A 57,671-nucleotide genomic window follows, 5' to 3' on the forward strand; every position below is an offset into this window, starting at 1 on the left:
GAAATTAAAGAAGAAAGATTACCTTTTAGTGAGGGCGCTTTAGGAGCTAGTGAGATATTAGGTATAGATTTATTATACGCGGCAAATGAGGGAAAGGCTTTAATAGTTGTAGATGAAAGCATTGCAGAGGAACTTGTAGAAAAGCTAAGAAAGGTGGATTTAGGTAAGAAGGCTTCGATTATAGGAGAGGTTGTCTCTTATGAAAAGGAAAAAGTATTACTTAAAGGACCTTTAGGAAGTAGGAGAATTTTAAACAAATTGTCTTCAGATTTATTTCCAAGAATATGTTAAGAAAGAGGTGAGAAGAATGCATGACTTTAATGGGATTGAAATTAAAAAAGAAGACCTGCTAGATAGTGTTAAAGCTATGTATAAGGAAAAACGAAGGCTGGTTATGATTAATGGTTACATTAATGAGAATAGGGAAAATGTAATTGCGTATAACTTTGATGTTAATGGCGATATAACAACTTACTTAGTAAAAGGGGAAGAGATACTTCCATCAATAACTCCCATTTATTCAGCTTCAGCAAGGTGGGCAGAAGAGGAAATAGAAGAAATGATGAATATGAAGTTTGATGGGTTAAATAGGTCTGGTAGATTATTCTTACCAGAAGAATTTAAAGATGGTGAAGGACAAATATTAGTTATGCCATTAAGTGAATTAAAGAAATATAAGGATAAATAAAAGGGGTGAGGTAAATGAGTTATGTTGTACCTTTAGGGCCTTATCATCCAGCGTTAGAAGAGCCTGTTCATGTAAAGCTTTTTACTGAGGGGGAAGAAATTAAGAACGCAAAGGTTTATATAGGATATAACCATAGAGGAATTGAAAAGTTATGTGAAGAAAGAAACCATATTCAAACAATTACACTTGTTGAAAGAGTATGTGGTATATGTTCTCATTCTCATACTTTAGCTTATTGTTTAGCTGTAGAAAAGATAGCAGGAATGGAAGTTCCTAAAAGAGGAGATTACTTAAGGGTAATTACATGTGAGCTTGAAAGACTACATTCCCATTTCTTATGGTTAGGTTTGGCTGCCCATATAATAGGGTTTGATTCATTGTTTATGATGTGTTTTGAAAAGAGAGAGAAAATAATGGACATGTTAGAAACACTATCAGGAAATAGAGTTAACTATGCAATGAATATTATAGGTGGTGCAAGAAGAGATATTAATGATGAAATTGAAAAGGATTTAAGAGAGAAGCTTAGCATTTTAAAAGAAGATTTTAAAGCTATATTCGATATTTATGCTAACGATAAAACTGTAGCATTAAGAACTAAAGGAGTTGGAGTTCTAACAAATGAAGATGCCTTTATATATGGAGCTTGTGGACCACACGGAAGAGCATCGGGAATGAAGGATGATGTTAGAAAGGTTGATCCATATTGTTCTTATGATGATTTCGATTTTAAAGCTATAGTTCAAGCAGAAGGAGATGTATTCTCAAGAGCTGTTGTTAGATTACTAGAAATAGAAGAGAGTATAAAAATAATTGAACAAGCCTTATATAATATTCCAGATACACCAATTAACTTAGGTATGAAAATGCCAAAGGTTCCAAAGGGAGAGTATTTCTCAAGAATTGAAGCACCTAGAGGTGAGGTATCATACTATGTTGTTTCTAATGGTGGACAAACTAATGGAAGAGTAAATATACATGTACCAACTTTTAAAAATGCAGCTACTGTACCAGTTATGCTTAAGGATAATACTATAGCAGATGCAGGTTTAATAGTTGCAAGTATAGACCCTTGTTTCTCTTGTTTGGATAGATAGATGCATGAATTGTCAGTTACTGAAGGTATCTTAAAAATATGCAAAGATGAGGAAAAAAAGAATAACTTCAAAAGCATAAAAGAAATAAGAATAAAGGTTGGAGAATTAACAGGGTTAGTACCTAGCTGTATAGATTATTATTTTAATGTAATAAGTAAGGATACAGTAGCAGAAGGTGCAAAGTTAATTGTAGAAAAGCTTCCAATAAAAATTGAGTGTAGAGAATGCTTATATGAAGGGGAAATACCTAAGGGAAATTATACTTGTCCTAAATGCAATTCATATAAGATAAAAATAAAGAATGGCAAGGAATTTTATGTAGACAGTTTGGAGGTTGAGTAATATGGAGATTAAGGTTGTTAAACAAATTATGGAGTGGAATGAAAATTGTCATAAAGAACTTCAAGATGAATTGAAAGAAAAGAAGGTATTTATGATTAACATAATGGGTTCTCCAGGAGCAGGAAAAACAACATTTATATTAGGGTTAATAGATGAACTTAAAAAGTCAGGAATTAAAGTAGGGGTTATTGAGGGTGATATTGCAGGTAAAATAGATGCAGAAAAAATGGCTGAAAGAGGAATACCTGTAGTTCAATTAAATACAGATGGAGCTTGTCATATAGAAGCTATGTCTATAAAGAACATACTTCCACAATTTGATTTAGACCATTTAGATATTATCATTATTGAAAATATAGGAAATCTTGTTTGCCCAGCAGAGTTTGATATAGGTGAAAGCCTTAAGGTAGCTTTACTAAGCATTCCAGAAGGTGATGACAAGGTTGAAAAGTATCCATTAATGTTTACAAGAGCAGATGCTTTAGTATTAACAAAGTATGACTTAATAAATTATTTTGAATTTAATGAGGAAAGAGTAGAGAAGAATGCATTAATAAGAAATGATGAGCTTAAGTTATTTAAGGTAAATTCTAAGAATGAAGATGATATAAAGGAATTTAAAAATTGGCTTATTTCTAAAATTGAGGAATAGGGGGAAAGAATATGAGAAATAAAAAGGGTATTTTTGCAACTTCCATTTTTGCCTTTGTATTTTGGATTTTATTTGTATTACAAGATATAAATATATTCAAAATTGATATCCAAGAAGTAATTGTTGGATTAATAGTATCTGTAATAATTGGGTATTTTACATGTCCACTTTTTATAAAGGAAGATGGAACTTGGCTATTTAAAGAAAATAGATTCTTTAGATTAATAGCTTATATACCTTTTTATACAGTGGCTTTAATGAAGGCTAATATTGATGTAGCAAAAAGAGCTTTATCTAAAAGCGTAAAGATAAATTCAGGTATAGTTAAAATTCCAACAGAGTTAGTATCAGATTATGGGTTATCAATGCTAGCGAACTCTATAACTTTAACACCTGGAACAATTGTTATGGACATTATAGAAGAGGACGGAAAAAATTATTTATATGTTCATTGGATAGACGTTGAAACTGAGGAAGAAGATAAAGCAGGAGAAATAATCAAGGGAGACTTTGAGAATAGGATAAGGGGGATTTTTAAATAATGGATATGAGTAATGATTTAATGATAGTTGCAATAATCCTATCCCTCTTATCATTAGTACTTTTATATAGAGTATTTAGAGGCCCTCACATTATAGATAGAGTAGTGGCAGCAGACTGTATAGATATAATCTTAGGTGTTGTATTAATATTATTTGGTTGTATTGAAGAGAGAAGTTTGTTTGTGGACCTTGGTCTTATAATGACATTACTTGGCTTTATTGGTACGGTGCTTATTTCTAAGTATTTGGAGGGGAAAATATGATAGTGGTAAGAATTTTAATAGATTTACTATTTGCAGTTGGAATATTCTTTACCATAGCTGGAATCGTAGGAATGATTAGAATGCCAGATACCTATTGTAGATTACAATCATCAACTAATATTGCAACTATGGGAGCTTTACCAATTGCTCTTGGATGCGTTATATATGGGTTTGCTATTGGAAATTCTTCTTTAGGAATAAAGGCTTTAGTTATTATGTTCTTTTTAGTTATAACTAACCCAGTGGCATCACATGCTATGACAAGAGCTGCATATAAAACAAAGGCCAAGTTATTTGAGAAGAATAAGTGTGATCACTATGGGAGGGATGAAGAGGATGAATAGTTTTGCTATATTAAATACAATTATTATCCTTGGAATGATTATTGCAGCTGTATCCCTTTTATTTATTGAGGATTTATTACCATCAATAATAGCTATGTCAATTATGGGAAGTTTTTTAGCATTAGAGTTTTTACTATTAAAGGCGCCAGACGTAGCTTTGGCAGAGGCCGCAGTAGGAGCAATACTTACTCCAATAATCTTTATAGTTACCTTAAAGAAGGTAAAAGATAAGAAAGATAATAAGGAGGAAGAAAAATGAAGAAGTCAATAGGAATTCTTTCTCTTTTAGTAATAACGGTTGCATTCATTTTTGTAGGATTTAAGATGGTTGATATGCCTTCCACTTATAATGGAGCAGCAGAAATTATAGTAAATGAAACTCAAGAAAAAACAGGAGCCATAAACTCTGTTACATCAATAGTATTTGATTTCAGAGGATATGATACTCTTGGTGAATCCTTTGTTCTATTTACAGCAGTTTGTGGAGCAACAGCTGTTCTAAGAAAAAGAAGAGCTAAGGGGGTAGGAAATCATGAAAAAGAATAGAAAGCAAAAGGATATAATAATCCCTTCTTGTGCAGATTTAGTTATACCTATAACTCTTGTTCTTGGAGCATATATCATACTTCATGGGCACTTAAGTCCAGGAGGTGGCTTCCAAGGAGGAGTTTTACTTACTGGTGCTATTGCCATATTCTTTATAGCATATGGAAGAGATAAAGTATTAAAAACATTTCATTTAAATAGGTTAAAGACATCAGAGGATTTAGGTGCCTTAGCATTTGTTTTAGTAGCAACTTTAGGTGTTATATATGGAGCTGCCTTCTTTGGAAACGTAATTTGGAAAGGAACTTTAGGTAAATTATTTTCTTCAGGAACAATATTTTTAATGAATTTTGCTGTAGGATATAAAGTTCTTGCAGGAATTGGAGTTCTTCTTCTTATAATGATAGGCACTTTAAGAGATGATGAGGAGGAGGGACTGGAAGATGATAATTAATTATATAGGAGCTTTTCTCCTTATTGTAATTGGACTAGCTTTGATTATTTTTAAGAAGAATCTTATAAAAATAGTTATAGGTATGGGAGTTATGGATTCAGGAATAAATCTATTGCTAATTACAATTGGATTTAGAGCGGGTGGTACTGCACCTATATTTATAAGTGATTTAAAAGATGGTGCTTTCTTTGTTGATCCTATTCCTCAAGCATTAACACTTACCTCTATAGTAATTGGAGCTTGTGTTACAGCTTTAGCATTATCTTTAGTAATAAAGATAAAGGAGAGGTATGGAAGCATAGAATCTGACAAGGTAAGGAGGCTTAAAGGATGAGTAATGATTATTCAGGATATCCTTTAATAGCTATACTTACACCATTTGTATTAGCATTTATAATAGGTCTATTTAAGGAAAAATATATAAAGATAAAGAAAGCTATTGTTGTATTAGGATGCATAGCATCATTTATTATAACAGTGCTATTAATAAAGCCTGTATTTTTAGATGGAAAAATAATAACTTATTGGCTAGGAAATTGGAAGCCTGTAGACAATATTGCTATAGGTATAGGAATGGAGGTAGATGCTCTATCTTTATTTGTAGGTTTAATAATAACAGCAGCTTGTGCATTAAGTTCTATATATTCAATTAAATATATGAGCAGGGATGATGGGCTTGGTAAGTACTATACACTATTTTTACTTTTAGCAGGTAGTATGATAGGTTTTGTATTTACTGGTGATTTATTTAATATGTATGTAATGCTAGAAATAATGACATTTGCAGCCATTGCATTAACAGCATTTAGAACTCAGAAGGATAAGGCCTTAGAAGCTGGATTTAAATATTTAGTAATTGGGGGACTAGGTTCTTCTCTAATTCTTATGGGAACAGCATTAATATATGCTCAAACTCATACTTTAAATATTGCACAAATAGCTCTAGAGCTAAATAGTGGGGGAGAGAAATTTACTCCAGTAACAATTCTAGCGTTAGCTTTATTGTTAGTTGGATATGCAGTTAAATCGTTTATGGTTCCATGCCATACATGGCCACCTGATGCTCATATGTCAGCACCATCTTCAATTTCTATGTTACTTTCAGGAGTAATGAGTAAGACTGGTGTTTATGGGTTAATAAGAATATTATTTATGATATTTATGGTAAGTGGTAATAAGGCATTAGCATACCTAGTAATGATATGGGGAGCTATAACCATGGTAGTAGGAGTTTCTATGGCACTTTTACAAACAGACTTTAAGAGACTTCTTGCATTCCACTCAGTATCTCAATTAGGTTATGTAATTACTGGTATAGGTGTAGGTTTAACTGCAGCAGATGGTATTGCAAATCTAGGACTTATGGGCGGCTTATATCATATGGTTAATCATGCCTCCTTTAAGTGTTTATTGTTCCTGTGTGCAGGGGCAGTGCTTTACCGCGTAGGAACTACAGATTTAAATAAGGTTTCAGGACTTGGCAAAAAGATGCCTTTTACAGCAGTTATGTTTTTTATAGGAGCAGCAGCAATTAGTGGAATACCTCCATTTAATGGCTTTGCCTCTAAGTGGATATTGTATCAATCTACTTCAGAAACGCAAATACCAATAATAACAATTGTAGAACTTATAGTTTCTGTTCTTACATTAGCTTCATTTATTAAAGTTGGACATTCTGTTTTCTTTGGAGCTGAAAGAGAAGAGCTAAAAGAAGTGAAGGAAATTCCATTTACTATGAAGCTACCAATGGGTATATTAGCATTAATATGCTTTGTTTTTGGTATATGTTCTAATTATGTTATTAAAGGAATATTAGTGCCTATTGTTGATGCTATAAGAAATGTTCCTAAATATATAGATAATATGCTATTAGGAGATTTGTCATTATTACATCTTGAGAATTATACAAAGAGTGATTTGGATTTTGCCTTTAGAGGAGAATATAATCCAGAGTCATTTTTAATACTTTTCTTTATAGGAGTAATAGCTATAATTATAGCAATGACTTTTGGAATTCATAAGCTTGGTAAATGTAGAGTTGAAAGTAGCTCTTTAGAAGGAGCAATGGATACAAAATATGAAGTCTTTACAGGTGGAGAAAAAGAAGAATTTTCAAAGGTTGGACCTCATGATTTATTTTGGGGTATGAAACATGATTTTAAAGGATATTTCAATAGATTAAGCAATGCCCATTCAGGAGTTGTTAATGATTATGCGCTTTGGGTGGTTGTAACCATGGCAGTTATAATAATCTATTGCTTTATAACATTATAGGGGGTGAGTAGATATGGAAATAGCTAAATTTATTTTTCATGTATTAATTTTTCCAGGAGGATTATTTGCAATAGCTATGGCATTACTTATGTCAGGAATAGATAGAAAGATTGTTGCTAAAATGCAATTAAGACAAGGACCTCCACTACTTCAACCATTTTATGATTTTATAAAGCTATTAGGTAAGGATGTAATAGTTCCAAGAAACGCACTTAGAAAAGCCTTCCTTTTAGCTCCTATAGTTGGACTAGCTAGTGTGTTAATAATACCTATATTTATTCCTATGTATCAAGAAGCTTTTATAAATAGTACAGCTGATATTATAGTTATAATATATCTTTTAACAATATCAGCAGTAATGTTAGTAGTAGGAGGAAGTTCTTCATCTTCCCCATTAGCTGGAATAGGAGCTTCAAGAGAAGTAGTAACTATGCTTGCTTATGAATTGCCTATGGTTATGTCTATACTTGCAGTTTGCAAAAAAGCAGGAGCATTTATGGGAACTAACGTAAGTTTTTCACTATTAGGTATACAAGGATTTCAGGTAGCTGATGGAATGGGATTATTTCATATAACATTAATACCAGCAGCCATAGCTTTTTTAATGGTTATTCCAGCAGAAGTAGGTGTTGTACCATTTGATATGGCTGAGGCTGAAACAGAAATTTGTGAAGGACCTTTAGTGGAGTATAGTGGATTATACTTAGCTTTATATAAACTAACAAGCCAGATTAAGGCATTTATTATGTCAGGATTATTTGTAGCACTATTCTTAGGTGGAAAAGGTATAGGAGTCACTGGAAATGCTACTTTAAATATAATACTGAATATAATACTATTCTTGATTTTAACACTTGTTGTTATGTTTATATCTATAACTTTAGTTAGAGCTATAGCTGGAAGATTTAAAATAAATCAAGGATTAAAGTTCTTTTGGACAGTACCAGCTGTTTTATCTTTAATAAGCTTCTTGGCTATTACATTAGCTATGTGATTGGAGGGATTTAAATGGGGTTAATGAGTTTAAGTAAAGAGAAGTCTCCTTGGATATATCATTTAAACACAGGTTCATGTAATGGGTGTGATATAGAGTTAGTAGCACTTTTAGGGCCAAGATATGATGTGGAAAGGTTTGGAGTAAAGCTTACAGGAAGCCCAAAGCATGCAGATATCGTTATAGTAACAGGACCAGTTACAACACAGTCTAGAGAAAGAATGCTAAGAGTTTTATCACAGGTTCCAGAGCCTAAGGTGGTTATGTCTATAGGATCTTGTCCAATGTCTTGTAATGTGTTTAAGGGAAGTTACTCAGTAGATGGCCCTTTAGATAAATGGACAAAAGTTGATGTGGCTGTAGGTGGGTGTGCACCAAAGCCAGAAGCAATTATTCAGGGTTTAGTTGAAGCTGTTAAGATATTAAAAGATAAAAGAGGAGGGGATAAATAATGATACCTTATTTAAAGGAGGCAATAGGAAATTTATTTAAACCTTCAGTAACATCTAAGTTTCCAGAGAAACCAGTAGAAACTCCTAAGAATTATAGAGGAAGAATAAGTTTTAATGCAGACCAGTGTATTGGATGTGGAATGTGTATAAGAGTTTGCTCACCAGGTGCTATAACTAAAACTCAAAAGCCAGTGGAAGGTGGCCAAGAAATAACAATGGAGTTTGATTTAAGTTTCTGTACTTTTTGTGGTATGTGTAGTGATTTTTGTCCTAAAAAGACAATTACACTTACTGGAGATTCTCAAATGGTAGAATTAGATAAGAATAATTTTAAAGTTAGTGGCTCTTTTATTAAGAAAGCTCCACCGAAGCCAACACCAGAGCAATTAAAGAAAATAGCAGAAGCTAAAAAAGCAGCTGCAGAAAAGAAAGCTTTAGAAAATAAAGTTACAAGTTAAAGAGTGTGTGGTGGATAATTATTTTACTTGATTTTATATTTTATGATATGAGAATATAATAATATCTTTGATTTATAGCTAATTAAAACTATATATTTTCCTAGACAGTAAAAAAGAAGAGTGCCATTTGGTACTCTTCTTTTTGGAATTAAAAGTAATTAAATAGAATTAAAAGTTAATAAAAGTAATTTAATAACATCATATAGTAAAAGGTATATAAATACACCAAAAGAGAGATAAAATGAGATAAATTACTGTGGATATGATTTCAATAAGATACAATATTTTACTAAAGTTTAAATTGTAAGTATAATCCTATATGATTATGAGATCATGGAGGGATAAAATGATGTATAAGGATATAAATCTTCAACAGGAGATTTATAGACAAGACGTATACAAATTAATGGATTGGTTAAGAGATGATGAAGTAAGTCGTTATTTAAATGAAGAAAAGGGAATAGTAAATTCATTAGATTATTTATTAAGAGCTTCAACGGTTCCTGTGCTAACACCATATTTTAGTCAAGGAGGGCCTTTCTATATAATAGAATATAAGAATGATTCTGTAGGATATCTTAAACTGGTTCCTAAAGGTAAGATAGTAGAAATAGTTATAGCTATAGGAAATAAAGAAAAGTGGGGACAAGGAATAGGTACACTTGCTTTAAAGAAAGGTATTTCAGAAGCTTTTTTAAGTTATAGGGCAAATGAGATAGTAGCAAAAATTCATCATAATAATATTAGGTCAAAAAAATATTTAAAAAAGTTGGATTTACAATGGAGGATACATTAAAAGTTGAAAATGTGTATTCTTTAACTTTTGATGATTATATAAAAGGATATAGTAAAGAGAGGATTAGTTAAAACCCTCTCTTTTTTGCTTCAACTCCACTTTCATTTATTCCAGGTTTTTCTACAGTGGTATTAAAACTACTTTTTCCATATTGACCTTGAGATTTAACTCCATTTCTTAAATAATCTTTTTTATTATAATCTCTGTTATTGTTATTATCCAAAATAATCACCTCTTAATCTTATTCTGTATTAGTATGTGAAGAAAAAGTTTTTTTAAACAAAAGTATATATGTCATGAAGTTGAAATATTTAGTAGTTAGAATAAATATAAAGGAAATTAAGATTTTCTTATAAATTTAATTAGATAAATATAGTATAATAGTAGTGGGTTAATATGAAATTTAACTTGTAAAGAGAGGAAATGCTATGAAAGAATCACTTATAGAGTTATGTAATAGAGTAATAAATAATTATAAGAAATCAAAAGAAGAGTTTAGATATGATGGGGAATATATAAATCATTTTGCATCATTAATTTATGGAAATAGAAATAAGGAAGTACCTACAAAAGGAATAAAAGAAATAAGATCATTTATAAAAAATAATACGTCAAGAATGTCTTATTTTAGAGGAGATATTCTATATATATTATCATTTTTAATAGGTAACGAAGAAAATTGGAAAAGCATTACTGAAAAAATAATTTTAGTATATGAAGAATTAATAGAAAAAGGGTTTAAAGAAAGTCATTATTTGGTGTTAACAGCTTATGCAATAGTAAAGTATTCTAAAGGAAAAGACCTTAACTATATAATTAATAAAACGCATTATATATATGAGGACATGAAGCAAAAATATGATAACGTTACCAACGAAGAGGATCATCTTCAATGTGCCTTATTAGCATTAAATGATATTAATACTGATGAGTTATATTTAAAAATGAAAGGTGTATTTGAATTAATTTTAGATTTTGATATGTTTTCAAGAAATAGTGTACAAGGACTTGCCATGACAGTTTTATTAAATAAAAAAGTAGAAGATCTGAATATTATATATAACTTATTGAAAGAATTTGAAAATAGAGATATAAAAATTAGTCATCAATTTTTATCTATAATAGGTATGATTAGAGTAGAAGATGGTGTCCAAAGATATGTGGACAAAGTAGAAATGGTTATAGATTATTTATGTGAGGTAGAATCACAATATGAGTTTTATATGGATAGAAGCTTTAGAGCCTTCATAGCTATTATGCTTATAGAATTCTCAAAAGAAGTAGAAGAGGAGAGATATCTAGAGGAACTATTATCTATGGGAGTATATTCTTTTTTAGTAAGTAAAAATCAAGGAGTATTCTCGGAGGTATTAGCCTAAATTTAACTTATGGATAGAATAATTTTGCATGTTGATATGGATGCATTCTTTGCATCTGTAGAACAATTAGATAACCCAAGCCTAAGAGGAAAGCCTGTAATTGTAGGAGGCGTAAGTGAGAGAGGTGTAGTTTCTACATGTTCATATGAGGCAAGAAAATATGGCGTACATTCAGCTATGCCTGGATTTATGGCTAGAAGCAAATGTCCAATGGGGATATTTTTACCTGTAAGATATGGAAGATATAAAGAGATTTCTAATAAAATTTTTGATATTTTTAAAGAGATAACACCAGTTATAGAACCTATATCTATAGATGAGGCTTTTCTAGATATAACAGATACTGATTTTAAAGATGGAAAAAGAGTTGCGTTATACATAAAAGATAGAGTAAAAAAGGAAATAGGATTAAATCTATCTATAGGTATTTCATATAACAAATTCCTAGCAAAGCTTGCATCTGATTGGAATAAACCAAATGGAATTATGGAGATAAGGAAAGATATGATTCCGGACATTTTACTACCTTTATCTATTTCTAAAATACATGGCTTAGGAAAAAAATCAGTTGGAAAACTAAATAATATGGGAATATTTACTGTTCAGGATTTATATTTACTTCCTAGAGAGTTTTTCTATAGCTATTTAGGAAAGTCAGGTATAGATATTTATAATAGAATTAGAGGGGTAGACGATAGAGAAGTACAAGTAACTAGGGAAAGAAAATCTGTAGGAAAAGAAAGAACTTTAAAGTTTAATACATCAGATAAAGATGAATTATTAATTTACTTAAAAGACTTTTCAGAAGAAATTAGTAGAATATTATCTAGTAAAAATATGATGGGAAAGACTATAACTTTAAAATATAAAACTGGAGAATTTGAAAATCATACAAGAAGTAAAACTTTAAATAAATATATATATAAAAGTGAGGATATTTATTCTGTATGTAGAGAGCTTTTGCAATTAGAAGATTTAAAAGATGAGCTAAGATTAATTGGGGTAAGTATATCTTCATTTAAAGAGACAGAAATAGAGCAATTATCGCTATTTTAAAAAAGTAGTTGCAAATATTTTGTTAAATTAATATAATAATAGAAAATAAAGTAAAATCAGTGACCGAAGAAAGTACTTATAGGTAAATGGTTAAGCGAGCCGTCGTTTGGTGAAAGGTACGGAGCAGGAGCTTTTAAGGAATGGGCTTTGGTAGATGCGATGTGAAATTATTTTATAAGAGTAGCTTAGCCGTTTTCAAGCGTTACATTGATAGGATATAAAATGTTAAGTTGTATCTAAAAAGAGAGAAACAATAAAATTGTTTCTAAATATGGGTGGCACCACGAGTCTATCGTCCCAACAGGATGATAGGCTCTTTTTTTATTATATGAAAAAAATTTGGGGAGGAAAGAGAAATGAAAAAATATTATGGAAAGTATGGTGGACAATATGTCCCAGAAAATGCATTGAAGGCATTAAATTCTTTAGAGGATGCATTTATAAAATATAAGGATGATCCTAATTTTGTTAAAGAATACAATTATTATTTAAAACAATACGTTGGTAGAGAAAATCCTTTATATTTTGCACAAAGGCTTACAGATCATGTTGGGGGCTGTAAAATTTATTTAAAAAGAGAAGATTTAAACCATACAGGAGCTCATAAAATAAATAATGTTTTGGGGCAAATGTTATTAGCAAAGAGAATGGGAAAGAAAAAAGTAATAGCTGAAACTGGGGCAGGTCAACATGGTGTTGCAACAGCTACAGTTGCAGCATTGATGGGTATGGAGTGTATTATTTACATGGGTGAAGAGGATATGAGAAGACAAGCCCTTAATGTATTTAGAATGGAGCTTTTAGGATCAAAAGTAGTATCTGCTACAAAAGGTACAAGAACCTTAAAGGAAGCTGTTGACTTAGCAATAGAGGAATGGGTAAAAGATGTAGATAATACATTTTATGTTTTAGGATCAGCTGTTGGACCACATCCGTATCCAGCAATGGTAAAAGAATTTCAAAAGATTATAAGTATTGAAGCTAAAAGGCAAGGGATTGAGGCAGAAGGAAAGCTACCAGTAGCTGTTATAGCTTGTGTTGGTGGAGGAAGTAATGCTATAGGAGCCTTTGCAGAATTCATTGAAGATGAAAATGTAGAGTTAATAGGAGTTGAAGCAGCTGGTAAAGGCGTAGATACTGATTTAAATGCAGCAACAATGAGAAATGGAAAAGATGCAGTAGTACATGGAATGAAAACAAAATGTATAGTTGACGGAAATGGTGAGGCAAGGGAAGTATATTCTATATCTGCTGGACTAGATTATCCAGGGGTAGGGCCAGAACATGCATATCTTAAAGATATTGGAAGAGCTAAATATGTACCATGTACAGATGAAGAAGCTTTAGAAGCATTTAAAATACTATCGAGACTTGAGGGGATAATACCTGCAATTGAAAGTTCACATGCAGTATCATATGCTTTAAAGTATGCTAAGAATAAAAATAAAGAGGATTATATAATAGTTAATTTATCAGGAAGAGGCGATAAAGACGTTCAAGAATTAATGAGTAAAATAAAATGATATAAAAATATTTGATAAATTGATATCTAAATTACCTCATTAAGAATACTAATATAGTAGACTACTAAATAAAGGAGGGAACTACTTGAGTAATACTGTAGGATATAGCAGTTTCTAAAGTGGGCAATTAAAATGAAGAGAGAGTTAACTCCAAATGAGGTACTATTTAATGTGGACTTAAATGAGGATGATGATAATAAAATTAGACTCAAGGATATTCCCGAAATAACCTCTGCTTATGAAAAAATAAAGAGAGCTATCAGTATTGATGAAGAAGGTTATAACTTATATATAATAGACTCCTTCTCTAAGGATAAGTTAGAAAATTTAACTAAGTTTATAGAAAACTTGTACAAAAGTGCAGAAGCACCAAGGGATATTTGTTACGCTACTATAAATGATCCTAAGAGACCAGAGCCTATTTTTTTAACTAATGGAAAGGGTGCTAAATTAAAAGAAACTATAGAGAATATTAAGAATAGTTATTATGAAGTGGCTATGGAATTTTATAATACATCGTCTGAATCAGAAAAAGATAGAATTATAGATGAGGTTCATAGCAAAAGGACAAACTATATTGGTGAATTAATGGAGATGGCTAAAATAGATGGCTTCGATGTTAAGGCCACTAATGGAGGTTTCGCTTTTATTCCTTTAAAAGAAGGAGAAGCAATGACAGAAAAGGAATATGATGAATTATCAGAAGAGAGCAAGGATTCTATAGTTTTAAAGGCATCTAATTTAAAGAAAAAGGCAGAAGTTGTTTTGGAGAAGCTTAAGGATATAGAGCTTACTTCCATGAAGAAGCTAAAGGGTATATATGCAGAATTCATGGATGTAGAAATGGAAGATGAAAAAGAAGATTGTTTATTAAATTTCATAGATGATGATGATGCTTATGAATACCTTGAAAAGGTATTTTATAGTATAGAGAAAGAACTAGTTGATTGCTATACTATGAATGTAGAGGACGATGAGTCAGATATTAATGAAGTATTAGATAAGTATGATATATCTGTATTGGTAGATAACACAAATAATAAAAATCCTAGAGTTATTTATGAAGAAGATCCTAATGTGACTAATTTATTTGGAAATATAGAATATGAGAACCATAATGGACTATACTCAACTGATTTATCTTTAATAAATTCTGGTTCAATGCTTCAAGCTAACGAAGGATGTATTATAATTAGACTAAATCAATTGGCAATGAATAATTATAGCTATTATTATTTGAAGAAGACATTAATGTCTGGAAAGGTAAGCATAGATTCATCTAGAGGATATCTAGACATTATTTCTATTAACGGAGTTAAACCTAAAGCTGTGCCTATAAATGTAAAGGTAATTTTAATTGGCGACTATGAGAGCTATGATATTTTATATAATGCAGATGAAGATTTTAAATCATTATTCCCAATAAGAGTTGAGTTTTCTAATTACGTAAAAAACCAACCTATAAAAGGAAAAGTTTTAAAAGATTATATTTTAGAAAGAGGAAAAAAGCATTATATAAACAAAGTAAGTGATGATGCAATAAAAGAAATAATAAAATATTTATCTAGGGTGGCAGAGTGTAGAGGAAAGATATGTATTGAAGATAAGAATATAGATAGACTTCTTATATTAGCTAATAATATGGCAGAGCTAGATGGTAGAGAAATTATATCAGATAAGGACATAAGAAATGTTGCATATGAAAAGTCCTTAATTGAAGATGAAATACTAGAGATGTATGAAGATAGTAAGATAATTTTAACACTAAGTGGCGAGAAAGTAGGAGCTATAAATGGACTTGCTGTATTAAGTTCTGGATATTATACTTTTGGAAAGCCTATGAGACTTACCTGTGTAGCATGTAAAGGTGAAGGTAAGATATTAGATATTCAAAAGGAAAGTAATATGTCAGGAAGTATCCATGAAAAATCTATAAATATCTTAAGCGGCTTACTAAGTAATTTAATAATTCCTTATGAAAAGTTACCTGTAGATTTTCATTTAAGCTTTGAACAAACCTATGGACAAATAGATGGTGATAGTGCATCAGTTGCAGAAATACTTTGTATACTTTCGGCTTTAAGTAAAGTTGGAATAAAGCAGAATATTGCAGTTACAGGGTCTATAAATCAATTTGGAGAGGTTCAAGCTATAGGTGGAGTAAATGAAAAGATAGAGGGATTCTACAAGGTTTGCAAACTATTAGGTGATAGCAAAGATAAGGGAGTATTAATTCCTATAACTAATAGTGAGGATTTAGTTCTTAATAAGGAAGTTGAAGAAGCTATAGAAAAGGGTGAGTTCCATATTTATACAATGGAGAATTTACAGGATGCTATAGAGGTTATGATGTTAGATAGTAAAACATCATATAAAGATTTATTTAAGATAATAGAAAAAGAAGTTGAGAAGTATAAGGGAAAATCTAAATAGAAATATTTAAAGGGATTGTATCAAAAATGTTGTTTGTTTTTGATATAATCCTTTTTAACTTATATCTAGGTTAATATTAAGAAAGGTTAGTTCTAAATAGTAAATGTAACAATAGAAACAGAGAAAGTCGAAACATCTGTAGGGATATAATGGTATAACAATGTGAAAAATAAAGATTTTATTATTAAAATATATTATATTACAGAAAATAGGAATAAAATTACATGTAAACATTGACTTAACATAATTATATATGCTAAAATATGGAAAAAGGGCCTGAGGAGGAGGTGAAGTACTCTAAGGAAATCTTTAGAGTAAATTATATATGTATCTAAAGTTTGAAAAAAGTAATAATACATTAATAGCGAACTTAATTGGTGAATTAGATCATCATAGCGCAGAAGAAGTAAGAGCGAAGATAGATGATAGAATAGAAAGAGAAAATGCTCAAAGGTTAATTTTAAACTTTGGTGGAGTGACATTTATGGATAGCTCCGGTATAGGAGTAGTTGTTGGAAGATTTAAAAAGATGACGTCTAGAGGTGGTGCTCTATGCGTTGTCGATGTAAGTAGAGGAGTTAACAGAGTATTTGAATTGTCTGGGTTATTTAAAATTATCAATCACTATAGAGATGTTGATGAAGCATTGAAGTGCATTTGATGGAGGGGTTTTCATGTATGATAATAAAATAAAAATTGAATTTGAAAGTAAGTCCCAAAATGAGGGCTTTGCAAGAGTAGCAATAGCAGCATTTGTTTCTCAACTAGATCCAACAATAGAAGAAATTACAGATGTAAAAACAGCAGTATCAGAAGCTGTTACAAACTCTATAATTCATGGATATGAAAATAAAAAGGATGGAATAGTTGTTATAGAAGCAATGTTGTCTGGTAATGACATAACTATAATTATTTCAGATAATGGTAAAGGGATTAAAGATGTAAGTCAAGCTAGAGAACCATTATTTACATCTAGACCAGATTTAGAAAGATCAGGGATGGGTTTCACCGTAATGGAAACATTTATGGATAGCCTTCAAGTTGAAAGCCAAGAAGGAAGAGGTACAAGGGTGGTATTAAAGAAGAAATTTGATTCAGTAAGTTAGGTGAAAAAAAGATGGAGAAAGGGAATTTTAAACGAGAGGAATACAATTATGATGATAACTCTCAGCTGCTTCCATTAGCTAAGGCTGGAGATGAAGTAGCTATGAATAGACTTATAGAAATGAACCTTCCACTTGTATCTTCATTAAGTAAAAAGTTTTTAAATAGAGGATATGATTATGAGGATATATTTCAAATTGGCTCTATAGGGTTAGTCAAAGCAATAAAAAACTTTGATGCATCATTTAATGTGAAGTTTTCTACTTATGCAGTTCCAATGATTGTAGGGGAAATCAAGAGATTTCTAAGAGATGACGGGATGATAAAAGTAAGTAGAAATATTAAGAGTCTTGCAAGAAAGATTCATTTCGATAAGGAAGAATTAACGAAACAGCTAGACAGAGAACCAACAATTGAGGAACTATCTGAGTATTCAGGTATAGAAAAAGAAGATTTAGTTTTTGCTGTTGAATCAGCATCTAGTTTACAATACTTATATGATACTATACACCAAGATGATGGAGCACCTGTATTGCTTATAGATAAGTTAAGTGAAAAAGGTGTAGAAGATAACGATATGATTGATAAAATTGCACTTAAAGAAGCATTAAGGTCTTTAGATGAGAAGTCTAGACAAATAATTATGCTTAGATATTTTAAAGATAAAACTCAAGTGCAAGTAGCAAAGATGCTAGGAATAAGCCAAGTTCAGGTATCTAGAATTGAAAAGAAAGTTTTAAATGTAATGAGAGATAAATTACAGGATTAAAAAAGGTTGTTGCTAAAAGCGACAACCTTTTTTTCCTTACCTTTAGTACGCGTGGGGTGGATGTTTGTTTCTATGTGACTTGGAGCTTGGGACGGAACAAGCAAAATAAATATCCGCTACATCTTTTTTACCATTCTCCAGGATAAGCAATTACATGAACTGTAACTTTTCTTCTTCCAAAGGCATAACATTCTTCTTGCGTATTCATAAATAGGTCTATTTTCATTTCTTTAATTGCTCCACCAGTATCTGCTGCTATAGCATATCCATACCCAGGAATATATAATTTACTACCTAAAGGAATAACATTCTTATCTACAGCTACTGTACTTAGTCCATTAGGATCTCTAACAGGTTTTGTACCCATAGCAGTAATTCCGTGACCATAATAGGCAGTTGCTTCCATTTGATAAGTTGCTTTATAAGAAGTATTGTTATCATCATTTGATGAATTAGAATTATCATTCATTAATGATAATTTATATTTTGCTTCTAATATAGCAGAATTTATTTTTGATTTTACAGAAGTAGTAGATATTTGTGGTAATAATCCCTTTAAATTAACAATTGCGTCATTAAGTTGTCTATAAGTAGGATTATCTGAATAAACTACAGATAATTGATGAGAAATTAACTTTTCTTCATTTTCTTTTATCTTATTAGCAATCTTCTCTTTTTCACTTAATAAGTCTGCCTTTTTTTTATCAACTTCAGCTTTCTTTTCTTTAGTTAAAGAAAGTTTTTTATTAATATCTTCATTTATAGCTTGAAGATTTTCTTGCTTATGATTAATAGCTTCTGAAGACTTTTCTAGTTCTGACATTTTTGCTTTATTATCTTCTATAAGTTTTTTATCCATTTTGATTATAGATTGGTAAGCATAAAGCCTGTCTGACATTTCAGAAAAACTATTAGATTCTAGTAATGATAGTAAAACTGTAATATTTGCAGTACTACCGTTCTTATACATTTCTCTTATTCTATGAGAAAGAACCTCCTCATTTTCTGATATTTCTATTTTTAAACCATCTATTTTATTTTCAATAGTTTGTATTTCTTTTTTTGTTTTTTGTATTTCAAGTTCGTTATTTTTTATATCTTTTTCAATGCTATATATTTCATCATTTAACTTTGAAATTTCATTATCTATATCTTTTAGAGAGGATGAAATTTCATTAAAATCACTTCTGTTTTGATCTAATTCTTTTGTAGCGAAAGCTCTTGAAGATATACTAAATACAAAAAATATACTCAAAAATAAAGTGAAGACTTTTTTCTTCATAACTACCTCCTTTAGAATTTAGATTTTCAATATTAAAGCAAATAAGCTTATTCTATTATTTTTATGATAACATATTCACAAAAAAAGGACAAAGGTTAGTAACAGTGGTTATTTTACCATAAACTTTCTGATTTAGAATGGATTTTTTACAAATACTATGAGTAGCAATTCTAAAAGGAGTGTGACAATTTATGGTCAGAGAAAGAAGTATTATTCAAAGGTTTCAGACCTTAGAGAAGGAAGTAGAACCTAAACCACAGATAGTAAAAAATTGTATAAGAGCATTTTTAGTTGGAGGCTTAATATGTGATTTAGGTCAAGTTATAATGACTGTTTTAAAAAATTATGATTTTTCAAAGGATGAAATAGGAGCTATAACGTCAATTTGTATGGTTTTCTTAGGAGCACTACTTACAGGTGTTGGAATATATGATAAAATTGCAACTTATGCTGGTGCTGGAACAGTAGTGCCTATAACTGGATTTTCTAATGCTATAGTAGCACCTGCCATTGAATTCAAAAAGGAAGGTTTTGTTTTTGGAGTTGCTGCAAAAATGTTTACTATTGCTGGACCAGTTCTAGTTTATGGAATTGGATCGTCGGTTATTGTAGGAATTGTTTATTATATATTTACTAAACTTTAAAGAGGAGGTATGAAAATGGGGATGCAATCAATTAAGAGAAGAGGTACACAAACTATAGAGTTATCTCATCCTCCTAAAATAATTTCAACTTATTCTATAGTAGGACCTAAGGAAGGGCAAGGACCATTAAAAACATATTTTGATGAAGTATTAAATGATGATACATGTGGAAAAGATAGTTATGAAAAAGCAGAAAGTGATATGATGTTTAATGCAATAAAAGAATCTATAAAAAGGGCTGGTTTACAGCAAAGTGATATAAATTATTTATTTGCAGGAGATTTATTAAATCAAATAATATCATCAAGCTTTGCTGCAAGAGAATTTGAAATTCCTTTCTTTGGTCTTTATGGAGCTTGTTCAACAATGTCAGAATCCTTAAGTTTGGCATCATTAATTATGGATGGAGGTTTTGCTGATTACGTTGTAGCAGCAACATCTTCCCATTTTAGTGCAGCTGAAAGACAATTTAGATTTCCTTTAGAGTATGGAGCTCAGAGATCTCAAACAGCTCAGTGGACTGTAACAGGTGCAGGAGCTATGGTTCTAGGAAAAGAAGGAGATTTTCCAGAGGTAAGATATGTTACAACTGGTCTTGTAAAAGATTATGGTGTTATGGATGCTAACAATATGGGAGCTGCAATGACACCAGCAGCAGTAGATACAATTTATAAGCATTTTAAAGATACAGGAAAAACACCAAAGGATTATGATATTATTGCAACTGGTGACCTTGGCAGAGTAGGAAAACAAATGACTGACAAGCTTTTGTTAGAATATGGATATGATATGAGAGATAACCATATTGATTGTGGAGATATTATATTTAATAGTGAAGCACAAAATACTGATTCAGGTGGAAGCGGATGTGGATGTTCTGCTGTAGTTGCTTCAGGATATTTATATAAGAAATTAATGAGAAAAGAAATAAAGAGTGTTTTATTAGTATCAACAGGAGCTTTAATGAGCACCACTTCTTCTCTTCAAGGAGAGAGTATTCCAGGAATTGCTCATGCTGTTGCGATTGAAATGAATCAATAAGGAGATGGTTTTCTTTGGAATTTATTAAGGCGTTTATTGTTGGAGGATTAATATGTGTTGTAGCTCAGATATTAATGGATACTACAAAGCTTACTCCAGCTAGAATTTTAGTTATATTTGTAACTTTAGGTACTATACTTGGTGCCTTTGGGATATATGATAAAATAGTTGATTTTGGGGGAGCAGGGGCAACTATTCCATTACCTGGCTTTGGAAATACCTTAGCAAAGTCTGCTATAAAAGCAGTGGATGAATCAGGATTATTAGGTGCATTTACTGGAGGAATAACAGGTGCTGCAGGAGGAATAACAGCTGCAATCTTCTTTGGATATATAATGGCACTTATATTTAATCCTAAAACTAAAAAATAAAATGACAAAAGATGAGGAAAAAAAGACTATCCTCGTCTTTTATTTATGTGTATAGTTATATTATAGATTATTAAAGAAGTTAATTTTCTAGGGATTGGGGGAGAAGACTTGAATTTCTATTATAACAATACATGGAAGTTTATTATTGAAAAATTAAGTAGTGATGTACATAAAGGCTTGTCAGAGGAGTTGGTTCCTAAAAGAAGAGAAGCATATGGAGATAATAAAATAAAGTTACCACTTGGAAGCGGTGGAATTTTTTCATACATAAAAGAACTAATAAGTATATATTTATTTATTTGTTTATTTATAGATATATTTCTTTTAGTGAATAAAAGTTATGTGCTAGCATTATTTGTTACTATTATATTGTTCTCAAATATTTTCTTAAGGTGGTTAAATATTTACCAGAAGAAAAAGCAAGTGGAATTTTTACAAAATATAAATTACACAACTGTTTCTGTACTTAGAGATGGAGTTGAAAAAATTGTTAAAGCAGAAGATTTGGTTGTTGGAGATATAGTTTATGTAAGAAAAGGATCACTTATAGCAGCTGATATGAGAGTCATTAGGGCTCATGATATTAAAGTTGATGAGAAGAATGTAACTGGAGAGCACTTTCTAAAGGACAAGTATGAGAGTAAGATAGGTGGCGAAGTATCATCTATTAGTGAGATGAAAAATATCTTGTTTAAGGGAACAGTTATAAAAGAAGGTGAAGGTGCAGGTATAGTAATATCTACAGGTAATAACACTCAGCTTGGTAAACTTTTAACTGTAATGAATTATGCTAATAATAATAAGAACACTCTTAGATCTATGTTAGATAAGAATATAAATAAATTATATCTATTTATCTCCTTTGTAAGTCTTATAATCTATCTATTAAATAAAGAAATTTTATCTGTTTCATTATTTTTGTTAGGAATTATACCTGTAGAATTAATATTAAATACATATATTTATATATTGAAAAAAGATTTTAATAAGGATGGAATTGATCTTATTAATACATCTACTTTAGAGTTAGTAAAAGATTTAGAAATACTATTTTTAGATAAGGTAGGCTCAATAACTTTAAATAAGATGGTTGTGAAGGGCATAGTATCCAATAATAAGTTATATGATATAGATAAAATAGATTATAAAAAAGATATTAATATTAATAGACTTATTGATATTCTTTTATTATGTAATAATTCTACTTATAACATTGAAACAGATACAGGTAGTGGTGATTTAAGTGAAATTGCATACATACGTTTTGCTTCTAATAATAGGATATATAAATCTTTATTAGATAGTAAGCATAAAAGAATATTTGAAGTACCTATGGATTCTGATAAAAGAATGCTAACAACTTTAAATAAATCTAAAAAGGGGTATAGAGCAAATATAAAGGGAGATGTAGACAAGGTACTTGAGAGATGTACTCATATAATGATAGATGGTTTAGAAAAAGAAATTACAAATGAAGATATTAAGATGATAAAAGCCTTAGATTTTAATTATTCTGTAGAAGGTTTTAAAACACAGGGAGTTGCTTATAGGAGTTTTAATTATCAACCATCCCTTTCAGAAAATGTTGAAAGTAATTTAGTGTTTGTTGGAATAGTTGCATTAGAAAATCCTATTATTGATGATGTGGACAAACAAATTCTTAATATAAAACAAAGAGGAATAATACCTATACTGTTTACAGATGACAATAAAATAGCAGCAACTGCTATAGGGCAAAAAACCAGATTGATATCAGACCCATCGTTAGTTATTTCGGGAGTAGAATTAGACTCCTTATCCAAAGAAGAGCTAATTGGAGTTCTGTCTAAAGCTAAAATATTTTCAAGGGTAAATCCTGAAATAAAAAGTAAAATAGTAGGGTTATTTAATCAGGATGGTTATAAGGTAGGGGTTGCAGGTGAAACCTTAGGAGATTTATCTTCTTTAGGTATAGCTAAAGTAGGGATAAGCAAAGGTAAAGCACCAGAGATAGTAAAGAAAGTTTCTGACTTATTTATAAAAGATAATTACTTGAATAAATTTTTAAATCTTTTTGATGTATCACAAAGTTTTATGAAGAACTTATATTCATGTGAAAAAATAACATTAATGTTTTTATTGTCTCAGCTAATATCATTAAATCTTATATCATTAATTGATTATAAAGTTGGGGGGGATTTCATTCCTGTACTTATTACTAACTTAGTTATTTTTTCAATTTTAACAGTTGGAGTTTTAAAATATGGACTTAAGAGTGAGGGGATAGGTCTTAGTATAGTTAAAATATTAGCATGTAGTGTGCTAACATTTTTGGCATCTTATATTATAAAAGGGCAATGTGAGATTGTATTTTTAATAGTCTTTACAGGTAGCTTATTAATAAATATTATTATAAATTTAAAAACAAGATTATTTGATATTAATATAGGTAGTATTTTACTTTATTCAACTATTTTTATATGGATTTTATCAATTGGTATATTTGGAATATTTAATGATGTCTCATTTACTTTATATGAATTGACAAGCTTAGTAATTATATTAGTTATATACTTAATAATTGAATTAATTGTAAAAAAGGTGGCAAGTATAAATTAATGAGGTGAAAAGTCTATGTTTATTGAGAATATAGAAAAAGTGAAAAGCCCCATTATTTATATAACTCTATCTTTTATGGTGAGTTCTGTTTTTTATGGAATTTTTGATGAATATAGATGGTTAGCATTTTTTTCTGCTAGCCTCTTTTTTATATTCATTGTTTTAAATACTAATAAAGAATTTTTTGTAGTAATATTTGTTTTATTCCTAATTGGTATAGTTATTAATTCTAATTTTTACAGGGTAAATTTAGAAGAGAAGTTTATAGGAACCATAAGGGTTGTAGAGGAAAAAAGATACTATAACATTGTGAAATACAGGGGGAAGAGAGTTAAAGTAAACAGTAAAGAAAATTTAGAATTAGGAGATAGAGCTAAGATTTCTGGAGTTTTTAAGAAGGACATAAATAAAGAAGATGGTACAGTTGGAGCCTTAGAAATAGAAAATCAAAAAGTATTGAACAAAGATATTTTAGGAAATATCTATTCTATAAGAAAAACAGTTTACAACAAACTTAAAGAAAATCTAGGGCAAAGAAAAGCTGCTTTAGTATCATCATTATCCTTTGGATATTCTGAGTTTTTAGATACTGAAGATAAGGAAGATATGAGGAACTTAGGGATAATTCACGCAATAAGTGTATCTGGTCTTCATGTTAGTATTATATTTTTATCTCTAAAAAAGCTTTTTGGTAATAAGTTTGCTATAGTTTTAAGTTGTCTTTATGTTATTTTAACTGGTGTTCCCTTTTCCTCTTTAAGAGCATTAATAATGATAGTATGCTCATCTTCAGCAATATCTTTAAGGAAAAGCTATAATCCTTTAGGTGGATTATCCTTAAGTGCATTAATTATAATTCTATTAAAACCCTATGCAATATTTCAGTTAGGATTTATTTTATCCTTTGGAGCAACTTTAGGGATAATATTATTTTCTAATAAAATAAGTAGATATTTATATAAGTTACCTAAATATATTGCTAATACTATAGCTTTGTCAATTGGGGCACAAGCATTTACTTTACCTGTAATGATTATAGCTTTTAGAGAATTTTCCATGTGGTTTTTAATAGGAAATATTCTAGTTATACCTATATTAAACTTCATAATAATATTGGGGAATTTAGGCATGGTTATTTCTTTTATTCCATCTATATTTGATTTCTTTAGTTTTCTACTATTAAAGAGCATAGATTTATTAGATTATCTTATAGAAGAGTTATATGCTTTCAGCAATACAAGTTTTATTTCCCATAAAAGTTTGGCGATTGTTTACATGTCAATGTTAATAAGCTTTTATTTTATATGTAAAGGACATAAAAAGTTTATTGCATTTCCTATTATTTCTTTTTTCTGCGTTTCAATTTTCATATATAGTCCATTTTTAAAGTTTGATTATTTAAGAGAGGGTGGTTTATTGTTGTCCTATAGAGGAGAGAGGACAATAGTAACTAATAAAAGAAACATAGATATAGGGAAGCTTAAAAAAGAAAACTTGGCTCAAAGTAGTATTTTAGAAGGAAAGAATATAAGAATATCTGATAGTATAAAGTTAAAAAGTAATAACAAGAATTTTATTCTTAAACTTAATGAGGATGAGTATTTGCTTAGGATTAATAATAGGTCAAAGATAGAAGAAAATTGTGATATAATAGATTTCGTAGAAGGAAATGTACGAGGGATTATTATTTTTGATAATAAAATATTTACATATTAATATATAAGTCGGAAAGGCGGATTACTTTGATTACTTATGATATATTTGAAAAGGAAGTTAAACAGAACTCCATTAAAAATTCTTATGTATTTTGTGGCTTAGATGAAGAATTAATAAAAGATGGAGTGAATTTATTAACTAAACCTTTTTTGGAAGATGGATTTGGAGATCTTAATTATATAAAGTTAGATGGTTTAACTACCACAATGGATGATATTTTAAATGCCTGTGAAACAATGCCTTTCATGAGTGAAAAGAAAGTTGTATTAGTGTATAGAGCTAATTTTTTAAAGGATAAGACAGATAGTAGTAGTACAAAGATGTATAATACCATTAAAGATTATTTAAAGGATGTTCCTCCTCATACTTTATTAGTAATGTACTATGTTTTTGGAGATAAGAGAGAAACTGCTAAAAAAAATAAAAAGTTAATGGCTTTAGATAAAATAACTACAATAGTTCAATTTGATAAGTTAAAAAGGGATAGATACTATAAAAAAATAGAAGATATATTTATAGAGTCTGGAGCAAAGATTGGTAAGATTGAAGTAAGATACTTTGCAGAAAAGGTGCAAAATAACTTCGATATAATAAAAAGAGAAGTAGATAAGTTGGTTAATTATGCAAATGGAAGAGATATAAAAAAAGAAGATATAGATAAGTTACTTCCTTCAAAAAGTGAAGAGGATATATTTGATCTTGTAGATTTAATATCCCAAAGGAAAATAGAAAGAGCCATAGATATTATGGATGACCTTTTATTTAAGGCAGATCAACATATGCTTATTATAACCTCTATTGAATTACAGTTTAAAAAACTATATGGAATAAAGGTTGGATTATCTCAAGGAAAAAGAGTTGAAGATTTTATGTCTGAACTAAGGGTTCCTGCATTTGTATGTGAGAAGCTTATTAATTTGAGTTCTAAGTTTTCAATAAGACAGTTAGAAGGACTACTTAAATTGTGTATAGAAACTGAAAATAGATTAAAAAGTAGTGGAATAGATAAGACTATGGAACTTGAACTACTATTATTAAATACATTAATGGTAAAAAAATAAAAGTATTGTATGGATTTATACAATACTTTTTTCTTATAAAAAGTAAATAACCGACCTATATAGGTCGGTTTATACAATTACGCCATAGCGTTTAACTTTGCAGCTAATCTTGACTTCTTTCTAGCAGCCATGTTCTTATGGATAACTCCCTTTTGAGCAGCCATATCGATAGCCTTAGTAACACCTACAAATGAAGTTTTAGCTTCTTCAGCGTTGTTAGCTTGAACAGCAGCTTCGAACTTCTTTATAGTAGTCTTTAACGCTGACTTAACCATTCTGTTTTGTAAAGTCTTAGTTTGAGTAACTTTAATTCTCTTCTTTGCTGATTTAATATTTGCCATTCTTAATTCACCCCCTCTAAATTTTATAGGGCCTCTGCAGTTTTTGGGGAAATCTGCGTACGAGTCATATTCAACACACCATATTATAGCATTGAAAGTTTCTATATTCAAGTATTAAATTTATGTAAAACGGAAAAATACAAATGAGACTATTATTGTGATGAGGTGGAGTAATGATAAATGTAAGAACAGACTTAGCTATTGAATCTAGAGATTTTTATAAAGAACAGAATAAATCGGATATTGATGGTGTTATTGTAACAGAAGAAGAGGTAGAAGGAACTATAGTGACTACGGTGGAAATTACCAATGAAGATGGAGCAGACAAGATGGGAAAACCTATAGGAACTTATATAACTTTAGATATTCCAGAGTATACAGCTTATGATGGAGAGCTTATGGATGGTGTTTCAAAGGTGCTTGGAGTAACTTTGAAAAATCTAGCAGGAATAAAGGAGAATGAAACAGCATTAGTTGTAGGTCTTGGAAATTGGCAGGTAACACCTGATGCTTTAGGGCCAAAGGTTGTAGAAGGAATTATGGTAACAAGGCATTTAAAGGCAGTTATGCCGGAGGCTATTGATGATAGTGTTATTCCAGTAGCAGCTATAGCACCTGGTGTTTTAGGAGTAACAGGCATTGAAACTGGAGAAATAATTAAGTCTTTGGTAGAAAAGATAAAGCCAGATTTAGTGGTTTGTATTGATGCACTAGCTTCTAGAAAGGTAGAAAGAGTAAATAAGACCATACAAATAAGTGATGCAGGAATATCTCCAGGTGCTGGAGTTGGAAATAATAGAATGAAAATAAATGAAGAAACACTAGGAGTTAAGGTGATAGCAATAGGTGTTCCTACAGTGGTGCATGCATCAACTATAGCTAATGATACTATAGATTTAGTATTAGATAACTTTATAAATCAAGCAGAAGAGGGAAAAGAGTTCTTTAATATGCTTAAAAATATTGACAGAAATGAAAAAGGTGCATTGATAAGAGAAGTATTAGAACCTTTTGTGGGAGATTTAGTTGTTACACCAAAAGAGATTGATTTAATGATAGAGTCATTATCAAAAATTATATCTAATGGAATTAATATAGCACTGCAACCTAATATGACAATGGAAGATATAAATAAATTTTTAAATTAGAATAAAACAATAATAATTATGTAAAACCCTCATATAAATATTAAAGTAATAATATTTAAGGCTAGGGGGTTATAAAGATATGTATAAAAAAGGAATAAAGAAACCAGGGATAGGGCCTAAAATAAATATTGGTATAGTAGTTTTGTTAGCTTGTATTACCTTATTTGCATTTAGAGTATATAAGGTTCTAATATCTAGTAATGAAAGAGGGGGCTATGCATATGTTCAAATGCTAAATTTTGGATTGCCGCTGTTTGAGGAACAGGCTTATGATGAATCGGATTATCATGAAAGTAGTATGACCTTAAAAAATGTATGCTTAGAAGCTTTAGGGCTAAACAATTTAAGTCATTTTGGAATAATAAACAATGAGATAAGCTTTTTTAAGCAAGGTTTTAGTGAACAAGATGCAAGTATTGCATCTATAACAGTAAATCCATTTTTCTTAAATGATGAATCAGTTTCAAAAGTAGAGCCTACTGAGTCAAAGGTAAGTGGGGTTTATGATAAAAGTTTAAAAACAAATATAGATCATTCAAAACCTAGGGTTTTAATATACCATACCCATACTACAGAAGGTTATTCAGATGGACCTAGTGATACAGTGGATAATAGTAAGAATGTAGTGGGGATTGGAGAAGAATTAACTAGGATTTTAGAAAATGATTATGGTATTTCAGTAATACATGATAAGACTAATCATTATTTGTCTTTTACAACCTGTTATGAGGTATCGGGAAATACAGTTAAATCATATTTGAAAAAGTATGGAGATTTTGATTTAATTATAGACTTGCATAGGGATGGTGGCCCTCAGAAAAAGACAGTAACAGCAAATATTAATAATGAAGATGTTGCTAAGATAATGTTTGTATTAGGGCAAAATAGTGGTAGATATGCGGCTAATAAAGCGTTAGTAGACGAGTTTGAAGGAAAGGCTAATGAGTTGTTTCCTGGACTAATAAGACAAAGGACAGATTATAAAAGAGCAAAATGTGGTCCAAATCTTGGTTTGTCAGATGGATCTTTGTTAATAGAATGTGGAGGTAATGTTAATACTACGCAAGAAGCAATGAATACAGCGAAATATATTGCAAGATTAATAGCTGAACATTTAAATAGGAAATAGATGTATAAAAATATTCTTAATGAGCATCCTTAAAGATATAAAATTATCTTTGGGGGTGTTCTTTTTGCGTAAAAAGAAAGTGTTTAAAACAATATTTTTAATAGTATTATTTTGTGTTACTTTAATAGGTTTAATAAAGGTTAATATATTAAACACAAAAGCTTTATCTCCTTTAGGGAACACAAACGATAACTATAAATTAGTTAGTGAAGAATTTGGTGAGGATTTTTCTAATTTTATTCAAGATAAATCACCTGTAAAAATATATGTTGAAGAAGATGAAGAAACAATGGTTAGATTAGGAGAAAAGGATTTTATTATAAAATCGGAATCAAATTTAATAAACTTTGCTAAGGGAGTTTTTTCTAAAGTAGAAGATTTGTTTAATTAATAAACAAATAATGGATAAACCCCATAAATTCTATTTTTATTGACACACAGTAAGTGGTGTATGTTATAATTTAGCTGATTCTTATAATGGGGGTGAAGTGACTGTCTATATAAGACAGTTTTAATATATGAATAATGATAGAAAACAATATATAAGAAACTTTTCAATAGTAGCCCATATAGACCACGGTAAGTCTACTTTAGCAGACAGACTTTTAGAAGCTACAGGAACTCTTACACAAAGGGAAATGGAAGCTCAAGTTCTTGATAATATGGAACTTGAAAGAGAAAGAGGAATTACAATTAAATCACAAGCAGCTAGACTTGTTTATAGAAGAGATGATGGTAATGAGTATATCCTAAATCTTATAGATACTCCAGGTCACGTAGACTTCACATATGAAGTATCTAGAAGCTTAGCAGCCTGTGAAGGTGCTTTATTAGTGGTAGATGCAACGCAAGGGATACAAGCACAAACCTTAGCTAACTGTTATTTAGCATTAGATAATGATTTAGAAATAGCACCAGTAATTAATAAGATAGATTTACCTTCATCAAGAGCTGATGAAGTTAAACAAGAAATTGAAGATGTAATAGGAATTGAAGCAGAAAATGCTCCAATGATATCAGCTAAAACTGGATTAAACATAGATCAGGTTTTAGAAGAAATTGTTGAAAGATTACCAGCCCCAGAAGGAGATGAAGATGCTCCTTTAAAGGCGCTTATATTTGATTCTTACTATGATAGCTATAAAGGTGTAGTTTGTTATGTAAGAATTCTTGATGGAGTTGTTAAACCTGGAACTAAGATTAAGTTAATGGCTACAGATAAGGTGTATGATGTAGTTGAGGTAGGTGTATTCACTCCAAGACTATTCCCAATTGGAGAATTAAGAGCTGGTGATGTTGGATATGTTACGGCTTCTATTAAAAATGTTAGAGACGCTAGAGTTGGTGATACTATAACTTATGCAGATAGACCAACAGCTGAAGCATTACCAGGATATAAACCGGCTGTGCCAATGGTTTACTCAGGAATATACCCTGTTGATGGAGCTAAGTATGATGAATTAAAGGAAGCATTAGAAAAGCTTCAAATAAATGATGCTGCATTAAACTTTGAACCAGAAACTTCTATAGCACTTGGATTTGGTTTTAGATGTGGTTTCCTTGGATTACTACACATGGAAATAATTCAAGAAAGAATAGAAAGAGAATTTAATTTAGATATTATCACAACAGCACCATCAGTTATTTATAAGGTAATAAAGACCGATGGAGAAGTTTTAGATATTACAAACCCTACAAATCTTCCTGAACCAACTGAAATTGATTATATGGAAGAACCAGTAGTAAAGGCTTCTATTATTACACCAACAGATTATGTAGGTGCAGTTATGGAGCTTTGCCAAGAAAGAAGAGGAACATATATTGATATGCAATATATGGAGGAAACAAGAGCGGTAATAACTTATGACATGCCTCTAAATGAAATAGTGTATGATTTCTTTGATACATTAAAATCAAGAACAAGAGGTTATGCTTCTCTTGATTATGAATTTAAGGGATATGTTCAAACAGAACTTGTTAAGCTTGATATATTATTAAATGGAGATGTTGTTGATGCTTTATCAATGATAGTTCCAAAGGAAAGAGCTTACCATAAGGGAAGAGGAATTGCAGAAAAGCTTAAAGAAATAATTCCAAGACAAATGTTTGAGGTTCCGATACAAGCAGCTGTAGGTTCTAAGATTATTGCTAGAGAAACTGTAAAGGCAATGAGAAAAGACGTATTAGCTAAGTGTTATGGTGGAGATATCTCAAGAAAGAAGAAGCTTCTTGAAAAGCAAAAAGAAGGTAAGAAGAGAATGAGACAGGTTGGATCTGTTGAAGTTCCACAAGAAGCATTCATGGCTGTATTAAAAGTTGATTAATAACGAAAGCTCAAGCAATTTAAGCTTGAGCTTTTTTATCTACCTAAAATATATTTTTTAAAAGAATATATATTCTTTTAAAGTAAAAATAATAAAAATAATATAATGAGATGTTAGAAAAAAATAATTTCATTATGGCTGGATTGCTTTTGTAATTAAAATATTATCTTCTCAATATAATTTAAAGAAATAAAATTTATTGGAGGGATGATAATGTTAGATGCTTTAATGAGAGACACTAAGATAAAACCAAAGAAGTTAAGGAGAAAAGGTTATACTACAGGAACTGTAAGAAGAAAAAATGGAGATGTGATACCTGTAATTTTAACTGGTAGAGTGGTTGATAGCTATTTAGCAATTCATGGTGATCATTCATGGATGGATATTAAGTTAGGGGATGAAGAGATAAATACAGAAATAGTAAATGTTTATAGAGATGTTTTAATGCACAATACTATTGATATAGATCTAAAGGAAAAATAATATTATAATTATTTTTGCAAATAAAGTAATTATCCTATAAAATAGATTTAAGATAATAATGAGAAGTTAATTAGGAGGATTATTATGTTTTTAACTGAATTAAATACAGAAGAGGCTAGTGCTTTTTTAAGTTTAGTAACTCAATTTGCTAAAGTGGATGAAACATTTGCTAAGGAAGAAAAAAGATTAATATATGATTATTTAGATGAATTAAGTTTAAAGGAAGAAGATATTAAAAATTTATCTTATGAAGAGATTATTAATGTATTAAAAAAATCTAAAAATAGAATTAAGTCTATAGTTTATTTTGAATTAGTTGGGCTAGCTTTAGTTGATGGGGAATATGGAGATAAAGAAATAGATTTTCTTGATAAGATAGCTGTTAGTTTAGATATTAGAAGAGATAAAAAAATAGCCTTTGCAAATTATTTCTTTAACTTTAAAGAAATTTATGATTTTTCGGTTGTAGAAGCTGAAAGTAAAATAGAATTGTTAAAAGAAGAAGCAGAAGCGTTACTATAATAAACTTAAGGGGTGCTATTAAAGTGCCTCTTTTTGTTTTGGGAGGAATTAATTTATGAAGGAAGTAGCATTATATATTCATATACCTTTTTGCAAGCAAAAGTGCTTTTATTGTGATTTTCCATCATATGCAAGAAAAGATGACTTGATGAGTGATTATATAGAGGCTTTATTAATTGAATTAAAAGAGAAAATAAAAGACTATGAAGTAAGAAGTTTATTTATTGGAGGAGGAACACCTTCGTATTTAAATGAAGAAAATTTAAGTAAGCTAATGAAGGGAATAAAAAATATAAATTTTATTGAAGATGCAGAAAAAACAATAGAATGTAATCCAGGTACTGTATCAGAAGAAAAGTTTAATATTATGAAGGGCGGAGGAATTAACAGATTAAGTTTTGGGTTACAAACTACAAAAAATAATTTGTTAAAGGGAATTGGAAGAATACATACTTTTGAAGCTTTTGAAGATAATTATAATTTAGCAAGAAGTGTAGGTTTTAATAATATAAATATAGATATGATGTTTGGATTGCCAAACCAAAGTGTCAAGGATTGGACTGATAGTTTAGAAGAAGTGGCAAAGTTAAATCCAGAACATATATCAGCCTACAGTTTAATTATTGAAGAAGGAACACCTTTTTATAAATTATATAATGAAGATAAGTTAAAGCTTCCATCAGAGGAAGAAGAGAGAGAGATGTATAAGAAATGCAAAAATATCCTTATAGAAAATGGGTATCACCAATATGAAATTTCTAATTATGCAAAGGAAGGTAAAGAATGTTTACATAATGAAGTGTATTGGATGTGTAATGAATATATTGGAGTTGGAGCATCTTCTAGTTCGTATATAGATGGAAAGAGAATAAAGAATATAGATGATTTACGAGAGTATATAAAAAGAATAGGTAGTGGTAAAAGTATAGTAGATGAAGAGATTATAAATACTAAAAATGATAACATAGAAGAATTTATGTTTATGGGATTAAGAATGAATTGTGGTATTGAAGAGGAAGAGTTTAAAAGAAGATTTCATACTGATGTAGATAATGTCTATAAAGATGTTATTGAAGGTAATATAAACAAGGGATTATTAGAAAGAAAAAGAGGAAGAATATATTTAACTGATAAAGGTATAGAGCTTTCTAATATGGTCATGAGTGATATGATATTGTAATATTTAGAAAACTAAAGAAAAATAGAAATAAAGTAAAATAATCATGGTTTTTTGAAGAAAATAGAAAAAGGTGAGAAGTATTTGAAATTGACAAAGGAATAAAGAAATAATATATTTTAAATATAGTCATTAGCACTCAAACTTGGTGAGTGCTAACAATACGAGGTGAGGTTATGGCTATTGATGATAGAAAAATTAGAATTTTAGAAGCCATTATAAATGATTATATTAATACTGGTGAGCCAGTGGGATCTAGAACAATAGCAAAAAGGTATGATTTAGGTGTTGGTTCAGCAACAATAAGAAATGAAATGTCAGATTTAGAGGATATGGGATATTTAGAGCAACCTCATACATCAGCAGGGAGAGTGCCATCTAGTAAAGGTTATAGATTATATGTTGATAACTTAATGCAAAGGTCAAAGCTTTCCATTGATGAAGAATTAAGGATTAAAAAATATCTTATTGATTGTGCAATGCTAGAAGTAGACAAAATTGTAAAACAAGCAAGCACTTTACTTTCTGAATTGACTAATCTTACCTGTGTAGTACAAACACCATCCGTTAGACAAAGCTATATTAAGTCAGTTCAATTATTGATGGTAGATGAATTTAATTTGGTTTCTGTTATTGTAACTGATAGCGGAGTAATTAAAAATCATAGAATAAAGGTAGCTAAAGTTCCTTCAGTTGAAGAGTTACAAACCATAAATAAAGTTATAAATTCAAGATTGCAAAATCTTACAATAGACGAAATTAACTTAGAGGTAATAAATAACTTAAAAAGAGATTTCGTTGGATATGATGATTTGTTTAATGCAATAGTAACAGCATTATATGATAGCTTAAAAGAAGAAAATTCATCTGAAATATTCATGGAAGGAACAACAAATATATTTAACTATCAAGAATACAATGATATAGAAAGCGCTAAGGAGATATTAAATCTTCTTTATAATAAAGATTATGTAATTGAGCTTATTGAACCTAAAGGAGATATTACAATAAAAATCGGTGATGAAAATTATATACCAGGAGCCAAAAATTGTAGTGTAATATCAGCAGAATACTCTTTAGGAGATAGACCAATTGGTACAATAGGGCTTATAGGTCCACAAAGGATTAACTATTCAAGGGTGATTTCAATAATGGCTCAAGTGATGAAAGAACTTAATGATATGTTAAAAGGCCAAGGCTTAGATTAAAAATAACGAGAAGAGGTGTAGAGTTTATAATGGAAGAAACAAATAAGAATGTTCAAGAAGATTTAAAAGAAACTACTGAGGAAATAAATGAAGAAGTATTTCAGGAAGATGTTGCTGAAGAAATATTAGAAAATGAAGAAGTAGCTCAAGAAGAAAGCACTAATGGAGAAAGTGAAGAGGATGAATTGGCTATGCTTAGAAAAAATAAGGATGAAGTTAAAAGACTTAATAATGAAGTAGAAGCTTTAAAAGATAGACTTCTTAGAGTTACTGCTGAATATGAAAACTATAGAAAAAGAACTGCTAAAGAAAAAGAAGGAATTTATACAGATTCTTGTGCAGATGTAATAAAAGAAATACTACCAGTTGTTGATAACTTAGAAAGAGCATTGGCAGCTGATGGAAGTGTAGAAAATCTAAAAAAAGGTATTGAAATGACAATAAAGGGTCTTCAAAGTTCATTTGATAAGTTAGGTGTAGAAGAAATAGATGCTTCAGGAGAATTTGATCCTAATTTGCACCAAGCAGTAATGCATATTGAAGATGAATCTTTAGAAACTAATGTAGTTGCTGAAGTATTTATGAAAGGATACAAAAGAGGCGACAAGGTAATTAGACATACTGTAGTCAAAGTAGCTAACTAATTAAAAATTTTAATATATAAGAAATAAAAACTAGATTTTATCTATGTTTGAGGAGGAATAAATTATGGGAAAAATTATAGGTATTGACTTAGGTACTACAAACTCATGTGTAGCAGTAATGGAAGGTGGAGAACCAGTCGTTATAGCTAACTCAGAAGGAGCTAGAACTACTCCATCAGTAGTTTCGTTCCAAGCAAATGGAGAAAGATTAGTTGGGCAAGTAGCTAAAAGACAAGCGATTACAAACCCAGATAAAACAATAATATCAATTAAGAGAGAAATGGGAACTAATCATAAAACTAATATAGACGGTAAAGATTATTCACCACAAGAAATTTCAGCTATGATTCTTCAAAAAATCAAAGCTGATGCAGAAGCTTACTTAGGTGAAACTGTTTCTCAAGCAGTTATTACAGTACCTGCTTACTTCAATGATGCTGAAAGACAAGCGACAAAGGATGCTGGTAAGATAGCAGGTCTTGAAGTATTAAGAATCATAAACGAACCAACTGCTGCATCATTAGCATATGGTTTAGATAAGACTGATAAGAGTGAAAAGATATTAGTTTATGACCTAGGTGGAGGTACTTTCGATGTATCTATCCTAGAACTTGGAGATGGAGTTTTCGAAGTATTATCAACAAATGGGGATACTAAGCTAGGTGGAGATGACTTTGATAACAAGGTTATGGACTACATTGCTGAAACATTCAAAGCTGAAAATGGTATAGATTTAAGAAATGATAAGATGGCTCTTCAAAGATTAAAAGAAGCAGCTGAAAAAGCTAAGATAGAATTATCATCTTCAACTCAAACAAACATTAACTTACCATTCATAACTGCTGATGCAACTGGTCCAAAGCATATAGATATGAACTTAACTAGAGCTAAATTCAATGAATTAACTCATGATCTAGTTCAAAGATCAATTGAGCCAATGAAGAAAGCATTATCTGATGCAGGTCTTTCAATGAATCAAGTTGATAAGGTGATTTTAGTTGGTGGTTCTACAAGAATTCCAGCTGTTCAAGAAGCAGTTAAGAGCTTTACAGGAAAAGATCCTTCAAAGGGAGTTAACCCAGATGAATGTGTTGCTATAGGTGCAGCTATTCAAGCAGGTGTTTTAACTGGTGAAGTTAAAGACGTATTATTATTAGACGTTACTCCATTAACTTTAGGTATTGAAACTTTAGGTGGAGTTGCTACTGCATTAATAGAAAGAAATACAACTATCCCTGCAAGAAAGAGCCAAGTGTTCTCAACAGCAGCAGATGGTCAAACTTCAGTTGAAATTCATATCGTTCAAGGTGAAAGACAAATGGCAGCTGATAATAAGACTTTAGGTAGATTTACTCTATCAGGAATTGCTCCAGCTCCAAGAGGAATCCCTCAAATCGAAGTTACTTTTGATATAGATGCAAATGGTATTGTTAAGGTATCAGCTGTAGATAAGGGAACTGGTAAGGAAGCTAATATCACAATCACTGCTTCAACTAACTTAAGTGATGATGAAGTAGATAGAGCTGTTAAGGAAGCTGAAAAGTTCGCTGAAGAAGATAAGAAGAGAAAAGAAAAGATAGAAGTTCATAACAATGCTGATCAAGTTGTTTACCAAACTGAAAAGACATTAAATGAACTTGGAGATAAGGTATCAGCTGAAGATAAGGCTAAGATTGAAGCTAAATTAGAAGAAGTTAAGAAGATTAAAGATGGTGAAGATTTAGAAGCTATCAAGAAGGCAATGGATGAATTAACTCAAGAATTCTATGCTGTATCTTCTAAGATTTATGCAGATGCTAATGCAAATGGAGCAGCAGGTGCAGGTTTTGATCCAAACAACATGGGAGGAAACCCAGGTGCAGGATCAGCTCCACATGATGACAATGTTGTAGATGCAGATTTTAAAGTAGATGAAGATAAATAGTTGTCACAATTAATATGAATCTTATATAATAAGAGAGGGAAGGCAAAAGTCGTCTTCCCTTTTCTAAAGTTAATAAAAATTAGGTGGGTGAAAAATAGATGGCAAGCAGAGACTACTACGAAGTCCTAGGGCTTCAAAAGGGCGCTAGTGATGATGAAATAAAAAGAGCCTTTAGAAAGCTAGCTATAAAATACCATCCTGACAAAAATCAAGGGGATACGGAAGCTGAACAAAAGTTTAAAGAAATAAATGAAGCTTATCAAGTGCTTTCTGATCCTGAAAAGAAAGCTCAATATGATCAATTTGGAACAATTGACCCAGGAGCAGGATTCGGTGCAGGTGGATTTGGTGGCTTTGATTTCTCTGATATGGGAGGCTTTGGAGATATATTTGATACATTCTTTGGTGGTGGTGGATCAGGTAGAAGAAGAAATGGTCCAGTAAGAGGAAATGATATTGAATATACTTTAAGTTTAACATTTGAAGAAGCTGTATTTGGTACAGAAAAAGAGATATCTATAACAAGAAGTGAAAACTGTGAGGAGTGCCATGGATCAGGTGCTGAGCCTGGAACAAGTGCTAATACATGTCCAACTTGTGGAGGTTCAGGTCAAGTAAGAGTACAAAGGCAGACTCCATTAGGAAGCTTTGTAAGTACTACTACATGTGATAAGTGCGGAGGAAAAGGTAAGGTTATAGATACTCCGTGTCATACATGTCATGGAAAAGGTCACGTTAGAAAGAATAGAAAGATTACTGTTAAGATACCAGCAGGTGTAGATACAGGTAATGTAATGCCACTTAGAGGTCAAGGTGAACATGGTGAAAATGGCGGTTCACCAGGAGATTTATATATTAAGATAAGAGTTGCACCTTCTAAGCAATTTACTAGAAAGGGTAATGATATATATGTAGATACTCACATATCTATGGCTAAAGCTGCACTTGGAACAGAAATAAAAGTTCCAACTGTTGATGGAGATGTTAAGTACACAGTTCCTTCAGGAACACAATCAGGAACTCTATTTAGACTTAAAGGAAAAGGTGTTCCTAGAGTTAATTCATCAGGTAGAGGAGATCAATACGTTAAGGTTGTAGTTGATATTCCTAAGAATTTAAGTGATAAAGCCAAAGAAGCTTTAGTTGCATTTATGGAAGCAACTGGTGAAGCTGTTGAAGGCGAGCATAAGTCTCACAAAAAAGGATTTAATTTATTTAATAAATAAAGAAAAGACTGTGAAAGAATAGTATTTTTTCACAGTCTTTTTTTTTCTTATAACAATTTTCCTATATATAGTATAAATAATTCCTATTGGACTTGGAAAAACTATGAATATAGAATAGATTATATAGAAACATAAGAAAAACTTTTAATATGAGGTGGAGATGTGAACAGTTTAAAGGAAATACTATTAGGTGAAATTGAAGATTTTAGAAAGGTTGGTCATAAGTTTTTAGATGGAGAATTAAACTTGATGCAATTTAAACATGAATCAGGTGGTATGGGGATGTATGCACACCGTGGTGGAAAAGAGTTTATGATAAGATTTAGAATACCTTCTGGGGTAACTGATTCAGATGAATTAAATTTAATTTATGACTATGCTAAAAAGCATAGTCTTGGTGGCATTCACTTTACAACACGACAAGCAATACAGTTACATGGGTTAACATTAGATGGTGCTTGTGATTTAATGAAGGAAGGATTAGAAGTGAATTTATTTACTAGAGGAGCTGGAGGTAACTTTCCAAGAAATGTAGCTCTTTCACCCTTAGCAGGTGTTGATAAGGAAGAAGAGTTTGATCCAACTCCATATGCATTAGCTGTTGGTAATCACTTTCTAAAGAAGATTTATACATATAAGTTGCCTAGAAAGTTAAAAGTATCTTTTTCTAATTCTTTTAAGGATACAGCTCATTGTACAGTGCAAGATTTAGGTTTTGTTGCTGTAAAGAAAGATGGAAAAGAATATTTCAAAGTTTATATAGGTGGAGGACTTGGAAATAATCCAAGAAAAGCTATAGAACTAGATGAATTGATAGAAGCTAAGGACATTCTTTATTATATTGAAGGAATGACTAATCTTTTTATAGCAGAAGGAGACTATAAAAATAGAGCTAAAGCTAGAATTAGATATATAGCTGATAGAATGGGAGATGAAGAGTTTGTTAATCAATTTAAGCTTTATACAAAAGCTGAAAAAGAAAAAGGTGGATTAGAATTAAAGCTTCATCCTACTGAGATAAAAAAAGAAGGAATAAAAACAGAAGTTAAAGATAAGAGATTAATAGAGCAAAAACAAGAGGGACTTTATACTGTATATTTGCATCCAGTAGGAGGACAATTGAAATTAGAGGATCTTAGAGAGATTTTAGATACTATAGATAACTTTGAGGATATAGAAGTAAGACTTGCAATGACTGAAGGAGTATACTTTAGAAACTTAAATGGTAAAGAAGCAGAAACCTTATTGAATATTACTAAGAAGATGGGGGGAGAAGCTGAAATATATCATAGCGTGGCGTGTATAGGTGTTCCAACATGTCAAATAGGAATAGGTAATAGTCAAGGGTTATTGTTTGATATAATAGACTACTTTAAAGGGAAAGATTATTCTTCAGATTTAATGCCAAGAGTACATATTTCAGGATGTACAAATTCATGTGGAGTACATGAAATAGGAAAGATAGGCTTTACAGGTAAGAAGAAGAGAGTAGATGATGCTGTAAAAGATGTTTTTGGATTGTTTATAAATGGAGATTTTACAGTGGAAAATGTAAGGTTAGGTGAATTTAAGGGAGATATGTTACCAGAGAGAATACCAGAATTTTTATATGAGTTAGCTATGAAGCTTGAAGAGGGTAATATTAAGTTTGAAGATTACATAAAAGAAGATGAATTTATGAACTTAGTAAATAAATATTCAGTATAAAATATAAGGGTTGTATCCAAGCTGATACAACCCTTTGTTAATATAAGGCATTCCTTGACATAACTTAAATGTAAAGTGTAAAATATTATATTAGTCAAAGAATAAGCGAAAGGATTGATTTTTTTGGAAGGAACTTGGATAGAGGTTAGAGTAATTACCAAAAGTGAGGCTTTAGAACCGATTTCTGGTATATTCTACGGACTAGATTGTAAGGGTGTTGCTATAGAGGATCCAGAAGATATATTAGGTAGAGAACAAGGACCGTTAACATGGGACTTTGCAGATATAAATGTACTAGAACACAAGGGTAAATTTGCAGTTGTTAAAGGGTATTTTTCAGAAGAAGATAATATAGATGAAATAATAGCTTATATCAATAAAAAGGTTGAAGAAATTAAATCATTAGGAATTGATGTGGGTGAAGGTAAAGTAGAGTTTGAAAAAATGTATGAAGAAGATTGGGCAAACAACTGGAAGAAGTACTATAAGCCTTCAAAGGTAGGAGAGAAAATAGTTGTCAAACCAATATGGGAAGAATATGAGGCAGAAGATGAAGAATTAGTAGTTGAATTGGATCCAGGAATGGCATTTGGAACAGGTGAACATGAAACTACAAGAATGTGTATTCAAGCTTTAGAAAAGTATGTTCAAAAAGACAGTACTGTATTTGATGTTGGTTGTGGTTCTGGAATACTTGCCATTGCAGCAGCTAAGCTTGGTGCAAAACTTGCAGTTGGAGTTGACTTAGATCCAGTAGCGGTAGAATCAGCGAAAGAAAATGTAGGATTCAATAACATAGACAATATTGAAATTCTACATGGAAACTTAATTGAAGTTATTGATGGTAAGGCTGATATAGTTGTAGCTAACATTATAGCAGAAATTATCTGTATATTAACTGAAGATGTAAGTAGAGTAATTAAGCCAAATGGATACTTTATAACATCAGGAATTATACATGATAGAGTAGAAATGGTTACTAATAAGTTAGAAGAATGCGGTTTTGAAGTTGTTAAGGTTAATAAGGATGGGGAATGGAACTGCATAATAGCAAAACTTAAGTAGTTAAGGAGAGAAGTATATGCATAAGTTTTTCACACCTGCTGAAAATATTAATTCTAATGAAGGAAAAATATTAGGTGATGATGTTAAACATATATATAAGGTTTTAAGATTAATTGAGGGGGAAGAGGTAGTTTTAAATAACTGCATAGGTGATGAATTCCTTGGGAAAATAAAAAGTATCTCAAAGACTGAAGTTATTATAGATATACTAGAAAAGTTAGATGTAGATAATGAAAGTCCAATAGAAATCTATTTATACCAAGGTCTTCCTAAGTCACAAAAGATGGACCTTATAGTTCAAAAGGGTACTGAACTTGGAATATCAAAGTTTGTACCAACTATTACTGATAGAGTAGATGTTAAACTTAAGGGAGAGTTTAAGAAGCTTGATAGGCTTAATAGAATAGCTCTTGAAGCTGCAAAGCAAAGTAAGAGAAGCCTTATTCCAAGGGTAGATGAGCCAATATCATTTGATGATGTTTTAGAGGAATTAGAGAAATTAGATTTATTCTTAGTTCCTTATGAGAACGCTGAAAACTTTGGAATTAAAGGTGTAATAAAGGATTTAAGGGATAGTGGAAGATTAGATAATGTTAAAAAGATCGGTATAATGGTTGGACCAGAAGGCGGTTTTGAGGAAGAAGAAATTGAAAGACTAAAAGAAAAAGGTGCCTATATTATTACGCTAGGAAGTAGGATTCTAAGAACGGAAACAGCTGGATTTACAGCAACTACTTTAGTGCAATATGAGTTAGGTGATTTAGGAGGAAATGTTTAATGAAGGTTGCATTTTCTACATTAGGATGTAGAGTTAATCATTATGAATCAGAAGCTATGGCAGAAAAGTTTATAAGAGAAGGATATGAGGTGACAGAGTTTACAGAAGTTGCTGATGTCTATGTTATAAATACATGTACAGTAACCAATATGGGAGATAAGAAATCTAGACAAATTATAAGTAGAGCTAGAAGACTTAATCCGGATGCTATAATAGCTGTTGTAGGATGTTATTCACAAATAGCACCAAAGGAAGTTTCAGCAATAGAAGGCGTTGATGTTGTTCTTGGGACTAGAAATAAGGGTGATGTAGTTTATTATGTAAATAAAGCTAGAGATGAACAAACAGCACAAATATACGTTGAAAGTGTATTAAGAAATAAGAAATTTGAGGCATTAAATATAGAAGAGTATCAAGATAAGACAAGAGCATTCTTAAAAATCCAAGATGGATGTAATAGATTCTGTGCGTACTGTATAATACCTTATTCTAGGGGATCAGTATGTTCAAAGGAACCAAGACAAGTTCTTGACGAAATAAATAAGTTATCAGAACATGGATTTAAGGAAATAATATTATCAGGAATTCATACTGCATCATATGGGCTAGATTTAGATGGTGAAATCACTTTGGTTGATTTATTAGAAGAAATAGAAAAACTAGATGGTATTGAAAGAGTAAGAATAGGATCTATAGAACCAGCTTTCTTTACTCCAGAAGTAATTGAAAAAATTAAGAATATGAAGAAGCTATGTCCTCAGTTCCACCTTTCTCTTCAAAGTGGATGTAATGCTACATTAAAGAGAATGAATAGAAGGTACACAGCTGAAGAGTATGAAAGAATAGTTAATATTTTAAGAGAAAATATTAAAGATGTTTCTATTACAACTGACGTTATAGTTGGCTTCCCTGGAGAAACAGAAGAAGAATTTAATGAAACTTATGAATTCTTAAAGAGAATAAAGCTTACAAAAACTCATGTGTTTAAATATAGTCCAAGAGAAGGTACAAAGGCTGCAACTATGCCAAATCAATTAGATGGAACAGTTAAGGATAAAAGAAGTAAAGCTCTTATAGAATTAAATGATAAAAATGAAGGTGACTTTACTAGATTTATTGTTGGTAGAGTTATGGATGTACTTATAGAACAACCAGTAAAAGGGAAAGATGATGTATATGAAGGATATACTAGAAACTATGTTAAGGTTGAAGTTAAAGGTATAGAAGAAAACTTAAAAGGTCAAATAGTAAATTGCAAGATAGAAGAAGCTTTAGGAGATTATGCTGTAGCTACTCTTGTGAAATAAAAAAGTTACTATTAGAAGGGGGTGAATTTATGGAAGATTGTATTTTTTGTAAAATCATAAAGGGTGAAATACCAAGTAAAAAAGTATATGAAGATGAAAAGGTATATGCTTTTTATGATATAAGTCCAGAAGCACCTATACACTTTTTGGTAATACCTAAGGAGCATATAGAAAGTGCTAATGCCTTAAAAGAAGAAAATGCATCTGTGGTCGCACATATTTTCTTAGTAATTAATAAACTAGTTAGTGAGCTAGGTATTGCTGAAAAAGGCTACAGAATTGTAAATAATACAGGTAATGATGGAGGTCAAACTGTACATCATATGCATTTTCATGTTCTTGGAGGAAGAAGTTTAAATTGGCCTCCAGGCTAATAGTTAAATTTTTAAGAATTATTGACACAAGCAACCTTACTATTGTATAATATAGCATGTGTTATTAAGCCCGTAGCTGAGTTGAATTTAGAATTTTAGCTAGCGGAGGGAGGGATAATTAATGTCAGAAATCAAAGTTGGAGAAAACGAAACTCTTGAAAATGCGTTAAGAAGATTTAAGAGAAAATGTGCAAGAGCTGGAGTTCTTTCAGAAGTAAGAAAGAGAGAACACTACGAAAAGCCAAGCGTTAAGAAAAAGAAGAAATCAGAAGCTGCTAGAAAGAGAAAGTTCAAATAGAACGTTCTTTTTGAAAGAAGGTATGTGTATATGCCAACAGTAAAAGAAAGACTTCAAGAAGATTGGAAAACTGCTTTAAAGGCTAAAGATAAATTTAAAGCTAACGTTATAAGTACAGCAAAGTCTGCGATTTTATTAGTTGAAAAGACTGATGGAATAACAGTGGATGATGCGCTAGCTATAGAAATATTAGCTAAAGAAGTCAAGCAAAGAAGAGAAGCAATGCTTGAGTTTGAAAAGGGAAATAGACAGGATTTGGTTGATCAGTCAAAAGCTGAGATAGAAATTTTGTTAAATTACCTTCCTCAGCAGTTAAGTGAAGGGGAAATAAGGCAAATTATTGAAGAATCAGCTATTGAAGCGGGCGCTAGTAGCATTAAAGACATGGGAAAAGTTATGGCAATTGTTAGACCTAAGACATTAGGTAGAGCAGATGGCAAGCTTGTTAGTCAAATAGTAAAAGAATATTTAACTAATAAATAATAAGAAGAACTCTTCGAGTTCTTTTTATTGTTTTGTATGAGTCATTAAAATAGAGTTTAAGGCTAATATCAGCCTTAAACTCTATTTTTTTAATTTAATTACCTTGAGTACGAAGGAAATGGATATTTGTTTTTCTATGATTTGGAGCTTGCTATGGAACTAGAAAAATAAATATAAATTCCATTTTTTTATACTAACTATAAGGATTAACATATTCTAATTGTTCTTTTTTTTATATTTTAATCATAAATTACAATGATAGAAATATAAAAACGGGGGATTAGAGGTGGAGGAAAAATTAAATAAAGGTAGAGAAATCTTAGTAGATAAATTTGATTTGCCAGCAGAAATAGTAATGGATATTCCTAAGATAATTATTACAGGGAATAAAGAAATAACTATAGAAAATCATAAAGGGATATCTAGTTTTGAGAAAAATCTAATTAAAGTAAACTCTAAGGTTGGCAATATAAATATAGAGGGAAGTGATTTTGAAATTTTGTACATAGGGGGATCAACTATAAGTATAACTGGAAAATTTAAAACAATTATCTATGAGGATAAACAAAAATGATATTAGATAAATTAAAAGTTGGAAATATAATAGTTGAAATAAGTGCAAAATCACCTGAAAGAATACTTAACCTTCTATGGAACAGTGGGATAAAATCTAAGAACATTGTTAAGATTGATATAACTACAATTAGGTTAGAAATTGAATATAATGACTATAATGAAGTAGTAGGTGCTGTTAAAAGATGTGGCGGTAAAATTAAGATAATAAGTAAAAATGGTTGGGTGTTTCTAATATCTAGACTAAAGAGACAAATATCATTGGTGTTAGGTTTGTTGATATTTATAATAGGGATATTTTACTTGTCAACCTATATATGGTCTATAGATATACAAACAGGAAATAACTTGTCACCTTATCAGGTTAGAAAAGAATTAAAGAAAATTGGTATTGAGCCAGGCATAAAGAAAAGTAAGATTGATGTTTATAATATAGAAGATAAAGCTGCAGATATAAATAGCGATATATTATGGATAAGAGCAAGAGTGGAAGGATCTACATTGAAAATAGTCATTGAAGAGAAGGTTAATCCTCCAAAACCAATTAGTGATACATCTGGAGATTGTGTGGCTAAAGTCGGTGGAGAGATAAAAAGAGTTTTTGTATCTTCTGGTACTAGTAATGTAAGCCCAGGGGATTTTGTTAATGCGGGAGATGTTTTAATAAAGGGAATGCAAGGGAAAGAAGGAGAGGAATATGAAGTGCCTGCAAAGGGAATAGTTATAGCTAATACATTTTATGAGAAAGAAATGGAAGTGCAGGTGAGTGGTTCTAAGCTTGATAAGACTGGTAAAAGAGGTAGGGATATTTATGTATCTTTCTTTGGCAGGAAAATTTACTTGAAAAAAGCTATAAATAACTTTAAGTATTATGATAAAATAGAAGATGAAAAAGGTTTTATTAAAACTACAACGTATTTTGAGAGAGCAGAGAAAGAAGTAAATTTAGATAAGGAAGAAGCAATTAAAACTGCAACTGAACAATTAACGAAATCATTTGAAAGAACTTTGAGTAATGATTACAAGATTGCTGATAAAGACGTGTATACAGAAGACATAGGTGAAGGTAAGTTACGTGTTAAGGTGACGTTTGTAGTTGAACAGGATATAGCCAGTGTATCATAATATAAGTGATGTACAAGTAAGAAGGTGATGAACATGAGTTTAAAAAGAAGGGAAACTAAAAAGGGCAATTATAAACCTAAGAGAATTTTATTATTTACCATAAGTTTTGTGGTAACTTATTTTTTATTGATAACAGCTATTGCTCCAACTAAGTATGAGTTACAGGAAGGAGATATAGCAAGAGAAGATATAGTAGCCCAAAGAGAAACAGTAGATGAACAAGCTTCGGAAGAAAAGTTAAAAGAAGCTTTATCTAAAGTAGATAAACAATATACATTAAAAGCAGAAGTGAAAATTGCTGCAGAGAATAATATAAATACATTGTTTGAAAAGTTAATAAGTTTAAGTGCTATGGAGTTAGATGAGAAGGAAAAGATAGTAGAACTAAGAAAAGTTGAGGGGATTACCTTAGATGAAAGTGCTTGTAAGTTCTTATTATCAATACCAAAAGACACATTGGTTAAATTAAAGTCTGAAGCTTTAGAAATAATAGATTCTGTATATGTAAAAAATATTGAAGATGAGGATAGTGAAAGCATATCTGATGCTAGAAGCTTAGCCAGTGAAAGAGTAAAGGCTCTTAACTTAAATTCGAATATAAGTAATGTATTAAATAATATTATAATAGAACAAATAAAACCAAATTTTTATTATGATAAAGAAAAAACAGAAGAAAAGATTAAAGAAGTTCAAAAAAATACAGAAAAGGTAGTAATAAAGAAGAACCAGATAATAGTGCAAAAAGGTGAGCCTGTTACGTCAAGACAAATAGAAATTTTGACTGAATTAGGGTTGATAGGAGATTCTGCTGGAGAAGGTGTAATACTTCTATATATTGTTCTAGCAATACTTTTAAGTTCTATTATGGGGATTGAATTCTTCTACATTTACAAAAACTATAGAAGTATTTATTTAGATTTTAAGAAGTTGGTCTTAATTAATTTAATAAATGTATTTTCCTTAATATTAGTTAGATGTGTAAGTTTTGCATCTCCTTTTATGATACCATTAGCGTTAGCTCCATTACTTATGACTATGCTTATTAATTACAAGATATCACTATTTGTTAACTCCATGAATGTTATCGTAGTTGCTGCATTAACAGGGTTTAACTCTCAAGTGATAATAATTGCAATAGTAAATGCATTAGTAGGTGCTACTATACTAAGGAAGATGCAACAAAGAAACGATATACTTTATTCAACATTATATATTGCAGTTTTATCTGGAGTTATAACATTTGCAACAGGTGTTATTTTATCAAGCAATTTAAAAGATATATTTTTAAATAGTGCTTTTTCTATAATAGGAACTGTGTTTGCAGGGGTTTTAGCTACAGGTTTATTACCATTTTTAGAGTCTACATTTAATATAGTAACTACATTAAAATTGTTAGAATTAAGTAATCCTAACACCCCTCTTTTAAAGAAATTATTAATGGAAGCTCCAGGGACATACCATCATAGCATGCTAGTTGCTAATTTAGCAGAGCTTGCAGCAGAAGAGGTTAAGGCTAATCCGGTAATAGCAAGAATAGGAGCTTATTATCATGATGTTGGTAAAACTACTAGGCCATATTTCTTTAAGGAAAATCAAATTAGTAAAGAAAACCCTCATGATAAGATAACTGCTAATTTAAGTACTTTAATAATAATATCTCATGTTAAAGAGGGATTAGAATTAGCTAAGGAATACAATATACCAGAAGTAATACAAGATATAATAGCACAGCATCATGGTACAACCTTGGTTAAATATTTCTATTATACTGTAAAAAATAATTCTGAAAATCCTGATGAAGTTAGAGAAGAAGATTTTAGATATCCAGGCCCTATACCAAGTACTAAGGAAGCTGGGATAATAATGCTAGCAGATTCTGTTGAAGCTGCAGTGAGATCAATAAATGAGCCTACTAAGGGTAAAATAGAAGAAATGGTCAATAATATTATTAAAGATAAACTTCATTCTGGTCAACTTAATGATTGTGATTTGACATTAAAGGATTTAGAAACAATTAGAAAGTGTTTTTTAAAGACTTTAAATGGAATATATCATCAAAGGATAGAATATCCAACAGAAAAAGCAAAAGCTTAAAATAAAGGGGATGAGTTTTTAACTCACCCCTTTAAAAAATATGAAAAGGGAGAAAATAAATGATATATACAGATAACAGACAAGAAAAAATAGAGGTAACAGAGGAATTAGTAAAGGAATTAGAACATACAATAGAATTTGCTTTAAAGGAAGAAGAAGTTAATATACCATTTGAAATTTCATTATTATTTGTAGATAATGATGAAATTAGAGAAATAAACAATGAAACTAGAAATATAGATAAAGAAACAGATGTGCTATCTTTTCCTATGTTAGACTATCCAAAAGATAAGGCTTTTAAAGATGTATATAAGAATTATGAATTTGATGAAACTTATATGGATGGTGAAGAGCTGGTTTTAGGAGATATAGTATTATCTTTAGAAAAAGCCTTAGAACAGAGTAAAGAATATAATCATTCCTTTAAAAGGGAAGCTTCATATTTAGTAGTTCATTCAGTACTACATCTATTGGGGTATGATCATATGGAAGAGGATGAGAAAAAAGTTATGAGAAAAAGGGAAGAAGAAATATTAGGGCAATTAGATATTAGAAGATGGAATATAAGTGGGTGATGATGAAAAGTGAAGTTGAAAAAGATGGTAGATAGCTTCAATCATGCTATAAATGGTATTATTGATACAGTGAGAACTCAAAGAAATATGAAAATACATCTTGTAGCTGCTATAGGCGTTTTAATAGCTTGTTTTTGTTTTGATATATCTAAGATAGAATTTTTAATAATTGCAATAACTGTAGCTATAGTTATTGCTGCTGAACTAATCAATACCGCTATAGAAGCAGCTATTGATATGACTACTAATTATTATCATCCATTAGCAAAGATAGCTAAAAATGCAGCAGCAGGAGCAGTGCTAATAACTGCTATTAATGCTATAGTGGTGGGATATGTTGTTTTTTGGGATAAACTATCTGATATATCTTATGAGGTAATACACAAAGTTAAAAATAATGAGCCATATACTATATTGATAGTCTTAGTTATAGTGAGTTTTTCAACTATAATAGTAAAAGCTATATTTGGAGAAGGAACTCCTCTTAAGGGTGGAATGCCTAGTGGACATAGTGCACTATCCTTTTCTATAGCTACGGCAATAGCTTTAATTACTGAAGAACCAACTTGTATAATGTTAAGCTATTTAATGGCATTTATTACAGCGCAAAGTAGGGTGGATTCCGAGGTTCATACATTATCTGAAGTTATTGTAGGAGCTATATTTGGTATGCTTATAACCTTATTGATTTTTACCATATTCAAATTATAATTATAATGATATAATGAAAAATACACATAATATGAGTATATAAATATAAAATTATTGTGTATCTTGGAGGAAGTAAAGTGAATAAAGAGTTAATATTAAAAGCTATAGAAGCAAGAGAGAATGCATACTGTCCATATTCTAATTTTAAGGTGGGAGCAGCAGCTTTATTTGAAGATGGAAATATATATGTAGGATGCAATGTTGAAAATGCATCTTTTGGAGCAACTAACTGTGCTGAAAGAACAGCTATATTTAGTGGGGTTGCAAATGGAAATAGAAAGTTAAAAGAATTAGCATTAATAGGAGATGTTAAAGCATTTACATATCCTTGTGGAATCTGTAGGCAAGTAATATCTGAGTTTGCAGAAAGTGGAGATATGAAAATCTATATAATAAAAAATGAAAATGAAGTTTTAGAAACAACTTTAGATGAAGTTATGCCAGGTACTTTTACTAAGAAGGACTTGGAGAAATAGGAGGAAGAATGTTTAAATCAGGATTTGTAACTATTGTTGGGAGACCCAATGTTGGAAAGTCAACTTTAATGAATTATTTAATGGGGGAAAAGTTATCAATAGTTTCTAATAAACCACAAACAACAAGAAATAATATTCAAACTATATTAACAACTAAGGAGTATCAAATTGTATTCGTTGATACACCAGGAATACATAAGCCTAAGCATAAGTTAGGTGAGTATATGGTAAATTCAGCAAAAGATTCAATGAAGGATGTAGATTTAGTACTATTTTTAACTAATCCTGATGATGAAATAGGTAGAGGGGATAAGTTTATACTAGAGTCTCTAAAAAATAGTAAAGCACCTGTTTTTCTTGTGTTAAATAAGGTTGATGAATCTACTCAAGATAGAGTGGCTAAATCACTGATGGATTTATCAAATGAATTTAACTTTAAAGAGATAATACCTATATCAGCTCTTAAGGGAAAAAATGTTGATACATTATTAGAGCTTATGGTTAATGAATTGCCAGAAGGCCCTATGTATTATCCAGAGGATATGATAACAGATGTTCAAGAAAGATTCGTAGTATCTGAAATTGTAAGAGAAAAAGCTTTAAGATGTTTAAGAGATGAAGTTCCTCATGGGATAGCTGTAGATGTTATTCAAATGAAACAAAGTGAAAATGGTACTTATCATATAGAAGTGGACTTAATATGTGAAAAGGACTCTCACAAAGGGATAATAATAGGAAAAAACGGTCAGTCCTTAAAGAGAATTGGAGAGACGGCTAGATATGAGTTAGAAAGGTTCTTGCATACAAAGGTAAATATAAAAATATGGGTTAAAGTAAGAAAAGAATGGAGAGACAATCAAAACTTATTAAAGGAATTAGGATATAAAAAAGTAAAATAGATTATTAGGGGATGGTTATTCTGTCACTTGTTAAGTGTAATGGGGTAGTAATAAAGACCCTAGATTATAAAGAAAATGATAAACTAGTTTGGTTATATACTGATAACTATGGGAAGATTACAACGGTGGCTAGAGGTGCAAAAAAAAGTAAGAATAAACTTTTTTCTGTTACTCTACCTCTATGTTACTGTGAATATATGGTATTTAGGGGGAAAACACTGTATAATTTACAAGAGGGGAAAATAATCAATTCTTTTCAAGGTTTAATGAATAATCTAGATAAATTGACATATTCATCATATATATGTGAGCTAATAGATATTGCTATATTAGAAGGGGAAGTAAATCAACTTCTATTCAAAGAGTTTATAACTACTTTATATTTATTAAATACAGATGCTTTAGATTATGAGCTTCTAATAAGAGCTTTTGAATTAAAACTTTTAAAGGCAACTGGGTATGGATTAAATTTAGAAAGTTGTAGCGTATGTAAGAAGAAAATAGCAGTATCTAATTATATAAGTCTTTCCTATTTTGGAGGGGTTTGTGAAGAGTGTAATAAAGAGCATGGGTTGTACATATCTAAAGGAGCATATAATGCTCTTAAATATTTATCCAATGTTTCATTAGATAAAGTTTATAGACTAAATCTTACAGATGAAATAAAAAAGGAAATGGAAAAGGTGACCACTTTTATTATTTCTTCTAGTTATGCTAAGAAACCTAAAAGTTTAGAGATGTTAAATTATATTAAGGAGTGAGAATAGTATGGAAATTTCATTAGAAAAGGTTGATCAAGTAAAAGAGAGAACTGGAAGCACTTATAAAGAAGCAAAAGAAGCTCTGGAAATTTGTGGTGGTGATGTATTAGAAGCTATAATTTATATAGAAGGTAAAAATGGAAATTCAAATATGAAAAATCCAGAAGATAATACCTACAAAGAAAATAATAGTGAGACAATAGAAGACTTTAAGGTATGGCTAAAGGAAACTATAAAAAAGGGAAATGTTTCAAGGATTAAAGTGAAAAAGGATGAAACTATATTAGTTGATGTTCCTGTAAATGCAGGTATAGCAGCAACAGTTATAGCAGTAATAATTCCTCCAATTCTTGCTTTTGGGGTAATTGCAGCAGTAGCAACTAAGTTAACTATAGAAATTACTAAGGTTGATGGTTCTGTAGAGGTTGTAAATAAATATGTAGCAAAGGCTGCAAATGAAGTTAAAGATAAGGCCTCAGTATTTGCAGACCAAATCAAAAGTAAGATAAAAGAAGTTAAAGAAGAGGCTTCCGATAATGCTCATTATAAGGAAAATGTATATAAAGATGATGAAACTGTCTATAGTTATACAGTTAATTTTGATGATGAAAAAGAAGAGAAATAATTAGAAAAATATAGAAAATAAGATATGTTTAAAAAAAATAAGTGATAAATAAGGAATATTAGAACAATTTATGTGATTTTTCTGAAAATTAAGTATAGTCAAACTATAATTACGTGGTATAATTATACTGTAAATAAAAAGTCGGCATAAAAGACTCTATATATTCCTTTGAATCAGAAAGAGGGATTGTAATGAAGTTGTCAGATAGGCAAGAGGAAATAATCAAGCTTGTAAAAGAAGGACAGCCTATTACAAGTGAAGCTTTAGCTGAGAAGCTAGGAGTTACAAGAGCAGCATTAAGAGCAGATCTTGCAATTTTAACTATGATAGGAATATTAGACGCTAGACCAAAGGTTGGATATATTTATTCAGATAAGCCTAAGAGTAGTTTGGTATTAGATTATATAAGTAATATAAAAGCAGGTCAGATTATGTCAAAACCATCTACAGTTAATGAGTCTATGATGGTGTATGATGCAATCGTATACCTATTCTTAAATGATATAGGCACGGTATTTGTAGAAAATAATGGATACCTTGTAGGTGCAGTGTCGAGAAAAGACTTTTTAAAGATTGCAATTGGAGGTACTGATATACATAAGGTACCTGTAGGGGTAATTATGACAAGAATGCCTAATATTATATGTGGAGCATCAGAAGATAGCGCATATGATATGGCAAAAAAAATAATAGAACATGAAATAGACAGCATACCAATAGTTGAAAAGGTTAGAGTAGAGCAGGGTAAAGAACAATACAAAATTATAGGTAAAGTATCAAAAACTAATATTACCAGATTATTCGTTCAAATGGGTAAGGGCGAATAAATAAATAAGAAACTACCGGGACGCTTAAGGTTTCGTTAGTATATAGATAAATTGTATTGAACGGAGGAGTATTGAGATGGAGAAAAAGTACGTTTACCTTTTTAGTGAAGGAAATGCATCAATGAAGAACTTACTAGGGGGTAAGGGAGCTAATTTAGCAGAAATGACTACACTAGGAATTCCAGTTCCAACAGGATTTACTGTTACAACAGAGGCTTGTAACAAATATTATGAAGATGGAAAGACTATTTCATCAGAGGTAATGGAACAAATTTATGCAAGTATTAAGGAATTAGAGAAGGTAGCCGGAAAAGAATTCGGTAGCGAAGAAGACCCGCTATTAGTATCAGTTAGATCTGGTGCAAGAGTATCTATGCCAGGTATGATGGATACAATATTAAACTTAGGATTAAATGATTCAGCTGTAGAGGTTGTAGCTAATAAGACTAATAATCCAAGATTTGCTTATGATTCATACAGAAGATTTATTCAAATGTTCTCTGATGTTGTTATGGGTATTGAAAAGAGACTATTTGAAGATAAGTTAGACGCTATGAAGGAAGCAAGAGGGGTAAAATTAGATACAGATTTAAATGCAGATGATTTAAAGGAGTTAGTTGCTCAATTTAAAGAGTTATATAAGAAAGAAAAGGGAGAAGAGTTCCCACAAGATCCAAAGGTTCAATTAATTGAGTCAATTACTGCTGTATTTAGATCATGGGACAATCCAAGAGCTATAGTATATAGAAGATTAAATGATATACCTGGTGATTGGGGAACAGCAGTTAACGTTCAACAAATGGTATTTGGTAATAAAGGAGAAACTTCAGGAACAGGTGTTATATTCTCAAGAAACCCTGCTACTGGTGAAAATAAAATATATGGTGAGTACTTAATGAATGCACAAGGTGAAGACGTTGTTGCAGGAATTAGAACACCTCAACCAATATCTCAATTAGAAGAGCAAGATCCAGTGATTTATAAGCAATTAACAGATATAATTGCTACACTAGAAGCTCATTATAAAGATATGCAAGACATGGAAATAACTATTGAAGAAGGAAAGTTATATTTTTTACAAACTAGAAATGGTAAGAGAACAGCTCAAGCTGCTTTAAAGATAGCTGTTGATTTAGTTGAGGATGGTACTTTAACTAAGGAAGAAGCTATATTAAAGGTTGAGCCAAAACAATTAGATACATTACTTCACCCAGCATTTGATGTTGAAGAGTTGAAGAAGGCAAATGTAGTTGCTAAAGGACTTCCAGCTTCTCCAGGAGCAGCTTGTGGTAAGATAGCATTTACTGCAGACGAATCTAAGGAAAGAGCTGAAAAGGGAGAAAAGGTTGTTTTAGTTAGACTTGAAACTTCTCCAGAAGATATTGAAGGTATGATTGCTGCAGAAGGTATATTAACAGTAAGGGGTGGTATGACTTCTCATGCTGCAGTTGTTGCTAGAGGTATGGGAACTTGCTGTGTAGCAGGATGTGGAGAAATTAAAGTTGATGAAAAAGCTAAGACTGTTACAATAGAAGATAAGACTTACGGAGTAGATGATTATATTTCAATAGATGGTTCTACTGGTAATATCTATGCTGAAGCTGTTAAGACTGTTTCACCTGAAATAACTGGACATTTTGCTACATTTATGGGATGGGCAGATGAAATTAGAAAGTTAAAGGTTAGAACTAATGCAGATACTCCAAGAGATACTATACAAGCTGTTGAATTTGGAGCAGAAGGTATTGGATTATGTAGAACAGAGCATATGTTCTTCGCTGAAGATAGAATTATGGCTGTTAGAGAAATGATAGTTGCAAAGAACGAAGAACAAAGAAGAAAGGCATTAGATAAGATTCTTCCAATGCAAAGACAAGATTTCACAGAAATCTATGAAGCATTAGAAGGAATGCCAGCAACAATTAGATTCTTAGATCCACCACTACATGAATTCGTTCCTCACAGTGATGAAGAAATTGCTGAATTAGCAAAGGAAATGGGATTAACTTTTGAAGAGTTAAAGGCTACTGTTGAAGATTTACACGAATTCAACCCAATGATGGGGCATAGAGGATGTAGATTAGCAGTATCTTATCCTGAAATTGCTGAAATGCAAACAAGAGCTGTAATTGAAGCAGCTTTGGATGTTAAGGCAAAGAAAGGTTATGATATAGTTCCAGAAATAATGATTCCATTGGTTGGAGAAATTAAGGAATTAAAATATGTTAAGGATGTAGTTGTTAAGACTGCAGAAGCTGTTATGGAGGAAAGAGGAACTAAGATAGAATACCATGTTGGTACAATGATAGAAATTCCAAGAGCAGCTTTAACAGCTGATGAAATAGCTAAGGAAGCAGATTTCTTCTCATTTGGTACAAATGATTTAACTCAAATGACATTTGGATTCTCAAGAGATGATGCTGCTAAGTTCTTAGGTTCTTACTATGATAAGAAAATCTATGAACAAGATCCATTTGCTAAGTTAGACCAAACAGGTGTAGGTCAATTAGTTAAGATAGCTGCTGAAAAGGGTAGAGCAACAAGACCTGATATTAAGCTTGGAATTTGCGGAGAACATGGTGGAGATCCATCATCAGTAGAATTCTGCCATAATGTTGGATTAAACTATGTTTCATGTTCACCATTTAGGGTACCATTAGCTAGATTAGCTGCAGCTCAAGCACAAGTTAAAAATCCAAGATAATAAGTGTTAAAAATATAAGAGGATGATTTAATCATCCTCTTATTTATTTAGTGAATTATATTAATTTATCTGCATTCCAATCTGCTTCTTGCATTTTGTTTATAATAGACATGGTGAATTCAAGATGATGATCAATTTTAGAATTTGCTTTAAGTAATAATGTGAAGAATGAATTTTTATTACATTTCTTTATATTTTTATAATAATCTCTAGAAATTTTCCAGTACTTTTGTGGAAAACATATATATGAAACAATATACTTTAAATCAGATGGAGATAGGTGATTATTAGAATTATAAGCCTTTATAATAGAAGTTGCTAGCTCTAAATCCCATTTTGTATTATCTCTTTTTAAGAGTCTTCTTAAAAAGTATGATAAATCATGAGCACAATAATCATACTTGCATTTATCAAAATCAATAATCCAAGTAGAATCATCTTCTTCAAATATGATATTCTTATTAACATAATCACCATGACATAATGATTTACTTAGTTCTTTTTCGTCTATTAAAGATGAAACTTCTAAGGAGAGTTTTGCAAGCTCTAAATTTTTATCAAACTTTTCTAAGAACTCCCTAGAAAATTTATCTTTACATTGAAAGGCTAAATTAGATGTTTGTAATAATTGTTCAAAATGTTTAGAGGTAGATACATAAATGTTATCAAATCCTACCCTGTTAGCACTTCCCTTGATTGGTATAAAGTTAAATGATGATTTGTGTATTTCAGCAAGTTTAACAGCTGAAGAAATAACATGATTCAAATTATCAAAGTCACATTTCACACCATTAATCCAAGGAGTTAGGATAAATAGCATATCATCATATTTTACATATCTTCCCTTATTAATTGTAGGTAAAAGATTAGGAACATTAATGTTATGCCTATGTAACCATTCTAAAGCTGAATATACATAAAGTAGCTCGTCTTCTGCAAAGTATACTTTCTTTAAGCAATAACTACCATGCTTTCCGTCTACTTTATAAACTGCTCTTTGCTTTTCTGTATCTTTAAACTTTACCATATTTACATCAGCATATTTAAGATCATAATATGGAAGTATATTTTGAGCTATATTATTATTTGAAAAAATAGATTCATCTAAGTTGGTTGCAAAATCACTCATTAAGACACTCCTTTAAAAATTACTCATTATTATCATATTAATTGGATTTTATAAATATACTAATGATATTTTTTTAAAAATATAAAAAATACTGGATATTATAAAAACTTATAAGAAATAATATTTACAGGTAATAAATAAAGGATTTAAGAGAT

General features: G+C 30.6%; 63 protein-coding genes and 1 other annotated feature (1 of these 64 cut by a window edge). Of the genes, 59 read left to right on the top strand and 4 right to left on the bottom strand.

Annotated elements, in window-relative coordinates; all coding sequences use genetic code 11:
* From hypE to DR024_RS08450, 17 genes are all read left to right on the top strand, one after another.
* Window positions 1-291: the 3' end of a hydrogenase expression/formation protein HypE gene (gene hypE / locus DR024_RS08370; protein ID WP_027099536.1), read on the top strand. The gene continues 711 nt to the left of window position 1, outside the view; the window shows 291 of its 1,002 coding nt (coding positions 712-1,002); its start codon lies beyond the left edge, outside the window; its stop codon occupies window positions 289-291.
* A 16-nt stretch (window positions 292-307) separates the two neighbouring features.
* Window positions 308-688, top strand: a complete 381-nt coding sequence (locus DR024_RS08375; RefSeq protein ID WP_027099537.1) for an NADH-quinone oxidoreductase subunit C — start codon at window positions 308-310, stop codon at window positions 686-688.
* Window positions 689-702: 14 nt separating this feature from the next.
* Window positions 703-1,785, top strand: coding sequence for a hydrogenase large subunit (locus DR024_RS08380; protein WP_111918506.1), 1,083 nt, complete (start codon window positions 703-705; stop codon window positions 1,783-1,785).
* Window positions 1,786-2,127, top strand: a complete 342-nt coding sequence (gene hypA / locus DR024_RS08385; RefSeq protein WP_027099539.1) for a hydrogenase maturation nickel metallochaperone HypA — start codon at window positions 1,786-1,788, stop codon at window positions 2,125-2,127.
* Window position 2,128: 1 nt separating this feature from the next.
* The gene (gene hypB / locus DR024_RS08390; RefSeq protein WP_027099540.1) at window positions 2,129-2,779 is read left to right on the top strand and encodes a hydrogenase nickel incorporation protein HypB; all 651 of its coding nucleotides are present in this window, start codon (window positions 2,129-2,131) and stop codon (window positions 2,777-2,779) included.
* A gap of 11 nt (window positions 2,780-2,790) precedes the next feature.
* Entirely contained in the window at window positions 2,791-3,321 is a 531-nt protein-coding gene (locus DR024_RS08395; protein WP_111918508.1) for a Na+/H+ antiporter subunit E, read from the top strand.
* Window positions 3,321-3,584, top strand: a complete 264-nt coding sequence (locus tag DR024_RS08400; protein ID WP_027099542.1) for an MrpF/PhaF family protein — start codon at window positions 3,321-3,323, stop codon at window positions 3,582-3,584. Before DR024_RS08395 ends, DR024_RS08400 begins: the two co-directional genes overlap by 1 nt.
* The gene (gene mnhG / locus DR024_RS08405) at window positions 3,581-3,928 is read left to right on the top strand and encodes a monovalent cation/H(+) antiporter subunit G (RefSeq protein ID WP_027099543.1); all 348 of its coding nucleotides are present in this window, start codon (window positions 3,581-3,583) and stop codon (window positions 3,926-3,928) included. The genes DR024_RS08400 and mnhG overlap by 4 nt, the downstream gene beginning before the upstream one ends.
* On the top strand, window positions 3,921-4,187 hold the full coding sequence (locus tag DR024_RS08410; protein WP_027099544.1) for a hydrogenase subunit MbhD domain-containing protein: 267 nt from the start codon (window positions 3,921-3,923) through the stop codon (window positions 4,185-4,187). Before mnhG ends, DR024_RS08410 begins: the two co-directional genes overlap by 8 nt.
* On the top strand, window positions 4,184-4,474 hold the full coding sequence (gene mbhE, locus DR024_RS08415) for a hydrogen gas-evolving membrane-bound hydrogenase subunit E (RefSeq protein WP_027099545.1): 291 nt from the start codon (window positions 4,184-4,186) through the stop codon (window positions 4,472-4,474). The genes DR024_RS08410 and mbhE overlap by 4 nt, the downstream gene beginning before the upstream one ends.
* Window positions 4,461-4,928 carry an MnhB domain-containing protein gene (locus DR024_RS08420; protein ID WP_051196065.1) on the top strand — a complete coding sequence of 156 codons (468 nt, stop codon included), beginning with the start codon at window positions 4,461-4,463 and terminating at the stop codon, window positions 4,926-4,928. The genes mbhE and DR024_RS08420 overlap by 14 nt, the downstream gene beginning before the upstream one ends.
* A complete protein-coding gene (locus DR024_RS08425) occupies window positions 4,918-5,262 on the top strand; it encodes a sodium:proton antiporter (protein ID WP_027099546.1) in 345 nt (114 codons plus the stop codon). Before DR024_RS08420 ends, DR024_RS08425 begins: the two co-directional genes overlap by 11 nt.
* The gene (locus DR024_RS08430; protein WP_055183626.1) at window positions 5,259-7,202 is read left to right on the top strand and encodes a proton-conducting transporter transmembrane domain-containing protein; all 1,944 of its coding nucleotides are present in this window, start codon (window positions 5,259-5,261) and stop codon (window positions 7,200-7,202) included. The genes DR024_RS08425 and DR024_RS08430 overlap by 4 nt, the downstream gene beginning before the upstream one ends.
* A gap of 13 nt (window positions 7,203-7,215) precedes the next feature.
* Window positions 7,216-8,196: a respiratory chain complex I subunit 1 family protein gene (locus DR024_RS08435; protein ID WP_065254215.1), complete on the top strand. Its 981-nt coding sequence runs from the start codon at window positions 7,216-7,218 to the stop codon at window positions 8,194-8,196.
* Window positions 8,197-8,210: 14 nt separating this feature from the next.
* Window positions 8,211-8,648, top strand: a complete 438-nt coding sequence (locus DR024_RS08440; protein WP_080351778.1) for an NADH-quinone oxidoreductase subunit B family protein — start codon at window positions 8,211-8,213, stop codon at window positions 8,646-8,648.
* On the top strand, window positions 8,648-9,106 hold the full coding sequence (locus DR024_RS08445; RefSeq protein ID WP_111918510.1) for a 4Fe-4S binding protein: 459 nt from the start codon (window positions 8,648-8,650) through the stop codon (window positions 9,104-9,106). Before DR024_RS08440 ends, DR024_RS08445 begins: the two co-directional genes overlap by 1 nt.
* A gap of 346 nt (window positions 9,107-9,452) precedes the next feature.
* Entirely contained in the window at window positions 9,453-9,902 is a 450-nt protein-coding gene (locus DR024_RS08450; RefSeq protein WP_242983097.1) for a GNAT family N-acetyltransferase, read from the top strand.
* A gap of 67 nt (window positions 9,903-9,969) precedes the next feature.
* Here the strand turns inward: DR024_RS08450 and DR024_RS17685 are convergent, their stop codons facing one another.
* On the bottom strand, window positions 9,970-10,125 hold the full coding sequence (locus tag DR024_RS17685) for a hypothetical protein (RefSeq protein WP_099313792.1): 156 nt from the start codon (window positions 10,123-10,125) through the stop codon (window positions 9,970-9,972).
* A gap of 205 nt (window positions 10,126-10,330) precedes the next feature.
* Here DR024_RS17685 and DR024_RS08455 point away from each other — a divergent pair, with 205 nt between their 5' ends.
* The 7 genes from DR024_RS08455 (at window position 10,331) to sigF (ending at window position 18,166) form a co-directional block, all read left to right on the top strand.
* Entirely contained in the window at window positions 10,331-11,281 is a 951-nt protein-coding gene (locus tag DR024_RS08455) for a DUF4003 family protein (protein ID WP_027099550.1), read from the top strand.
* Window positions 11,282-11,290: 9 nt separating this feature from the next.
* Window positions 11,291-12,337, top strand: coding sequence for a DNA polymerase IV (locus DR024_RS08460; RefSeq protein ID WP_027099551.1), 1,047 nt, complete (start codon window positions 11,291-11,293; stop codon window positions 12,335-12,337).
* A gap of 50 nt (window positions 12,338-12,387) precedes the next feature.
* Window positions 12,388-12,640: a binding site (T-box leader), on the top strand.
* Between the two features lie 53 nt (window positions 12,641-12,693).
* Window positions 12,694-13,860: a tryptophan synthase subunit beta gene (gene trpB / locus DR024_RS08465; RefSeq protein WP_111918512.1), complete on the top strand. Its 1,167-nt coding sequence runs from the start codon at window positions 12,694-12,696 to the stop codon at window positions 13,858-13,860.
* Window positions 13,861-13,992: 132 nt separating this feature from the next.
* Window positions 13,993-16,293, top strand: coding sequence for an AAA family ATPase (locus DR024_RS08470; protein WP_027099552.1), 2,301 nt, complete (start codon window positions 13,993-13,995; stop codon window positions 16,291-16,293).
* Between the two features lie 325 nt (window positions 16,294-16,618).
* On the top strand, window positions 16,619-16,954 hold the full coding sequence (gene spoIIAA, locus DR024_RS08475) for an anti-sigma F factor antagonist (protein WP_027099553.1): 336 nt from the start codon (window positions 16,619-16,621) through the stop codon (window positions 16,952-16,954).
* Between the two features lie 13 nt (window positions 16,955-16,967).
* Window positions 16,968-17,399 carry an anti-sigma F factor gene (spoIIAB, locus tag DR024_RS08480; RefSeq protein WP_027099554.1) on the top strand — a complete coding sequence of 144 codons (432 nt, stop codon included), beginning with the start codon at window positions 16,968-16,970 and terminating at the stop codon, window positions 17,397-17,399.
* A gap of 11 nt (window positions 17,400-17,410) precedes the next feature.
* Complete coding sequence (sigF, locus tag DR024_RS08485; protein ID WP_027099555.1) at window positions 17,411-18,166, top strand: RNA polymerase sporulation sigma factor SigF; 756 nt, start codon at window positions 17,411-17,413, stop codon at window positions 18,164-18,166.
* 127 nt (window positions 18,167-18,293) lie between these two features.
* Here the strand turns inward: sigF and DR024_RS08490 are convergent, their stop codons facing one another.
* Complete coding sequence (locus DR024_RS08490; protein WP_055253572.1) at window positions 18,294-19,448, bottom strand: 3D domain-containing protein; 1,155 nt, start codon at window positions 19,446-19,448, stop codon at window positions 18,294-18,296.
* Window positions 19,449-19,639: 191 nt separating this feature from the next.
* Here DR024_RS08490 and spoVAC point away from each other — a divergent pair, with 191 nt between their 5' ends.
* The 6 genes from spoVAC to holA all read left to right on the top strand — a co-directional run bounded on the left by spoVAC (window position 19,640) and on the right by holA (window position 26,879).
* A complete protein-coding gene (gene spoVAC, locus DR024_RS08495; protein WP_027099557.1) occupies window positions 19,640-20,092 on the top strand; it encodes a stage V sporulation protein AC in 453 nt (150 codons plus the stop codon).
* Between the two features lie 21 nt (window positions 20,093-20,113).
* Entirely contained in the window at window positions 20,114-21,133 is a 1,020-nt protein-coding gene (gene spoVAD / locus DR024_RS08500; protein ID WP_373207853.1) for a stage V sporulation protein AD, read from the top strand.
* Between the two features lie 14 nt (window positions 21,134-21,147).
* Window positions 21,148-21,504 carry a stage V sporulation protein AE gene (gene spoVAE, locus DR024_RS08505; protein WP_027099559.1) on the top strand — a complete coding sequence of 119 codons (357 nt, stop codon included), beginning with the start codon at window positions 21,148-21,150 and terminating at the stop codon, window positions 21,502-21,504.
* A 108-nt stretch (window positions 21,505-21,612) separates the two neighbouring features.
* Window positions 21,613-24,102, top strand: a complete 2,490-nt coding sequence (locus DR024_RS08510; protein WP_055183620.1) for an HAD-IC family P-type ATPase — start codon at window positions 21,613-21,615, stop codon at window positions 24,100-24,102.
* A 75-nt stretch (window positions 24,103-24,177) separates the two neighbouring features.
* Complete coding sequence (locus tag DR024_RS08515) at window positions 24,178-25,818, top strand: ComEC/Rec2 family competence protein (RefSeq protein WP_172458932.1); 1,641 nt, start codon at window positions 24,178-24,180, stop codon at window positions 25,816-25,818.
* Between the two features lie 26 nt (window positions 25,819-25,844).
* A complete protein-coding gene (gene holA / locus DR024_RS08520) occupies window positions 25,845-26,879 on the top strand; it encodes a DNA polymerase III subunit delta (protein ID WP_111918514.1) in 1,035 nt (344 codons plus the stop codon).
* Between the two features lie 77 nt (window positions 26,880-26,956).
* On the opposite strand, the gene rpsT is transcribed toward holA, so the two are convergent.
* A complete protein-coding gene (gene rpsT / locus DR024_RS08525) occupies window positions 26,957-27,220 on the bottom strand; it encodes a 30S ribosomal protein S20 (protein ID WP_027099563.1) in 264 nt (87 codons plus the stop codon).
* 173 nt (window positions 27,221-27,393) lie between these two features.
* Between rpsT and gpr the strand changes: the two genes are divergently transcribed.
* The 29 genes from gpr (at window position 27,394) to ppdK (ending at window position 56,387) form a co-directional block, all read left to right on the top strand.
* Window positions 27,394-28,368 carry a GPR endopeptidase gene (gene gpr / locus DR024_RS08530; RefSeq protein ID WP_027099564.1) on the top strand — a complete coding sequence of 325 codons (975 nt, stop codon included), beginning with the start codon at window positions 27,394-27,396 and terminating at the stop codon, window positions 28,366-28,368.
* A 79-nt stretch (window positions 28,369-28,447) separates the two neighbouring features.
* Window positions 28,448-29,497, top strand: coding sequence for a stage II sporulation protein P (locus tag DR024_RS08535; protein WP_034867013.1), 1,050 nt, complete (start codon window positions 28,448-28,450; stop codon window positions 29,495-29,497).
* Window positions 29,498-29,561: 64 nt separating this feature from the next.
* A complete protein-coding gene (locus DR024_RS08540; protein ID WP_027099566.1) occupies window positions 29,562-29,888 on the top strand; it encodes a hypothetical protein in 327 nt (108 codons plus the stop codon).
* A 127-nt stretch (window positions 29,889-30,015) separates the two neighbouring features.
* On the top strand, window positions 30,016-31,821 hold the full coding sequence (gene lepA / locus DR024_RS08545) for a translation elongation factor 4 (protein ID WP_055183616.1): 1,806 nt from the start codon (window positions 30,016-30,018) through the stop codon (window positions 31,819-31,821).
* Window positions 31,822-32,034: 213 nt separating this feature from the next.
* Window positions 32,035-32,304: a hypothetical protein gene (locus tag DR024_RS08550; protein WP_027099568.1), complete on the top strand. Its 270-nt coding sequence runs from the start codon at window positions 32,035-32,037 to the stop codon at window positions 32,302-32,304.
* Window positions 32,305-32,388: 84 nt separating this feature from the next.
* Window positions 32,389-32,826 (top strand): hypothetical protein, encoded by a 438-nt coding sequence (locus DR024_RS08555; RefSeq protein ID WP_027099569.1) that lies wholly within the window; start codon window positions 32,389-32,391, stop codon window positions 32,824-32,826.
* 55 nt (window positions 32,827-32,881) lie between these two features.
* Window positions 32,882-34,006 (top strand): radical SAM family heme chaperone HemW, encoded by a 1,125-nt coding sequence (gene hemW / locus DR024_RS08560; protein WP_111918516.1) that lies wholly within the window; start codon window positions 32,882-32,884, stop codon window positions 34,004-34,006.
* A gap of 173 nt (window positions 34,007-34,179) precedes the next feature.
* Entirely contained in the window at window positions 34,180-35,211 is a 1,032-nt protein-coding gene (hrcA, locus tag DR024_RS08565) for a heat-inducible transcriptional repressor HrcA (RefSeq protein WP_027099571.1), read from the top strand.
* A gap of 29 nt (window positions 35,212-35,240) precedes the next feature.
* Window positions 35,241-35,855, top strand: coding sequence for a nucleotide exchange factor GrpE (gene grpE / locus DR024_RS08570; protein ID WP_111918518.1), 615 nt, complete (start codon window positions 35,241-35,243; stop codon window positions 35,853-35,855).
* A 64-nt stretch (window positions 35,856-35,919) separates the two neighbouring features.
* Window positions 35,920-37,779, top strand: a complete 1,860-nt coding sequence (dnaK, locus tag DR024_RS08575) for a molecular chaperone DnaK (protein WP_027099573.1) — start codon at window positions 35,920-35,922, stop codon at window positions 37,777-37,779.
* 98 nt (window positions 37,780-37,877) lie between these two features.
* Window positions 37,878-39,005 (top strand): molecular chaperone DnaJ, encoded by a 1,128-nt coding sequence (gene dnaJ, locus DR024_RS08580; RefSeq protein ID WP_027099574.1) that lies wholly within the window; start codon window positions 37,878-37,880, stop codon window positions 39,003-39,005.
* A gap of 162 nt (window positions 39,006-39,167) precedes the next feature.
* Complete coding sequence (locus DR024_RS08585; RefSeq protein ID WP_111918520.1) at window positions 39,168-40,712, top strand: nitrite/sulfite reductase; 1,545 nt, start codon at window positions 39,168-39,170, stop codon at window positions 40,710-40,712.
* 123 nt (window positions 40,713-40,835) lie between these two features.
* Complete coding sequence (gene prmA / locus DR024_RS08590) at window positions 40,836-41,777, top strand: 50S ribosomal protein L11 methyltransferase (RefSeq protein ID WP_111918522.1); 942 nt, start codon at window positions 40,836-40,838, stop codon at window positions 41,775-41,777.
* A 16-nt stretch (window positions 41,778-41,793) separates the two neighbouring features.
* Complete coding sequence (locus DR024_RS08595) at window positions 41,794-42,555, top strand: RsmE family RNA methyltransferase (RefSeq protein ID WP_111918524.1); 762 nt, start codon at window positions 41,794-41,796, stop codon at window positions 42,553-42,555.
* Window positions 42,555-43,862 (top strand): tRNA (N(6)-L-threonylcarbamoyladenosine(37)-C(2))-methylthiotransferase MtaB, encoded by a 1,308-nt coding sequence (mtaB, locus tag DR024_RS08600; RefSeq protein WP_065254222.1) that lies wholly within the window; start codon window positions 42,555-42,557, stop codon window positions 43,860-43,862. The genes DR024_RS08595 and mtaB overlap by 1 nt, the downstream gene beginning before the upstream one ends.
* A gap of 29 nt (window positions 43,863-43,891) precedes the next feature.
* Window positions 43,892-44,236 carry a histidine triad nucleotide-binding protein gene (locus DR024_RS08605; RefSeq protein WP_027099579.1) on the top strand — a complete coding sequence of 115 codons (345 nt, stop codon included), beginning with the start codon at window positions 43,892-43,894 and terminating at the stop codon, window positions 44,234-44,236.
* A 121-nt stretch (window positions 44,237-44,357) separates the two neighbouring features.
* On the top strand, window positions 44,358-44,534 hold the full coding sequence (gene rpsU, locus DR024_RS08610; RefSeq protein ID WP_027099580.1) for a 30S ribosomal protein S21: 177 nt from the start codon (window positions 44,358-44,360) through the stop codon (window positions 44,532-44,534).
* Window positions 44,535-44,564: 30 nt separating this feature from the next.
* Entirely contained in the window at window positions 44,565-45,017 is a 453-nt protein-coding gene (locus DR024_RS08615) for a GatB/YqeY domain-containing protein (RefSeq protein ID WP_111918526.1), read from the top strand.
* A gap of 286 nt (window positions 45,018-45,303) precedes the next feature.
* Window positions 45,304-45,591, top strand: a complete 288-nt coding sequence (yqfC, locus tag DR024_RS08620; protein ID WP_027099582.1) for a sporulation protein YqfC — start codon at window positions 45,304-45,306, stop codon at window positions 45,589-45,591.
* Window positions 45,588-46,715: a sporulation protein YqfD gene (gene yqfD / locus DR024_RS08625; protein WP_111918528.1), complete on the top strand. Its 1,128-nt coding sequence runs from the start codon at window positions 45,588-45,590 to the stop codon at window positions 46,713-46,715. Before yqfC ends, yqfD begins: the two co-directional genes overlap by 4 nt.
* Window positions 46,716-46,742: 27 nt before the next feature.
* A complete protein-coding gene (locus DR024_RS08630) occupies window positions 46,743-48,809 on the top strand; it encodes an HD family phosphohydrolase (protein WP_423236501.1) in 2,067 nt (688 codons plus the stop codon).
* 59 nt (window positions 48,810-48,868) lie between these two features.
* Window positions 48,869-49,384 carry an rRNA maturation RNase YbeY gene (gene ybeY / locus DR024_RS08635; RefSeq protein WP_111918532.1) on the top strand — a complete coding sequence of 172 codons (516 nt, stop codon included), beginning with the start codon at window positions 48,869-48,871 and terminating at the stop codon, window positions 49,382-49,384.
* Window positions 49,385-49,393: 9 nt separating this feature from the next.
* Entirely contained in the window at window positions 49,394-50,095 is a 702-nt protein-coding gene (locus tag DR024_RS08640) for a diacylglycerol kinase (RefSeq protein ID WP_027099586.1), read from the top strand.
* Between the two features lie 77 nt (window positions 50,096-50,172).
* The gene (locus tag DR024_RS08645; RefSeq protein WP_027099587.1) at window positions 50,173-50,571 is read left to right on the top strand and encodes a cytidine deaminase; all 399 of its coding nucleotides are present in this window, start codon (window positions 50,173-50,175) and stop codon (window positions 50,569-50,571) included.
* 8 nt (window positions 50,572-50,579) lie between these two features.
* On the top strand, window positions 50,580-51,470 hold the full coding sequence (gene era / locus DR024_RS08650) for a GTPase Era (protein ID WP_027099588.1): 891 nt from the start codon (window positions 50,580-50,582) through the stop codon (window positions 51,468-51,470).
* Between the two features lie 11 nt (window positions 51,471-51,481).
* Window positions 51,482-52,231 (top strand): DNA repair protein RecO, encoded by a 750-nt coding sequence (gene recO, locus DR024_RS08655; protein ID WP_111918534.1) that lies wholly within the window; start codon window positions 51,482-51,484, stop codon window positions 52,229-52,231.
* A 7-nt stretch (window positions 52,232-52,238) separates the two neighbouring features.
* Entirely contained in the window at window positions 52,239-52,856 is a 618-nt protein-coding gene (locus DR024_RS08660) for a DUF4342 domain-containing protein (protein ID WP_027099590.1), read from the top strand.
* Window positions 52,857-53,047: 191 nt separating this feature from the next.
* Window positions 53,048-53,683 carry a transcriptional regulator CcpN gene (gene ccpN / locus DR024_RS08665; protein ID WP_027099591.1) on the top strand — a complete coding sequence of 212 codons (636 nt, stop codon included), beginning with the start codon at window positions 53,048-53,050 and terminating at the stop codon, window positions 53,681-53,683.
* A 76-nt stretch (window positions 53,684-53,759) separates the two neighbouring features.
* Complete coding sequence (ppdK, locus tag DR024_RS08670) at window positions 53,760-56,387, top strand: pyruvate, phosphate dikinase (protein ID WP_027099592.1); 2,628 nt, start codon at window positions 53,760-53,762, stop codon at window positions 56,385-56,387.
* Window positions 56,388-56,442: 55 nt separating this feature from the next.
* Here the strand turns inward: ppdK and DR024_RS08675 are convergent, their stop codons facing one another.
* The gene (locus DR024_RS08675) at window positions 56,443-57,516 is read right to left on the bottom strand and encodes a CotS family spore coat protein (protein ID WP_027099593.1); all 1,074 of its coding nucleotides are present in this window, start codon (window positions 57,514-57,516) and stop codon (window positions 56,443-56,445) included.
* Window positions 57,517-57,671 lie beyond the last annotated feature (155 nt).

It is taken from the genome of Clostridium paraputrificum (assembly GCF_900447045.1).
In the GTDB taxonomy this organism is placed as follows: Bacteria; Bacillota; Clostridia; order Clostridiales; family Clostridiaceae; genus Clostridium; species Clostridium paraputrificum.

Bases quoted from the DNA above. Each gene is read 5' to 3' on its own strand.
- DR024_RS08375 (WP_027099537.1), top strand. From the start codon at position 308: ATGCATGACTTTAATGGGATTGAAATTAAAAAAGAAGACCTGCTAGAT.
- DR024_RS08380 (WP_111918506.1), top strand. From the start codon at position 703: ATGAGTTATGTTGTACCTTTAGGGCCTTATCATCCAGCGTTAGAAGAG.
- hypA (WP_027099539.1), top strand. From the start codon at position 1,786: ATGCATGAATTGTCAGTTACTGAAGGTATCTTAAAAATATGCAAAGAT.
- hypB (WP_027099540.1), top strand. From the start codon at position 2,129: ATGGAGATTAAGGTTGTTAAACAAATTATGGAGTGGAATGAAAATTGT.
- DR024_RS08395 (WP_111918508.1), top strand. From the start codon at position 2,791: ATGAGAAATAAAAAGGGTATTTTTGCAACTTCCATTTTTGCCTTTGTA.
- DR024_RS08400 (WP_027099542.1), top strand. From the start codon at position 3,321: ATGGATATGAGTAATGATTTAATGATAGTTGCAATAATCCTATCCCTC.
- mnhG (WP_027099543.1), top strand. From the start codon at position 3,581: ATGATAGTGGTAAGAATTTTAATAGATTTACTATTTGCAGTTGGAATA.
- DR024_RS08410 (WP_027099544.1), top strand. From the start codon at position 3,921: ATGAATAGTTTTGCTATATTAAATACAATTATTATCCTTGGAATGATT.
- mbhE (WP_027099545.1), top strand. From the start codon at position 4,184: ATGAAGAAGTCAATAGGAATTCTTTCTCTTTTAGTAATAACGGTTGCA.
- DR024_RS08420 (WP_051196065.1), top strand. From the start codon at position 4,461: ATGAAAAAGAATAGAAAGCAAAAGGATATAATAATCCCTTCTTGTGCA.
- DR024_RS08425 (WP_027099546.1), top strand. From the start codon at position 4,918: ATGATAATTAATTATATAGGAGCTTTTCTCCTTATTGTAATTGGACTA.
- DR024_RS08430 (WP_055183626.1), top strand. From the start codon at position 5,259: ATGAGTAATGATTATTCAGGATATCCTTTAATAGCTATACTTACACCA.
- DR024_RS08435 (WP_065254215.1), top strand. From the start codon at position 7,216: ATGGAAATAGCTAAATTTATTTTTCATGTATTAATTTTTCCAGGAGGA.
- DR024_RS08440 (WP_080351778.1), top strand. From the start codon at position 8,211: ATGGGGTTAATGAGTTTAAGTAAAGAGAAGTCTCCTTGGATATATCAT.
- DR024_RS08445 (WP_111918510.1), top strand. From the start codon at position 8,648: ATGATACCTTATTTAAAGGAGGCAATAGGAAATTTATTTAAACCTTCA.
- DR024_RS08450 (WP_242983097.1), top strand. From the start codon at position 9,453: ATGATGTATAAGGATATAAATCTTCAACAGGAGATTTATAGACAAGAC.
- DR024_RS08455 (WP_027099550.1), top strand. From the start codon at position 10,331: ATGAAAGAATCACTTATAGAGTTATGTAATAGAGTAATAAATAATTAT.
- DR024_RS08460 (WP_027099551.1), top strand. From the start codon at position 11,291: ATGGATAGAATAATTTTGCATGTTGATATGGATGCATTCTTTGCATCT.
- trpB (WP_111918512.1), top strand. From the start codon at position 12,694: ATGAAAAAATATTATGGAAAGTATGGTGGACAATATGTCCCAGAAAAT.
- DR024_RS08470 (WP_027099552.1), top strand. From the start codon at position 13,993: ATGAAGAGAGAGTTAACTCCAAATGAGGTACTATTTAATGTGGACTTA.
- spoIIAA (WP_027099553.1), top strand. From the start codon at position 16,619: ATGTATCTAAAGTTTGAAAAAAGTAATAATACATTAATAGCGAACTTA.
- spoIIAB (WP_027099554.1), top strand. From the start codon at position 16,968: ATGTATGATAATAAAATAAAAATTGAATTTGAAAGTAAGTCCCAAAAT.
- sigF (WP_027099555.1), top strand. From the start codon at position 17,411: ATGGAGAAAGGGAATTTTAAACGAGAGGAATACAATTATGATGATAAC.
- DR024_RS08490 (WP_055253572.1), bottom strand. From the start codon at position 19,448: ATGAAGAAAAAAGTCTTCACTTTATTTTTGAGTATATTTTTTGTATTT.
- spoVAC (WP_027099557.1), top strand. From the start codon at position 19,640: ATGGTCAGAGAAAGAAGTATTATTCAAAGGTTTCAGACCTTAGAGAAG.
- spoVAD (WP_373207853.1), top strand. From the start codon at position 20,114: ATGCAATCAATTAAGAGAAGAGGTACACAAACTATAGAGTTATCTCAT.
- DR024_RS08515 (WP_172458932.1), top strand. From the start codon at position 24,178: ATGGTGAGTTCTGTTTTTTATGGAATTTTTGATGAATATAGATGGTTA.
- rpsT (WP_027099563.1), bottom strand. From the start codon at position 27,220: ATGGCAAATATTAAATCAGCAAAGAAGAGAATTAAAGTTACTCAAACT.
- gpr (WP_027099564.1), top strand. From the start codon at position 27,394: ATGATAAATGTAAGAACAGACTTAGCTATTGAATCTAGAGATTTTTAT.
- DR024_RS08535 (WP_034867013.1), top strand. From the start codon at position 28,448: ATGTATAAAAAAGGAATAAAGAAACCAGGGATAGGGCCTAAAATAAAT.
- lepA (WP_055183616.1), top strand. From the start codon at position 30,016: ATGAATAATGATAGAAAACAATATATAAGAAACTTTTCAATAGTAGCC.
- DR024_RS08550 (WP_027099568.1), top strand. From the start codon at position 32,035: ATGTTAGATGCTTTAATGAGAGACACTAAGATAAAACCAAAGAAGTTA.
- DR024_RS08555 (WP_027099569.1), top strand. From the start codon at position 32,389: ATGTTTTTAACTGAATTAAATACAGAAGAGGCTAGTGCTTTTTTAAGT.
- hemW (WP_111918516.1), top strand. From the start codon at position 32,882: ATGAAGGAAGTAGCATTATATATTCATATACCTTTTTGCAAGCAAAAG.
- hrcA (WP_027099571.1), top strand. From the start codon at position 34,180: ATGGCTATTGATGATAGAAAAATTAGAATTTTAGAAGCCATTATAAAT.
- grpE (WP_111918518.1), top strand. From the start codon at position 35,241: ATGGAAGAAACAAATAAGAATGTTCAAGAAGATTTAAAAGAAACTACT.
- dnaK (WP_027099573.1), top strand. From the start codon at position 35,920: ATGGGAAAAATTATAGGTATTGACTTAGGTACTACAAACTCATGTGTA.
- dnaJ (WP_027099574.1), top strand. From the start codon at position 37,878: ATGGCAAGCAGAGACTACTACGAAGTCCTAGGGCTTCAAAAGGGCGCT.
- DR024_RS08595 (WP_111918524.1), top strand. From the start codon at position 41,794: ATGCATAAGTTTTTCACACCTGCTGAAAATATTAATTCTAATGAAGGA.
- mtaB (WP_065254222.1), top strand. From the start codon at position 42,555: ATGAAGGTTGCATTTTCTACATTAGGATGTAGAGTTAATCATTATGAA.
- DR024_RS08605 (WP_027099579.1), top strand. From the start codon at position 43,892: ATGGAAGATTGTATTTTTTGTAAAATCATAAAGGGTGAAATACCAAGT.
- rpsU (WP_027099580.1), top strand. From the start codon at position 44,358: ATGTCAGAAATCAAAGTTGGAGAAAACGAAACTCTTGAAAATGCGTTA.
- DR024_RS08615 (WP_111918526.1), top strand. From the start codon at position 44,565: ATGCCAACAGTAAAAGAAAGACTTCAAGAAGATTGGAAAACTGCTTTA.
- yqfD (WP_111918528.1), top strand. From the start codon at position 45,588: ATGATATTAGATAAATTAAAAGTTGGAAATATAATAGTTGAAATAAGT.
- DR024_RS08630 (WP_423236501.1), top strand. From the start codon at position 46,743: ATGAACATGAGTTTAAAAAGAAGGGAAACTAAAAAGGGCAATTATAAA.
- ybeY (WP_111918532.1), top strand. From the start codon at position 48,869: ATGATATATACAGATAACAGACAAGAAAAAATAGAGGTAACAGAGGAA.
- era (WP_027099588.1), top strand. From the start codon at position 50,580: ATGTTTAAATCAGGATTTGTAACTATTGTTGGGAGACCCAATGTTGGA.
- recO (WP_111918534.1), top strand. From the start codon at position 51,482: ATGGTTATTCTGTCACTTGTTAAGTGTAATGGGGTAGTAATAAAGACC.
- DR024_RS08660 (WP_027099590.1), top strand. From the start codon at position 52,239: ATGGAAATTTCATTAGAAAAGGTTGATCAAGTAAAAGAGAGAACTGGA.
- ccpN (WP_027099591.1), top strand. From the start codon at position 53,048: ATGAAGTTGTCAGATAGGCAAGAGGAAATAATCAAGCTTGTAAAAGAA.
- ppdK (WP_027099592.1), top strand. From the start codon at position 53,760: ATGGAGAAAAAGTACGTTTACCTTTTTAGTGAAGGAAATGCATCAATG.
- DR024_RS08675 (WP_027099593.1), bottom strand. From the start codon at position 57,516: ATGAGTGATTTTGCAACCAACTTAGATGAATCTATTTTTTCAAATAAT.